Below are 54,674 nucleotides of genomic sequence, written 5' to 3'. Positions count from 1 at the left end.
CCGCGCCCGCGCACCACCCCAGACTCCACGCATGGACCACGGCCACCGCGGCCGGGCTGAAGCCGGAGCTCGCGGATCGGCTCCACGAGGCCGACTTCATGTGGAACAGCACCCGCTCGGACCTCCTGCTGCCGGCGCAGCCCCGCGAGACCCTCGCGGAGGAGCTGGACGACCTCGACCGGATGGACGACGAGAAGTACGTGGGCTCCGCCCTGGAGATCTCCTGCAACAGCAAGTACACGCACGGCGCCCGTTCGCCGCTCGTCGACCAGCGGATGCGCCGGCGCGCCCTCGACCTGGCCGCTGCGCGCGGACCGCGGCAGGCCGCCTTCGTGGAGCGGATGCTGACCGACCCGCCCGGCACGCGTGCGTGGATCCGACGGCTCCTGGAGGACTGCGACGAGGCCTTCTTCGCCGACACCTGGCGCCGCGCGCGGGTGGAGCTGGCCGCCGACGCACGCCACAAGACGGAACTGATGCGCCGCAAGGGCCTGGCGGAAGCGGTCGGCGCCGCCTCCCCCGCGATCGCCTTGGAGGAGGACGGCACGGGCTCCCGGATCGTCGTCGACAAGCTGGTCCAGGGCCGCACCAGGACCGAGGTCTCCGCGGTGACGTTCCTGCCGACGGCCTTCGGCTGGCCGCACCTCTTCGCCCTCCACACACCGGGCTGGCAGCCGGTCATCCAGTACCCGATCCCCGGCCGCGAACTCGCCGGGGCGGCCTCCGTGGGCGAGGTCGCCCTGCGCCTGGAGGCCGTCGCCCACCCCCTGCGGATGCGGCTCTGCCGCAGCCTCGCCCGCGGGGCGAGCACCACGGGCGAACTCGCCGACGCGTACAACATCACCGCCCCCGAGGTCTCCCGCCACCTCGCGGTCATGAAGAAGGCCGGTCTGCTCACCACCCAACGCCGCGGCCGGTACGTGCTGCACCAGCTCGACGTGTCCGTCGTCGCCCGGCTCGGCAGCGACTTCCTGGAGTCGGTGCTCCGCTGACGGGCACCACCGGCACGCGGCGGTCCGGCGGGCGGCCGTCTCCTCTGACGGGGCGGTCGGACCGGGGCACGGCGGCGGGGGCGGGACGGCCGGTGGACCGTCGGGTGCGGCAGTCGCACGGGAGCCGCCGCTCCCGGCCGGTGCGGCCCCGTCCGTACGGCTCGCTCGGTACGGCTCGCTCGGTACGGCTCGGACCGCCTCCCCGGCCCGTACGGCTAGAGTGCGCCGCCGCCCGCACGGACCAGGCCCGTCTCGTACGCCAGGACCACGACCTGGACCCGGTCGCGCAGGCCCAGCTTGGTCAGGATCCGGCCCACGTGCGTCTTCACCGTCGCCTCCGACAGGACGAGCCGGGCGGCGATCTCGCCGTTCGACAAGCCCTGTGCGACCAGCATCATCACCTCGCGCTCCCGGTCCGTCAGCCGCTCCAGTCCCCTGCCGGCGGGCCCCTTCTCCTTCCCCGAGGACGGCAGCATCGGCGAGAAGCGGTCCAGGAGCCGACGCGTGGTCGACGGTGCCACCACCGCGTCACCGCTGTGCACCGCACGGATCGCCCCCAGCAGCTCGGCCGGGGGCACGTCCTTCAGCATGAAGCCGCTCGCACCCGCCTTCAGGCCCGAGAAGGCGTACTCGTCGAGGTCGAACGTCGTCAGGATCAGCACCTTCGGGGCATCGGGCTGCGAGCAGATCCGCCGGGTCGTCTCCACTCCGTCCAGCTTCGGCATGCGCACGTCCATCAGGACGACGTCGACCGCCGTGGAGCGCAGCGCTTCGAGGGCCTCGACCCCGTCGCCCGCCTCCGCCACGACGTCCATGTCCGGCTGGGCGGCGAGCACCATGCGGAAGCCGGTCCGCAGCAGCACCTGGTCGTCGACGAGCATCACGCGGATGGTCATGCGGGTTCCTTAGGGGTCGTCAGTGAGCGGGTTTGAGGGGGAGCAGGGCGCTGATGCGGAAACCACCGCCGGGGCGCGGCCCCGCGTCCAGCGTGCCGCCGACCATCCCGACCCGCTCCCGCATGCCGATCAGGCCGTGGCCCCGGCCGTCGGCGCCGCCGTCCTCGTACATCTCCTGCGGGGCGCCCCGGCCGTCGTCCTCGACCAACAGTCCGAGGCCGTCGTCGAAGTAGACGAGGCGCACGCTCGCGCCGACGTCCGGCCCACCGTGCTTGCGCGTGTTGGTGAGGGCTTCCTGCACGATCCGGTACGCGGTGAGCTCGACGCCGCTGGGCAGCGGGCGCGGGCTCCCCTCGATGGCGAAGTCGACGGTGAGGCCGGCGCCGCGGACCTGCTCGACCAGGTCCTCGATCTGCTGCACGTCGGGCTGCGGCACGTACTCCCCGGCTTCCTGGTGCTCACCGGTGCGCAGGATCCCGAGGAGCCTGCGCATCTCGGCGAGCGCCTGGCGGCCCGTGGTGGAGATGGTCTCCAGCGCCTGTTTGGCGGTCTCCGGGGAGGAGTCCATGACGTAGGCGGCGCCGTCCGCCTGCACCACCATCACCGATACGTTGTGCGCGACGACGTCGTGCAGTTCGCGGGCGATCCGGGCCCGCTCGGCGGCGACCGCGACCTTGGCCTGGGCCTCGCGCTCCTGTTCCAGCCGGGAAGCCCGCTCCTCCAGCTGCGCGAAGTAGGCGCGTCGGGTGCGGAGCGAGTCGCCGAGGACCCAGGCGAGCGCGAACGGGACGGTCATGATGATCGTGAAGAAGACCGTGGCCGCAGGGGATCCCGGGCCCTCCGCCGGCCACCTCAACTGGGCCAGGGTCGCCGCGCAGAGCCCGCCGATCAGTGCCAGCCGGGACGCCCAGCGGGGGCCGTCGTGCGCCGCCACCGTGAAGATGATGACGAGCATGGCGAAATCGGCCAGGAACGGCTCCAGGCCGAAGCCGAGCTGGACCAGGCCGAGGCCGACCGCGAGCAGCAACATCCGCTCCGGCGCGCGCCGGCGCAGCGCCACGACCAACGAGAAGAGCACGGCGACCCCGGCGAACGCGACGGGCCGGTCGACCGCCGGAGCGGTCGACGCCACCCACAGCAGGGAGAACCCGAGGAGGACGACGGCCCAGAAGGTGTCGACGCCCGTCGGGTGTCTGCGGAGGAAGTCGTAGAGGCGCTGCACGTCACCCAGAGTAGGGAAGGGGTGCAAGCTCGGGGATCAACCGTGGGGTCGATCCTTCGCCCGGGCACCGTACTCCCCGAGGTGGAGACTGGGGCACGTGATGGATGAGACGTGTCAGTGGCAGGGGTGGCGGGAAGCCACCGAGCGGGCGCTGTACGGCCCCGGGGGCTTCTACCTGCGCCCGGAGGGCCCGGCGGGGCACTTCCGCACGTCGGTGCACGCCTCCCCGCTCTTCGCGGCGGCCGTGGCGCGCCTGCTCGGCGAGGTCGCGGAGGAGCTGGGAACCACCGAGGTCGACCTGGTGGACGTGGGCGCGGGCCGCGGTGAGCTGCTCGCGGCGGTGCTCGCGGCCGTCGGGCCCTCGCTCTCGGTGCGGGCCCGCGCGGTCGAACGGGCCGCCCGGCCCGCCGGCCTCGACCCCCGGGTGGAGTGGACCGACCGGGTGCCGCGGAACGTCCGCGGGCTGCTCTTCGCGAACGAGTGGCTCGACAACGTGCCGGTGGACGTCGCCGAGGCGGACGCGGCGGGCACGGTCCGGTACGTGGAGGTCGCGCCGGACGGCACCGAACGGCTCGGCGCCCCCGTCACCGGCCCGGACGCCGACTGGCTGGCCCGCTGGTGGCCGCTGCGGGAGCCCGGGGCACGGGCCGAGATCGGGCGCCCCCGGGACGAGGCGTGGGCGGCGGCGGTCGACTGTCTGGCGGCGGGCCGCGCGGTGGCCGTGGACTACGCGCACGTACGGGCCTCCCGACCGCCCTTCGGCTCCCTCACCGGCTTCCAGGCGGGCCGCGAGGTCCCTCCGGTCCCGGACGGCACCCGGGATCTGACCTCCCACGTGGCCCTGGACGCGTGCGGGAACCTCCCGGTGGAGATCGGTGCCGCGGGCACCGGCCGGGCCGGGGGAACGGTCCCGGGCGACCCGGCGGCGTCCCCATCGACGGTGGGCGTCCCGCCCGGGCTTCCCTCGGCCGAGCTGGTCACCCAGCGGGAGGCGCTGCACCGGCTCGGGGTGTCCGGAGAGCGGCCCCCGCTGGCGCTCGCCTCGACCGACCCGGCCGGATACGTGCGTGCGCTCGCCTCCGCCGGCGAGGCGGCCGAACTCACCGCCCGCAGCGGCCTCGGCGACTTCCTCTGGTTGACCCAGCGGGTTCCGGCCGCCGGGCGCCGCTGACCCGGCTGCGGCCGTCCGGCGGGCACGGCTCCGGCCGTCCGGCGGGCACGGCCGGCAAGGGGCCCGGAGCGGCAGGGGATACTGGCCGCATGACGGAGACGACGGTCGGAATCGGCGGCGCGGCGGAGAGCACCGACATGGTGCTGAACATCGGACCGCAGCATCCCTCGACCCACGGTGTGCTCCGGCTGCGGCTCGTCCTCGACGGCGAGGTCGTGCGCGAGGCCGAGCCGGTCATCGGGTACATGCACCGCGGTGCCGAGAAGCTCTTCGAGGCACGGGACTACCGGCAGATCATCATGCTGGCCAACCGCCACGACTGGCTCTCCGCCTTCTCCAACGAGCTCGGCGTGGTCATGGCCGTCGAGCGGATGCTCGGCATGGAGGTCCCGGAGCGGGCCGTGTGGACCCGGACGCTGCTCGCCGAGCTGAACCGGGTCCTCAACCACCTGATGTTCCTCGGCTCGTACCCGCTGGAACTCGGTGGCATCACCCCCGTCTTCCACGCCTTCCGCGAGCGCGAGGAGCTCCAGACGGTGATGGAGGAGGTCTCCGGCGGCCGGATGCACTACATGTTCAACCGGGTCGGCGGCCTCAAGGAGGACCTGCCGGCCGGCTGGCTGGGGCGGGCCCGGCAGGCCGTCGCGGACGTGCGGTCGCGGATGGACGTGTACGACCGGCTGGTCCTCGGGAACGAGATCTTCCGCGGTCGCACCCGCGGGGTCGGGGTGCTGAGCCCGGAGGCGGTGCACGCCTACGGGGTGTCCGGCCCCATCGCCCGCGCCTCGGGCGTCGACTTCGACCTGCGCCGCGACGAGCCGTACCTCGCCTACGGGGAGCTCCAGGACGTCCTGCGGGTCGCCGTGCGGCAGGAAGGGGACTGCCTGGCCCGGTTCGAGTGCCTGCTCGACCAGACGCACGACTCCCTGGACCTGGCGGACGCGTGTCTGGACCGGATGGCCGAGCTGGCCCCCGGGCCGATCAACCAGCGGCTTCCGAAGGTGCTGAAGGCGCCGGAGGGCCACACCTACGCCTGGACCGAGAACCCGCTCGGCGTCAACGGCTACTACCTGGTCTCCAAGGGCGAGAAGACCCCGTACCGGCTGAAGCTGCGCTCGGCGTCGTTCAACAACATCCAGGCCCTGGTGGAACTGCTGCCGGGAACCCTGGTCGCCGACATGGTGGCGATCCTGGGCTCGTTGTTCTTCGTCGTGGGCGACATCGACAAGTGATCGACAAGTAGCGGACGGGGCCGCGGGCCGGTGTTGACGAGGACGCAGCCGGCCGAGGCGGTGCTGGTCCGAGCCGGCCGGGCACCCGCGGGGGTCTCCTCGGGGGCTTCCTCGGGGCAAAAACACGACCACCGCGGAGGAAGTGCGTTCCTCCGCGGTGGGTGTCCACGGACTCCACGCGGTCCGTACGGCGCCGGGGGCGGCTCGTGCCGCAGGGGCCGGGCGCCCGGTGCCCCTTCGGTTTCAGTCGCGCGCGCGGGCCGGGAGCCGGACCGGACGGCGGGTCACGAGTTGACGGCGCCGCGCAGCTCGGCCATGTCCAGCTGTTCGGTCTCGTCGTGCGCGGTCAGGTCGATGACCTGACCGACCGTTCGGGGCCCCGTGGGGGCGGGGCCACTGACGGCCGGGGGGACGGGGGCGGGTTCGGCGGGGGTGCTCCCGGAAGCCAAGGCCTCTTCGAGGGCCTCCTCACCCACGACGTCCGCGAGGTCGGAGTTCTGTGCGGCCTCGATGGCGGCTGCGGCCTTCTGCGCGCCGAAGAAGTCGAAGCCGCCCTCGGGACGCGGAACGGGCCTGCGGGCCGCGTACGGGACGATCGCGGCGGCCACCGGAACCGTCGGCACGGCGCCGGAGGCGGGCGGGACCTGGCTCGCCGGCGGAAGTGCGGGGGTGGAGGCGGCCGTACGGGTGTGCTGCTCGGTTCCGACAGCCGCCGCGTGCTTCCCCCGCGGTTCCTCCGTCTCCCGGGCGCGCTCGGCGAGGTCGCGGGCACGGGCCGCCTCTGCCGTCCGGCGGGCCTGCTGGGCCGCGGCGTTGCGCGGGAGGTCCCGCAGCGCCTGGGCCGCGCGGCGGTACGCCTCCGGGGTGGGCGTCGAGCCGGCGGCCGGCAATGCCTTGGCATCGGCAGCGGTGGTGGTGGTGCCGGTCGTCTCCAGGGCGAGGACGCGGCGGCCCTCCAGGGCGCTGGCGCGCTCGGTCTCCGCGGTGGCGTACCGGCGGAGCAGGTCGGCGTGCTCGCCGCGCAGCCCGGCGAGCTCGACGCGCTTGGCGCGGAGCTTGGCGTCGAGCCGGGCACGCAGCGCGCGGGACTCCTCCAGGTCGGACTCCAGCTCGGCGATGCGCTCTTCGGCCTTCCACTGGTCGGCGGTGCGCGCCCGGTCGAGTTCGGCGACCCGCCGGCCGGCGCTCCGGTCCCAACCGCGCATGAGGACGGCGCCGATGACGGCGGCTGCGGCTGCGGCAGCCGCGAACAGTCGTGCGACCACCGGGTCTCCGGGCAGCCAGGCCGCCGCGGCACACACGACCGCGGCGCCGGCAACCGCGGAGGGCGGCAGCAGCTTGTGCAGAGGCGGGGAATGGCGGTGGCGTCCACGTGGCATGGCCTGAAATTTACCGTGCGTAGGGGGCGTGTGGGGCGTCGGCCCGGTAATCTCTTGGCCACTTCTCGCCATCAGAAGTGGCTATCAACGGTTCCGGTTCCGTTTCGGGCCGACGCCGCTCCTGCGCCGGCTACTTCTTGAGCAGCCCCTTCGTCTCCAGGTACGCCTTGGCAACGTCCTCCGGCTTCGCCCGCTCGGCATCCACCTTGCGGTTGAGTTCGGCGAGATCCGCTGTGGTCAGCACCTGGGTGAGCCGGTCGAGCGCGGCGGCGATCTCCGGTGCACCCGCGTCCTTCGCGTTGACCACGGGGACCACGTTGTCGGCGTTCTGCAGCTTCTTGTCATCGGCGAGGAGGACGAGGCCGTAGCTGTCGATCGTGGCGTCCGTGGTGGTGGTCAGGACCAGCTGGTCCACCCCGTCCTTGACCGCCTGCTTGGCCTGCGGCGTACCGACGCCCTTGGGGTCGATCCCCACCACGTCGATCCCGTACGCCTTCTTCAGCCCGGGTGCGCAGAAGGGCCGCACCGCGCATTCGTCACCGGCCGCGATCTTCACCTTGAGCTTCGCGCGGCCGAGATCGGAAAGGGTCGTCAGCTCGTTCTTCTCGGCGAATTCCCTCGTCACCGCGAAAGCGTTCTGATCGACTGCTTCTCCGACCGCGAGCACCTTCAGCCCGCGCGGCTCGGCGAGCTTCCGCAGTGCCTCCACCGTGGCCGCCGCATCGCCCGAGGCGACCGGCTTCTCCTCGGGCGCCTTCGGTCCGTTCACCTTCGCATTGAGGAATTCTGCAATCGTCGCCGCATATTCCGGAACGACGTCGATCTCGCCCTTCTCCAAGGAGGGCTCGTACAGCTCGCGGTTCTTCACCGTGGTGATGGAGACCGAGTATCCGGCGGCCCGCAGCGACTGGGCGTACAGCTCGGCGAGGACCTTGGCCTCCGTGAAGGCCGCGGCGCCCACCACCAGCGAGCCCTTCTCCCCGCCGCCCGAGCTGCCGGGGTCCTTCTTCCCGCCCTCCTCCAGGCTGTCGCCCCCGCACGCCGCGAGGACGACGGTCAGCGCCGCCGTTCCCAGCAGCGCGCCCGCGACACGCGAGATCCTGTTCACGAGATCACCCATCTCCAGTCAGCGTTCAACAACTCGACGTCGTCGTTCGAAAAGTCGGTCCGCCGCCACGAGCACGCCCTCGACCAGGAGGGCGAGCAGGGCCACCAACACGGCTCCCGCGACCACCTGCGCGGTGTCGTACGTGGCGAAGCCGGCCGTGATCACCCGTCCCAAGCCGCCCTGCCCCACCATCGCGGCGACGGTCGCCGTGGCCACCACCTGCACCGCGGCCGAACGCACCCCCGTCATCACCACCGGGCGCGCCAGCGGGAGTTCGACCCGCCAGAAGAGCTGACTTCCCGTCATCCCCATCCCCCGTGCGGCCTGCACGGCCGCCCGGTCCACCTCCCGCACCCCCACGTAGGCGTTCGTCAGGAGCGGGGGCACCGCGAACAGCACCAGGGCCACCACGGTCGGCACGTAGCCGGCGTTCCGCAGGGGCGACACCATGAACAGGGCCAACACCGCGAAGACGGGAATCGCCCGCCCCACGTTGGACAGGTTCACCGCGATCACGCCGCCCCTGCCGAGGTGACCGAGCCACAGGCCCAACGGAAGCGCCAGCACCGAGGCGACGAGGAGAGCCGTGCCGCTCACGTACACGTGCTCGGCGAGCCGCTGCCCGACGCCCTCCTCGCCCGCCCAGTGCGCGCCGGTGGTGAGCCAGCCCCAGGCGTCCGTCACCACGCCCACCTCACCCACCTCCCGGCGCGGTCCGTATCCGGGCCCACGGCGTCAACAGCCGTTGCAGGCCCAGGAGCAAAAGGTCGGCGACGACCGCGAGCAGCACGCACAGCACCGAGGCGGCGAGCAGCTGTGCCTTGAAGAAGGTCGGCAGTGCGTCCTCGATCAGATTGCCGAGACCGCCGCGACCGACGACCGAGCCGATCGTCGTCAGGGCGACCGTGGAGACCGTGGCCATCCGCACACCGGCCATCAGCACCGGTAGCGCCAGCGGGAGTTCGACCTGACAGAGCAGCCGCAGCGGCCCGTACCCCATGCCGCGGGCCGCCTCCCGCGTCTCGGCCGGAACGGCGGCGAGGCCCGCCAGGGCGTTCCGCACCAGGATCGTCAGCGCGTACAGCACGAGACCGGTCACCACGAGGGACGCCGACAGGCCGAAGAGCGGCAGCAGCAGCGAGAACATCGCCAGCGAAGGCACCGTGTACAGCAGCGTGGTCAGTCCGAGCACCGGGCCGGCGAAGCGGGGCCTGGCCCGGACCAGCAGCGCGAGCGGCACGGCGACGACCAGCGCGATCAGCACCGACACGACGGTGATCCCCACGTGCTGGAGCAGCGCGTCCGTCAACTCCGGCCCGCGCGTGCGCAGGTACTCGCCACAGATCCAGTCGTTCGTCACCAGACAGTTCGCCACGCCCACACCCTCCCCCGGCCCTCCGTCTTCCCGACACGCTCGCGTGACGACCCTAACCCCCGCCACCGACAAGTCCCGAGCCCCGGCAGCTCACGGAGGCGTCCCCTCCCGCGCCGCGGGGGCTCGGGACAGAATGGGGAACCATGATCCGGTTCGAACACGTGACCAAGCGCTACGACGACGGAACCACCGCCGTGGACGACCTCTCCTTCGAGGTCGCCGAAGGCGAACTCGCCACCTTGGTGGGGCCGTCCGGCTGCGGCAAGACCACCACGATGATGATGGTGAACCGGCTCGTCGAGCCCACCTCGGGCCGCGTCCTCGTCGACGGCGAGGACATCGCCGGCGTCGACCCGGTCGCCCTGCGCCGCAAGATCGGCTACGTCATCCAGCAGGTCGGGCTCTTCCCCCACCGCACCGTGCTCGACAACACCGCGACCGTCCCCGCCCTCCTCGGCTGGAAGAAGTCCGCCGCCCGTGCCCGCGCCGCCGAACTGCTCGACCTCGTCGGCCTCGACCCCGCCGTCCACGGCCCCCGCTACCCCGCACAGCTCTCCGGCGGCCAGCGCCAGCGGGTCGGCGTCGCCCGCGCGCTCGCCGCCGACCCGCCCGTCCTCCTCATGGACGAGCCCTTCGGTGCCGTCGATCCGGTCGTCCGCGAGCGCCTCCAGAACGAGTTCCTGGCGCTCCAGGCCACCGTCCGCAAGACCGTCCTCCTCGTCACCCACGACATCGAGGAGGCCGTCCGCATGGGCGACCGCATGGCCGTCTACGGACAGGGCCGCATCGAGCAGTTCGCCCCGCCCGCCACCGTGCTCGGCTCCCCCGCCACCCCGTACGTCGCGGACTTCGTGGGCAGCGACCGCGGACTCAAGCGGCTGGCCGTCACCCCCGTCGCCGAGGCCGACCTCGAACCCGCGTCAGAGGGGGACGGGGGCGGCGTCCCGGCCCCCGTCCCCCTCGGGACCTCCCTCAAGGACGCCCTCGCCGTGCTGCTCCAGCACGACACCGGCCGCCTCGTCGTCACGGGCGACGACGGCCGGCCGCTCGGCGTCCTGACCCCGGCCGGGGTCCACCGCGCCCTGCGCCGCGCCCCCGTGGAGTGACCGTCGCCCCCGCGACGACGGTCACTCCGCGCTGAGCTTCCCGCCCATCCAGACGAGGCCGGGCGGGATCTCCCGGTTCCAGGTGTTGAAATTGTGGCCGCCGCTCTCCAGGACGATCGACGACACCCGCGCCGGGCCCTTCACCTTCCGGATGAACTCCTGCGTCTCCTTCAGGTTGCCTTCGCCCCGCTTCGACGTCGTCACCAGGAACGACGTGTTCCCCAGCGGCCGGTGGTCCAGGCTCCACAGCAGGTCGCCCCGCTTGCGCAGCGCGTCGTCCCCGTGGAACAGGTCCCCGGTCGTCACGTCCTCCGCCGCCCGGTAGTACGCGGAGAAGCCCGCGCCCGCCGCGAACCGGTCCGGATGGTGCAGTGCGATCTTCAACGCGCAGTAGCCGCCCGTCGAGTTCCCCATGAAGCCCCAGTTGCGGGGCTTCGCACCCACCCGGTACGCGCCCGAAACCGCCTTCGGAAGGTCCTCCGCGAAGAAGGTCTCCGTCTGCGGCCCCCCGGGAACGTCCACGCACTCGGTGTCCCGCGGCGGCGCCACCGTGGGACGCAGCATCACCAGGACCATCGGCTGCGTCCGTCCCTCCTTCGCCTGGAGGTACGCCGCCCGCGGGTACTTGAGCCCCCTGATCAGGTTCTCCGCCGTCCCCGGGTACCCCGTCAACACCACCGACGCCGGGAACGTCCGCTGCGCGTACTGCTCCTGGAAGTACTCCGGCGGCAGGTACACGTACGCGGGCGAGACGATCCCCGACCGCTCCCCCGTCAGTACGACCTTCTGTATCTGCCCCCCGATCGACGGGCGGCCACCGCCCGGCACGTCGAGCGCCTGCGTCCCCACCACCCGTACGCCCCGGGAGCCGCCGGCGTGGTCGACGACCACGCCCATCTCCTGCTCCTGCCCGAGCAGATCGGCCCACGAGCCGTAGAAGAGGAACGACTTGTTCGCCGTCAGGCCCAGCGCCGCGAGCAGCGCCACCTGGGTCGCCAGCAGCAGCCCCGCCCGGCCCACGACCGCCCGCCAGCCGCGGCGCGCAAGTCTCGGCCACAGCCAGACCGTGGCCAGGAACAGCACCGCGGCCAGCACCACGGCCAGCACGAGAACTTTGTTACTGGTGAGACCCATGAGGCGTCCGAGCCTTCTTTCCGAGATTTTCCCGTCCACGAATGAACCCGGCCCCACGCACCTCCGTCCTACAAGGCGCACCAGCCGGAACGGCCCGCCGAACGCACCTCGGGTCCGACCGGAGTCAAAGACCCTGCGCAGGACCACAAGAGGTACGGGGAGCCATGTCTGTCACGGTAGATGGGGATAAATCGGGATTGGTTCCGGTTCGGGTACGACGGATCCTCCGCGGCCCCCGACCCGAGAAGGTGCCCGGACTCGTCGGAACGGCCTGTTCCGTCATCGGCCTCATCGACATCGCCGCCGGTGCCTTCCCCCGCTTCCGCATCAGCCACATACACGCCATCGCCGAAGTCCTCCCCGGCACCCTCGGCTCCCTCTCCGCCGCCCTCTCCCTCAGCGTCGGCGTCCTCCTGCTGCTCCTCTCCCACGGCCTCAAGCGCAACAAGCGGCGTGCCTGGCGCGCCGCCGTCACCCTCCTCCCGCTCGGTGCGGCAGCCCAGTTCGTCTGGCGCCACTCCCTGGGAGGGGCCCTGCTCTCCCTCCTGCTCCTCGCCCTCCTGATCCGCCACCGCGACCAGTTCACCGCGCTCCCCGACCCGCGCAGCCGCTGGCGGGCACTCGCCAACTTCGCCGTCATGGGCGCCGGATCCATCGCCCTCGGCCTGGCCATCGTCAGCGCCCACCCGCGCCGCCTCATCGGCAACCCCAGCCTCGCCGACCGACTCGAACACGTGCTGTACGGCCTCCTCGGCGTCGAAGGACCCCTCGCCTACGACAAGGGCGTCGGCTGGACCGTGGGCTACTCCCTCGGCGCCCTCGGCATGCTCACCGCCCTCACCACCATCTATCTGGCCTTCCGCCCCGAACACCCCGCCGCCCGCCTCACCGCCGAGGACGAGACCCGGCTACGCGCCCTCCTCGACCGACACGGCGGCCGGGACTCCCTCGGCCACTTCGCCCTCCGCCACGACAAGGGCGTCGTCTTCTCGCCGAGCGGCAAGGCCGCCGTCTGCTACCGCGTCGTCTCCGGCGTCATGCTCGCCAGCGGCGACCCCGTCGGAGACGTCGAGGCATGGCCCGGCGCCATCGAACGCTTCATGGACGAGGCCAAGGCCCACTCCTGGACCCCCGCCGTCATGGGCTGCTCCGAGACCGGCGGCCAGGTCTGGACCCGCGAGACCGGACTCGACGCCCTGGAACTCGGCGACGAGGCGGTGGTCGACGTCGCGGATTTCTCCCTCACCGGCCGGGCCATGCGCAACGTCCGCCAAATGGTCAAGCGCATCGAGCGCAACGGCTACACCACCCGGGTCCGTCGGGTCCGTGACCTCGACGAGGACGAACTCGACCGGATCCGCCGCGCCGCCGCCGACTGGCGCGGCACCGACACCGAACGCGGCTTCTCCATGGCCCTCGGCCGCATCGGCGCCCCCGGTGACGGCGACGCCGTGATAGCGACCGCGCACAAGGCGGACGACGCCTCCCCGTACGGCGACCTCAAGGCGATCATCCACTTCGTCCCCTGGGGCACCGACGGCATGTCCCTCGAACTGATGCGCCGCGACCGCTCCGCCGACCCCGGAATGAACGAACTGCTCATCGTCGCCGCCCTCCGGTCGTCCCCCGCCCTGGGCATCGCACGGGTGTCGCTCAACTTCGCGATGTTCCGCGCCGCACTCGCCCGCGGCGAGAAGATCGGCGCCGGCCCCGTCCTGCGCCTCTGGCGCGGGCTCCTGGTCTTCCTCTCCCGCTGGTTCCAGATCGAGTCGCTCTACAAGTTCAACGCCAAGTTCCAGCCACGCTGGGAACCCCGTTTCCTCGTCTACCGCCAGAGCCGCGACCTCCCCCGCATCGGCTTCGCCGCCATGCAGGCCGAGGGCTTCGTGAACCTCTCCCTGCCGCACCCCTTCGCCCGCACCCGCCCGGCCCCCGCGCCCCGCCCGTGTGCCCACATCGTCCCCGCCCGGGCCGCCGAACACGAGGCCCACGCCGCTTGACCGGGGCGCACCGGGCGGCCCGGACCGGGGTGCCCGGTGCGCCCGGCCGCCAGTCCACACGGCCTGATCCGGCCCTCGGGCCCTACGCTGGACACATGCGTACGACGATCGACCGGGGCACGGCCCGGGGCCTGCCCGAGTGGGACCGCTGTGCGGTCATGGGCGTGGTCAACGTGACCCCCGATTCCTTCTCCGACGGCGGCCGGTGGTTCGACACCACGGCCGCCGTCAAGCACGGCCTCGACCTGGTCGCCCAGGGCGCCGACCTCGTCGACGTCGGTGGCGAGTCCACCCGCCCCGGCGCCACCCGGGTGGACGAGGAGGAGGAGCTCCGCCGGGTGGTGCCCGTCGTCCGCGGCCTCGCCGCCGAAGGCGTCACGGTCTCCGTCGACACCATGCGCGCCTCCGTCGCCGCCCGGGCCGTCGCCGCCGGCGCCGTGCTGGTCAACGACGTCAGCGGTGGCCTCGCCGACCCCGCCATGGTCCCCGCCGTGGCCGCCGCCGAGGTCCCCTTCGTCGTCATGCACTGGCGCGGCTTCAGCGCGGACATGAACAGCCTCGCCGTGTACGACGACGTCGTCGGCGAGGTCGTCGCGGAACTCCGCACCCGCCTGGAGGCGGTCATCGACGGCGGGATCGACCCCGAACGGATCGTCATCGACCCCGGCCTCGGCTTCGCCAAGCTGGCCCCCCACGACCTCGCCCTCGTCGCGCACCTCGCCGAACTGCGCGCCCTCGGCCGCCCCCTCCTCGTCGCCGCCTCCCGCAAGCGGTTCCTCGGCCACGTCCTCACCCGCGAGGGCGCCGCCCCGCCCCCCGCCCGCGAGCGCGACGCCGCCACCGCCGCGGTCTCCGCCATCGCCGCCCACGCCGGGGCGTGGGCCGTCCGCGTCCACGAAGTACGGGCCACCGCCGACGCCGTGCGCGTCGCGAGGGCCGTCGAGGGAGCCGCGTGAGCCACCCGGGCGGCACCGAAGGGGCGGCCGACCGGGCGGCCGTCGAAGCCGCCAACACCGCCTTCTACGAGGCCATGGAGACGGGGGACTTCGAAGGCCTCGCAGGGCTGTGGCTCGACGAGGGGGCCGACGGGGCCGCGCCCGTCACCTGCGTCCATCCCGGCTGGCCCGTCCTCACCGGTCGCGGCGAGGTGCTCCGCTCGTACGCCCTGATCATGGCGAACACCGAGTACATCCAGTTCTTCCTCACCGACCTGCGGATCTCGCTGGCCGGCGACACCGCCCTCGTCACCTGCACCGAGAACATCCTCAGCGGCGGTCCCGCCGAGGACGGCGCCGAACTGGGCCCCCTCGTCGGCCAGCTCGTCGTCGCCACCAACGTGTTCCGCCGCACGCCCGAGGGCTGGCGGATCTGGTCCCACCACGCCTCCCCTGTCCTCGCCTCGAACGAGGAGGACGGCCCGGAGACCGGTGCGGAAGGCACCGAACCACCCCTCTGACCCGCCCCCGGACCCCCACGGACAGGTCCTGTCGGTGCCCGCAGGTAGATTCGACAGTGGACACCCGGCCGTCCGCACCCGGCCGCGTGCCCCCCGAACTACGACAGCAGGAGTGATTCGCGTGGATCGTGTCGCGCTGCGCGGCCTCAAGGCCCGAGGCCACCACGGCGTCTTCCCCAAGGAGCGCGAGGAGGGCCAGACCTTCATCGTGGACCTGGTCCTCGGCCTGGACACCCGCCCGGCGGCTGCCGAGGACGACCTTTCGAAGACCGTGCACTACGGCATCGTCGCCGAAGAGGTCGTCGACGTCGTCCAGGGCGAGCCCGTCGACCTGATCGAGACCCTCGCCGAGCGCATCGCCCAGCAGTGCCTGAGCCACGCCGGGGTACAAGAGGTGGAGGTCGTCGTCCACAAGCCGGACGCGCCCATCACCGTGCCCTTCGACGACGTGACCATCACGATCACCCGGAGCCGACGATGAAGCCGACCCAGAGCGACCCCACCGTCCAGCCCGTACCCGCCTCCGTCGTCGCGACCGTCGACGCGGCAGACACGACGCTCTCCAACCCCCGCTGGGCCGTCCTGGCCCTCGGCGCCAACCTCGGCAACCGCCTGGAGACCCTCCAGGGCGCCATCGACGCCCTCGGCGACACCCCCGGCCTCCGGGTGAAGGCCGTCTCCCCCGTCTACGAGACGGAGCCCTGGGGCGTCGAGCCCGGCAGCCAGCCCTCGTACTTCAACGCCGTCGCCCTCGTGAAGACGACGCTGCCCCCCTCCTCCCTGCTGGAGCGGGCCCACGCCGTCGAGGAGGCCTTCCACCGCGTCCGCGAGCAGCGCTGGGGCGCCCGCACCATCGACGTCGACATCGTCGCCTACGCGGACCTGGTCTCCGAGGACCCGGTCCTCACCCTCCCGCACCCGCGTGCGCACCAGCGCGCCTTCGTCCTCGCCCCCTGGCACGACGTGGACCCCGACGCCCAGCTGCCCGGCCTCGGCCCGGTGGTCGACCTGCTCGCCGCCGTCGGCCGGGAGGGCGTCACTCCCCGTGCCGACCTGGAACTCCGTCTGCCCGAGTAGTCGTTACGCTCGTGGCAGACCGCCTCCGCGACCACACGAAGGACACCCGGTGAAACAACTGCGGCTGAAGGTGCTCGCCGGACTGTTCCTCGCGGCGGGCGTCCTCTCCTGGGGCGGCGCCCAGCTGTGGAACGCGGTCGGCACCCTTCCGGGCGTGCCGGTCGCGGCGCCCATCGTCCTCACCGTGATCGCCGTCATCCTGACCGCGACCGCCCTGTCGATCCGCGCCCGTCTCAAGGCCCAGCGGGAGCGCCGCCCCGGGGCCAAGGGCGTCGAACCCCTGATGGCCGCCCGCGCGGTGGTCTTCGGACAGGCGAGCGCGCTGGTCGCCGCCCTCGTCGCCGGCATGTACGGCGGCACGGGCGTCTTCCTCCTCGGCTCCCTGGAGGTCCCGGCCCGTCGCGACCAGGCCATCCATGCGGCCCTCTCGGTCGCGGCGGGCATCGCCGTCATCGCCGCCGCCCTCTTCCTGGAGCGGGTCTGCAAGCTCCCGGAGGACAACGACGGGAACCGGTCCCCGGCCGCCTGAGGGCCGTCAGGCCCCGGCAGGGGAGCCGCCCCCGGTCCGCCGACCGGGTCATGCCGGCCGGGGCCGCTCCCCGTGGCGTCTAGCGGGCCAGTATCAGTGACATGGCCTCGGCGCGCGTCGTGGCGTCCCGAAGCTGACCGCGCACCGCCGAGGTCGTCGTCTTCGCGCCCGGCTTGCGAATGCCGCGGAGCGACATGCACATGTGCTCGGCCTCGATCACGACGATCGCCCCACGGGCCTCAAGGATCTTCATCAGCGAATCGGCGATCTGGGTCGTCAGGCGCTCCTGGACCTGCGGGCGCCGCGCGAAGACGTCGACCAGGCGCGCCAGCTTCGAGAGCCCCGTGATCTTGCCGCTTTCCGCAGGGATGTACCCCACGTGGGCCACCCCGTGGAACGGGAGCAGATGATGCTCGCAGAAGCTGACGAGTTCTATGTCCTTCACGAGGACCATCTCGTCGTGACCAAGATCAAAAGTAGTGGTCAGGACGTCCTCGGGCTCCTGGCGCATGCCCGCCAGCAACTCCCTGTACGCACGCGCAACGCGTGCGGGCGTCTGCTGCAGGCCCTCACGGTCAGGATCCTCGCCGACCGCGATGAGGAGCTCCCGTACGGCGTTCTCGGCGCGCTTCTCGTCGAAGTCGCCGATCGTGCCCTCGCCGTCCAGCGTCACCGGGTCGGTCATCTCTGCCTCGTTCCGTCTGCACTCGGTGCGCGAAGAGCCGCGCCCCCACAGGCTAAAACCTATGGGGGCGCGGCTTCCATTCCGGGGGTGCCGGGGGGTCAGTCCTCCGGGGTGTCCACCGGGGCGATGTCAATGCCCTTGGTGGTGTCCACCGTCGGGGCCGCCGTGCCGTTCGCGCTGTTCGTCAGGGCGAGCTCCTTGGGGGAGAGCACCGGCGGACGCGTGGACGGGGTGCGACGGGCCGAACCGGTCCAGGCGGGTCGGGCCGGGCGCTTGACGATGGGGGCGAAGATCTCGGCGATCTCCTCCTTGCCCAGGGTCTCCTTCTCCAGCAGGGCGAGGACCAGGTTGTCGAGGACGTCGCGGTTCTCGACCAGGATCTCCCAGGCCTCGTTGTGCGCGGTCTCGATGAGCTTCTTGACCTCTTCGTCGACCAGCGCCGCGACCTCTTCCGAGTAGTCGCGCTGGTGGGCCATCTCACGGCCGAGGAAGGGCTCGGTGTTGTCGCCGCCGAACTTGATGGCACCGAGACGCTCGGTCATGCCGTACTGGGTGACCATGGCGCGGGCGGTGGCCGTTGCCTTCTCGATGTCGTTCGCCGCGCCCGTGGTCGGGTCGTGGAAGACGAGCTCCTCGGCCGCCCGGCCGCCCAGCATGTAGGCCAGCTGGTCGAGCATCTCGTTGCGGGTGGTGGAGTACTTGTCCTCGTCCGGCAGGACCATCGTGTAGCCCAGCGCACGACCGCGGGACAGGATGGTGATCTTGTGGACGGGGTCGGAGTTCGGCGAGGCCGCCGCGACCAGGGCGTGGCCGCCCTCGTGGTACGCGGTGATCTTCTTCTCCTTGTCCGACATGATCCGGGTCCGCTTCTGCGGGCCCGCGACCACACGGTCGATCGCCTCGTCCAGCGCCTTGTTGTCGATCAGCTTCTGGTCGCTGCGGGCGGTGAGGAGCGCCGCCTCGTTGAGGACGTTGGAGAGGTCCGCGCCGGTGAAGCCGGGGGTGCGACGGGCGACGGCGCCGAGGTCGACGTCCGGGGCGACCGGCTTGCCCTTCTGGTGGACCTTGAGGATCTCCAGACGGCCCTGCATGTCCGGGCGGTCGACGGCGATCTGCCGGTCGAAGCGACCGGGCCGCAGGAGGGCGGGGTCGAGGATGTCCGGACGGTTCGTGGCCGCGATGAGGATGACCCCACCCTTGACGTCGAAGCCGTCCATCTCGACGAGGAGCTGGTTGAGCGTCTGCTCGCGCTCGTCGTGGCCGCCGCCGAGGCCGGCGCCGCGGTGGCGTCCGACGGCGTCGATCTCGTCGACGAAGACGATCGCCGGAGCATTGGCCTTGGCCTGCTCGAAGAGGTCACGGACACGGGAGGCGCCGACGCCGACGAACATCTCGACGAAGTCGGAGCCGGAGATCGAGTAGAACGGCACGCCGGCCTCGCCGGCCACGGCGCGCGCGAGGAGCGTCTTGCCGGTTCCGGGCGGGCCGTAGAGCAGGACGCCCTTGGGGATCTTGGCGCCGACGGCCTGGAACTTCGCGGGCTCCTGAAGGAATTCCTTGATCTCGTGGAGCTCCTCGACGGCCTCGTCGGAGCCGGCCACGTCGGCGAAGGTCGTCTTCGGCGTGTCCTTGGTGATGAGCTTCGCCTTGGACTTGCCGAACTGCATGACGCGGGAGCCGCCGCCCTGCATCTGGTTCATCAGGAAGAGGAAGACGAGCACGATGAGGACGATGGGCAGGAGGGAGAACAGGATCGAGAGGAGCGGAGACTGCTCCTTGGGGGAGACGGTGTAACCGCCCTCGATCTGTCCGGCCTCGAACTTGTCCTGCAGCTTGTCGGCGAGGTCGGCGCCCTGCGTGCCGATGTAGCTGGCCTGGACCTTGCTGCTCTTGTCGATCTTCTGGCCGTCGATGAGCTCGATCTTGACGGCCTGCTCGTCACCAGTGGTGAGCTGTGCGGATTTGACCTGGTTCTTGTCGATCGCCTGGACGACCTTGCTGGTGTCCACCGTCTTGTAGCCCTCGGACGAGCCGACGACCTGCATCAGCACGACCACGGCGAGGACGGCCAGCACGATCCACATGACCGGCCCACGGAAGTATCGCTTCACGTCCATCCATACGGAGCGAGAACGCTCCGTCCCTCCTGCCCGTAGGAAAATGCTGCTGTAAGAGCTGCTGTGTGAAAAAGCTGTTCTTCGGACGGTACCTCAGCATCGTCGCCCTTGACCGCCTTCCCATGGTTCAACGGAGGGAAGGCGGTGCGGGTTCCCCGTACGGGGGCGGTCTCAGCCGCCGTAGACGTGCGGGGCGAGCGTGCCGACGAACGGAAGGTTCCGGTACTTCTCGGCGTAGTCGAGGCCGTAACCGACGACGAACTCGTTGGGGATGTCGAAGCCGATCCACTTGACGTCGATGGCGACCTTCGCGGCCTCCGGCTTGCGCAGAAGGGTGCACACCTCCAGGGAGGCGGGCTCGCGCGAACCGAGGTTCGAGAGCAGCCAGGACAGGGTCAGACCGGAGTCGATGATGTCCTCGACGATCAGGACGTGCTTGCCCTTGATGTCGGTGTCCAGGTCCTTGAGGATCCGGACGACGCCCGAGGACTGGGTGCCGGCGCCGTAGGACGAGACGGCCATCCAGTCCATGGTGACGGGGGTGGAAAGGGCGCGAGCCAGATCCGCCATCACCATCACGGCGCCCTTGAGGACTCCGACGATGAGCAGGTCCTTGCCCGCGTATTCCGCATCGATCTTCGCGGCCAGCTCTGCCAGCTTGGCGTCGATCTCTTCCTTGGTGATGAGCACCGACTGGAGGTCGGTGCCCATGTCCTTCTCGTTCACCCGGGTCACTTTCGTTGCAGCGTGCGTCAGCCTTGCCGGATGACCAGTCTGCCACCCTGCCGGCGTGCTTCGACGCGGCCGGGCAGGTTGATGGCGCCTTGGCCGCGCCATCCGGTGATGAGCCGGTCGACTTCTTCGATGTGTCGGGCGAAGAGAGATCCGGCGGGGGCGCCCTCGGCGATGACGGCGCGACGCAGGACGCGGCGGCGTACGGCGGGGGGCAGCCCGAAGAGCTTGGCGCATTCGAGGGCGCCCGCGGCGTCGCGTACGGCGGTCTCGGCGTCGGCGGCCCAGGTGTCGAGGGCGTCGGCGTCGTCCCGGGAGAGCTGGGCCGTTCGGGCGAGGGCTTCGACGACCCCCTTGCCGAGGGCCTTCTCGAGGGCGGGGAGTCCCTCGTGGCGCAGCCGCGAGCGGGTGTAGGCGGGATCGCTGTTGTGCGGATCGTCCCAGACCGCGAGTTCCTGCGCGATGCACGCCTTGCGGACGGTCTGGCGGTCGAGCTGCAGGAAGGGGCGCCGGTACCGGCGGGCGGCGCCGGAGACGGCGGCCATGCCGGAGAGGGAGCGGATGCCGGAGCCGCGGGCGAGGCCGAGGAGCACCGTCTCCGCTTGGTCGTCACGGGTGTGACCGAGCAGGACGGCGGCGGCGCCGTGGCGCTCCGCGGCGGCGTCGAGGGCTGCGTAGCGGGCGTCGCGGGCGGCTGCCTCGGGGCCGACCCGTCGCCCGCCTCCCGCGTAGGAGGCGCCGTGGGCCGCCGCCGTGGACTCGTGGCCGACGGTGACGGTGACGGCTTCGGCCGGGGTGAGGCCGAGGGCGGTCATGCGTCCGGCGACCTCGACGGCACGGACGTCGGAGCCGTCCTGGAGGCCGTGGTCGACGGTGATGCCGCCGGCGCGCACGGGAAGTTTGCGGGCCTCGAAGGCGAGGGCGGAGGCGAGCGCCATGGAATCGGCGCCTCCGGAGCAGGCGACGAGCACCAGGGGGGTGTGCTCGGCATCCGTGGTGGCGTGTTCGGTGATGACGTCGTGGAGTACGCGGCGGACCGCCAGGCGTATCGCCGCGACCGCAGGATGGGGACCCATGTCCGGTGCCCTTCGTGATGGGGTGGGGTGCCTCGGTCGGAGTCTTAACGGTCGGAAAGGGGGGTTTGGTCACTCAGAGTGCGTCGATGGTGACAGAAACCCGGCCGTTACCCGAGCATTGCACGCCTCACCCCATGGTCAGGGTCCCTCAGATGGGTGATTGGCGGGATGTTCCGCGGTGCTTCCGTTCCGTGCGTCGCGCCCGCCTCAGGAGTCTGCCCTGCGGTGCACCCGCGCGATCCAATCGGCGGGGGCCGCGATCTCCGCCTTGGTGGGGAGCGTATTGGGCGAGGTCCACACCCGGTTGAAGCCGTCCATGCCGACCTGGTCGACGACGGCCCGGACGAAGCGCTCGCCGTCGCGGTACTGGCGGAGCTTGGCGTCGAGGCCGAGGAGCCGGCGCAGGGCGAGGTCGAGGCGGGAGGCTCCGCGGGCACGGCGGGCCTGGAACTTCTCGCGGATCTCGGCGACGGAGGGCACCACCTCGGGCCCCACGCCGTCCATGACGTAGTCGGCGTGGCCTTCGAGGAGGGACATGACGGCGGTGAGCCGGCCGAGGACCTCGCGCTGTTCGGGGGTCTGGACGAGCTCGACGAAGGACGGGGAGGGCTCCCCCCGCTCCCCCTCGGGACGCCCCCCGGCGAGGGCCTGGGCGGCCTCGCGGAGGCGCTCGACGACGGTGCCGGGGTCGACGTCGGTGGCGGCGAGGAACGACTGGATCTCGCCCTGCAGGTGATCGCGGAGCCAGGGGACGGCGGTGAACTGGGTGCGGTGGGTCTCCTCGTGGAGGCAGACCCAGAGCCGGAAGTCGTGGGGGGAGACGTCGAGCTCGCGCTCGACGTGGACGATGTTGGGGGCGACGAGGAGCAGCCGGCCGCCGCCGTCCGGTCCGGCGGGGAGTTCGCGGGTGGCGGGGGCGAAGGTCTCGTACTGCCCGAGGATGCGGGAGGCGAGGAAGGACAGCAGCATGCCGAGCTCGACGCCGGTGACCTTGCCGCCGACGGCTCCGAGGACGGCGCTGCCGGGGTTGCCGGCGCGGCGCTCCTGCATCTTGCCGAGGAGCGGGGTGAGGAGCTCCCGGAATCCGGCGACGTTGGCCCGGATCCAGCCGGCGCGGTCGACGACGAGGACGGGGGCGTCGTGGGGTTCGGCACCCTCGGGGATCATCCGGGTGTAGGCGCGGACGTGCTCTTCGGACGCCTTGGCGTGTCTACGGAGTTCGGCGACGACCTCGCGGGCCTCGTCGCGGCTGACCTCGGGACCGGGACGCGCGAGGCGGGTCGCGGTCGCCACCGCGAGGTTCCAGTCGACCATCCCGGACGTGCCTGCACCACCGATGCTCGTCATGCGTCAACCGTACGGGCTCCACGCCTCTTCGGTGAGGGTTCGGTGCGGGTCGGAACCGGTCCCGCCGGAATGGCCGGGGGACCCGGCCGGCCGGGATCAGCCCCGGTCGGCCAGGGCTGCGGCCAGCCGGTCGAGGGCGGGCTGCGCCTCGTACGGGGAGCGGGTGCGACCGGCGAGGAACGCGAAGGCGAGGAGGCGGCCGTCCGCGGTGACGACGGTCCCGGCGAGCGTGTTGACGCCGGTGAGCGTGCCGGTCTTGGCGCGGACCAGTCCGGCACCCGCGGCGGCGGGAGCGCTGTCGAAGCGACCGGCGAGGGTGCCGGTGAAGCCCCCGACGGGCAGCCCGGTGAGGAGCGGGCGCAGGGTGGGGCTTGCGGGGTCGGCCGCCCGGGTGAGGAGGGCGGTGAGGAGGGCGGCCGAGACGCGGTCGCGGCGGTCGAGCCCGCTGCCGTCGGCGAAGCGGGCGCCGACGACGGGGAGGCCGAGTCCGGCGAGCTCGTCGTGGACGGCCTTCTCGCCCCCCGCGAAGCTCGCGGGCTGCTTGCGGGCGAGGGCGGTCTGCCGGGCAAGGGCCTCCGCGAGGTCGTTGTCGCTGTTCGTGAGGGTGCGCTCGACCAGGTCGGCGAGGGGGGCGGAGAACGTGCGGGCGAGAGGGGGCCGGGCCGGGGTGCGGCCGGGAGCGGGGGCGCCGGCGACCTCGACGCCGGCGGCGGTGAGGAGCTCGGCGAAGGCGGCGGCGGTGTCGCCCGCGGGGTCGACGGCGCGGGGGGCGGGGCCCTTGTGGCTGTCGTCGAGGCGCCCTTCGCGGGTCATGAGGGCGACGACGGGGGCGATGTTCTCGTTGGGACCGATGGGGTGGCGGACGGGCCCCCGATAGAGGCTCGTGTCGTAGGCGAGGCGTACCGAGGTGTGGCCGCGGGCCTTGAGGGCGCGGGCGGTATCGGCGGCGAGGGCCTTCAGTCGGGCCGGATCGAGGGTGGGATCACCACCGCCGGTGAGGGTGACGGTCCGGCCGTCGGGGGCGGCGGTGACGGTGGTGGCGATGCGGTGGTCGGGGCCGAGGGCGGAGAGCACGGCGGTGACGGTGGCGATCTTGATGGTGGAGGCGGGGGTCATGGGGGTTCCCGCGCCTTCCCCGTACACCTGCCTGCCGGTGGCGGTGTCGACGACGGAGGCGGTGCGGAGCGGGCCGAGGCCGGGGTCGGCGAGGAGCGGGACGAGGGCGGCGGCGAGGTCGGGGGTGCGGCCGGCGGGGGCCGGGGCGTGCAGGGCGGCGAGGACGCCGGGGGCGCTGGGGGCGGGTGCGGGACGGCGCGGGGCGGCGGCGGCCGGGGGCGGGGGCGGGGCGTGACGCGTGCCACCCGCCACGGGGGCGGCGGCGCGGGCCCGCTCGGCCGTACGCTGGCCCCCGTCCCATGGTCCGGCAGCGGTCACCGCCGCGACGGCCAGGGCGAGACCGAGGGCAGCGGAGCCCGTCGCGAGCTGCCACGTTCTCGGCTCCGGCATTGCTGACCAGCCCCTTTCGCGATCACACACGTGCGTGAGGGACACTTAATCACCGCGCGTCGTCGCGAGCATTCACTTGTGTTGATTCAGGAGGAGCCACCCGTGGAGTTCGACGTCACCATCGAGATCCCCAAGGGATCGCGTAACAAGTACGAGGTCGACCACGAGACCGGCCGTATCCGTCTGGACCGTCGTCTCTTCACCTCGACGGCCTACCCGACCGACTACGGCTTCGTCGAGAACACCCTCGGCGAGGACGGCGACCCGCTGGACGCGCTCGTGATCCTCGACGAGCCGACCTTCCCGGGCTGCCTCATCAAGTGCCGCGCCATCGGCATGTTCCGCATGACGGACGAGGCCGGCGGCGACGACAAGCTGCTGTGCGTGCCGGCGACGGACCCGCGCATGGAGCACCTGCGGGACATCCACCACGTGGCGGAGTTCGACCGCCTGGAGATCCAGCACTTCTTCGAGGTCTACAAGGACCTGGAGCCGGGCAAGTCGGTCGAGGGCGCCGACTGGGTCGGTCGCGCCGAGGCCGAGGCCGAGGTCGAGAAGTCGTACGCGCGCTTCAAGGAGCAGGGCGGCCACTGAGCCCCGGCTTCCGTGATCGCGTGAAAGGCGGTGCGCCCCTCGGGGTGCACCGCCTTTCGCACGCGACGGCGGCTCCGGTGCGGGACGCCGGTGCCGGCCGCCGGGACCGGCACGGGCTCCGGGCGACGGTCCTCCCGTCGGGAAACTCAACGGTGCGGGTCATGGGATTCCCCCTCTCGGGTAGGCGGGGCCGCAGGAGTCCACACTGGAATCCACGATTCTGAGGTCTGAAGAGTCCCGAGCAGGAGCGGAGAGAGTGGTGGCGGAGCCGGAGGGCGCCGAGCAGGCCCTGGAGGACCGGAAGCCGCAGTCGGACGAGGCGCGGAGCGCCTTCGTGGCGCCGGCCGGGGTGGAGCCGCCCGCGCCGCCCGAGGAGGAGCACGCGACGTCGGAGTTCGCTCTTCCGCCGGGCCTGACGACGGAACCGCTGCACGAGCCGGAGGGTTCGGCGTTCGCCCCTCCGGCCACGTACTCCTCGAAGACCTCCCCGCCCGCGTTCACCCCGGCCGCCGGAATGCCGATGGTGCGGCTCTCCCATGACGCCCCGTGGCAGGACCGGATGCGGACCATGCTGCGGCTCCCGGTCGGCGAGCGGCCGGTGCCGGAGGCGCCCCGCAAGGCGGAGGACGAGCCGGGTCCGTCGGTGCCGCGCGTGCTCGACCTGACGCTGCGCATCGGCGAGCTGCTGCTCGCGGGCGGTGAGGGCGCGGAGGACGTCGAGGCGGCGATGTTCGTGGTCTGCCGCTCGTACGGTCTGGACCGGGTGGAGCCGACGGTCACGTTCACGCTGTTGTCCGTCACCTACCAGCCGTCGCTGGTGGACGACCCGATCACGGCGAACCGGACGGTACGGCGCCGGGGCACGGACTACACGCGGCTCGCGGCGGTCTACCAACTACTCGCGGACCTGAACGCGCGGGCGCACGAGGTGACGCCCGAGGAGGCCTACCGGAGGCTCGCGGAGATCCGGCGCAACCGGCACCCGTACCCGGGCTGGGCCCTCACGGTGGCGGCCGGCGTTCTGGCGGGGGCGGCATCGGTGCTGCTGGGCGGTGGTGTCACGGTCTTCTTCGTGGCGGCACTGGGTGCGGTCCTCGGCGACCGGCTGGCATGGTTGTGCGCGGGGCGCGGGCTGCCGGAGTTCTACCAGTTCCTGGTGGCGGCGATGCCGCCGGCGGCGATGGGGGTGCTGCTGACGCTGCTGCACGCGGGCCTGCGGCCGTCCGCGGTGATCACCGGTGGCCTGTTCGCGCTGATCCCGGGAAGGGCCCTGGTCGCGGCGGTGCAGGACGGTCTGACCGGCTTCTACATCACGGCGTCGGCACGCCTCCTGGAGGTCACGTACTTCTTCGTCGCGATCGTGGTGGGCGTGCTGTCGGTGCTGTACGTGTCGGTGCAGTTCGGCGCCCAGCTGAACCCGGAGGGGCTGCTGCGGGCGGTGGAGCGGCCGGTGACGCAGATCCTGGCGTCGATGGTGTTGTGCGCGACCTTCGCGATCCTGTTGCAGCAGTCACGGGCGACGGTGCTGTTCGCGACGCTGAACGGCGGGGTGGCCTGGGTGGTCTACGCGTCGATCGCGGTGACCGCCGAAGGGTCGACGGTGATGGCGACGGCGGTGGCGGCCGGTCTGGTGGGCCTGTTCGGGCAGTTGGTCGCCCGCTACCGCCACACGTCTTCGCTGCCGTACGTGACGGCGGCGATCGGGCCGCTGCTGCCCGGTTCGGCGACGTACTTCGGAGTCCTCTCGATCGCCCAGAACAGCCTGGACCAGGGCTTCGCCTATCTGGCGAAGGCGGCGGCGATCGCCCTGGCGATCGCGATCGGCGTGAACCTGGGAGGGGAGCTGGCACGCCTCTTCATGCAGGCCCCGGGTGCGGCGGCGGCACGGCGCGCGGCGAAGCGCACCCGGGGTTTCTAGCGCCTTCCGGGCGGTCTACCGCTTGGCGTGCCGCCCGCGGGGGGCCTGCGGATTGGGGGTGCCAGGGGCGTCGTGGTCGCTCTGGGGCGGGTTCTTCCTGCCCTGGGAGCGGGCGCGCAGGATCTCGATGGCGACCGGGATCACGGAGACCAGCACGATGCCGACGAGGATCGCCTCGATGTGCTGGTGAACGAACTCGATCTTGCCGAGGGAGGCGCCGAGCAGGGTCACGCCGGCGCCCCAGAGGACGCCGCCGATGACGTTGAAGATGATGAAGGAGCGGTAGTTCATCCGGCTGACGCCGGCGATGATCGGCGTGAAGGTCCGGACGATGGGGACGAAACGGGCCAGGATCAGCGACTTCGGGCCGTGCTTCTCGAAGAACTCGTGCGCCTTCTCGACGTTCTCCTGCTTGAAGAGCTTGGAGTCGGGGCGCTTGAAGAGGGCCGGGCCGACCTTCCGGCCGAAGAGGTAGCCGACCTGGTCGCCGATGACGGCGGCGGCCACCACCAGGGTGCACACCAGCCAGAGCGGCTGGTCGAGCTTGCCCGTGGTGACAAGCAGGCCGGTGGTGAAGAGCAGCGAATCGCCGGGCAGGAAGAACCCGATGAGGAGGCCGGATTCGGCGAAGACGATGGCCAGGACACCGATCAGACCAAAGGTCTGGATCAGATAGTCCGGGTCCAGCCAGCTCGGTCCGAGGGCAAGCGTGTTCACGGTTCCGGGCTCCTGCGGTCGGTGGGGGCTTGGGGGGCGGCCGGCCCAAGCGTGAGGGGGGCGACGGGCCCCAAGCTATCAACGCGGTCCGAAGGCCCCCAGTTCCACCCGGCCCACACGGGATGCGGAGCGGGGCCGGCGGCCCGAGTCTTGGGTGTCAGGAGGTGCGTGCCGATGGGCATCGACGAATTCGGGGGCGGTCAGGGACCGCAGGCCGACGTGCTGGTGGTGACGACGAACGACGTGCCGGGCTTCGAGGTCCGCCAGGTGATCGGCGAGGTCTTCGGACTCACCGTGCGCTCCCGCCATCTGGGCAGCCAGATCGGTGCGGGCTTGAAGTCGATGGTCGGCGGGGAGCTGAAGGGACTGACGAAGACCCTGGTGCAGACCCGCAACCAGGCGATGCAGCGCCTGGTGGACCAGGCGAAGGCGCGCGGGGCGAACGCCGTGCTGATGTTCCGCTTCGACGTGACGGAGGCGGCGGACGTGGGCACGGAGGTGTGCGCGTACGGCACCGCGGTGGTGATCGCGCCACGGACCTGAGGCTGACGTTCCACTTCGACCCGGCGGAGGCGGCGGACGTGGGCACGGAGGTGTGCGCGTACGGCACCGCGGTGGTGATCGCGCCACGGACCCGAGCCGGTCGACCCCTCCGGCCTGGGCGCGGGCGTCCACCCCTCGGGGACGGGCCCTCGTCGGATTCCCCGGCGGCGGGTGCGGCGCGAGCTGACGCGACGTGAGGCACGTGCACCGACGCGGGCGTTGCTCGGGGCATTGTGGGGCTTTTGCTCACTTATGGTGGGTCGGTGGCCACCGATCAACCCGCGTCTCCCCCGGAGACGCCCGCCCGCACCCTGCTCCCCCAGATCCTGCCCGCCCTCATCGTCGGGGTGGTGGCGGGCCTGCTGTACCTCGGGATCAGCGCCCTCGCCGAGCAGTTCCAGGACGTGCTCTGGGGGGACCTGCCGGACGCGCTCGGCATCGGGAACTACTCCTCGCTCTGGATGATCATCATGCTCACGGCGACGGGCATCGCCGTGGGCCTCGTCGTGTGGAAGGCACCGGGGCACGCGGGCCCCGACCCGGCCTCCGAGGGGCTCGGCGGAGTGCCCCTCGGCCTCGTGGTGGTGCCGGGCCTGCTGGTCGCGAGCACCCTGGCACTGGCCGGCGGTGTCAGCCTCGGCCCCGAGAACCCGATCATCGGCGCCAACATCGCCCTCGTCTACTGGATCGGCCACCGGGCGGCCCCCGCCGTGCCGGCCGCCGCCTGGGTCGGGCTGGCCTCCTCGGCCACCATCGGCGCCCTCTTCGGCACGCCGGTGGCAGCCGCCCTGGTCATCTCCGAGGCCCTGGTCGGACAGCCGGGCCGCGGCTCCCTCTGGGACCGGCTCTTCGCTCCGCTCGTCGCCGCCGGCGCCGGCGCCGCAACCACCCAGCTGCTCGCCGAGCCCACCTTCGACATGGGGCTCCCGGCCCTGAACGACCCCGGCTTCGACGACCTCCTCGCCACCCTGCTGATCGCTTCCGCCGCAGCCGCCTTCGGCCTCGTCTCCTGCTACCTCTTCCCGTACGTCCACGCCGCCTTCCGACGGCTCCGGCACCCCATGCTGATGCTGCCGATCGGCGGTCTGCTCCTCGGTCTGCTCGGGGCGCTCGGCGGACCGCTGACCCTCTTCAAGGGCCTGGACGAGGTCAAGGAGCTCTCCGCCTCGATCGGCAGCTGGTCCTCCGGCGACCTGGCCAAGATGGCGGTCGTGAAGCTCTTCGCCCTCCTCGTCGCCGCCTCCTGCGGCTTCCGGGGCGGCCGGATCTTCCCCGCGGTCTTCGTCGGCGCGGCGTTCGGAGCGCTCGTCCAGGCCCTCGTGCCCGAGGTCCATCCGACCGTGGCCGTCTCCGCGGGCGTCCTCGGCGTGCTGCTCGCCACCACCCGGCAAGGCTGGCTCAGCCTCTTCACCGGCGCCGTCATCGCCGCTTCCCCGCCCATGCTGGCCATGCTCTGCCTGGCCTCGCTACCGGCCTGGCTGATCGTCACCGGCCGTCCGCTGCTCGAACTCGACGAACGGGGCAAGGCGCGGCGCTGAGGCCCCCGTCACCCAGGAGGGTCAGGTGGCGTACGGGTTCTCCTGACCGTCCGCCAGCACCCCCACGAAGGGTTCGCCCTCGCCCGCGAACACGTACGCCCCGCCCTCGATCCGCTCGATCAGGCCGAGCGTCCACTCCTTGCCGGCGTCCGCGGAGCGGACCCACAGGTGCATGATCTCGCCGATGTGACCGAGTCGTTCCGGGCCGCCCTCCGGCACGTAGTGGTCGGTGACCTCCGCCCGCCACGCGTCGAGCGCCCGCACCCGTCGGCGCAACAGCTCCGTGACCTCCGCCCGGGGCAGGTCCACCATGAAGCCGATGGCCGCCGACAACACGTCCACCTGCTGGTCGTACGTGGCCAGGGCCTCGCGGAGCAGCGCGAAGTACTCCTGGGCACCCTGGTCCGTCAGCTCGTACTCGACCCGCGGCGGCCCGCCCGCGGTGCTCGGCGCGACCTCGTGCGGGTGCAGCAGTCCCTGCTTCGCCATCTGCTTCAGGGCGTGGTAGATGGAGCCCGGCTTGGCGCGGGACCACTCGTGCGCGCCCCAGTACTCCAGGTCGCTCCGCACTTGGTAGCCGTGGGCGCGGCCGTGCTGCTTGACCGCGCCCAGGACGAGCAGACGGATCGCCGACATCCCACGTACCTCCGCGTCAATTCCGACCAGAGTACGCGGCGGGGGTCAGCGCCCCTGCTCCTCCGCGATCAGCTCGAAGGACCCCTTGCCGTCCAGCGACTCGCGGATGACGTCGGCGTGGCCGGCGTGCCGCCCCATCTCCTGGACCAGGTGCAGCAGCATCCAGCGCACGGACACCCGCCCGTCCTTCGGGAACCAGGGCGCGGGCGGCAGCGGGAAGGTGTCGTCGAGGTTCGGCACGGAGCGGACGAACGCGTCCGTCTGCTTGGCGACGTCCGTCCAGAACCCGATGACCTCGGGGATCGTCTCGCCGTCGACGAGCCGGAAGCCCTCCTCCCAGGTCCCTTCGGCGCGCTGCCGTTCGTTCGGCTGCTGCTGGGCGAGGCGGAGCCAGTTCAGCTCCACCTCCGCGACGTGCTTGACCAGGCCGGAGAGGCTGAGCTCGCTGGCGCTGGGCCGGCTCGCCGCCTGCTCCTCGGTGAGCCCGAGGAGCGCCCGGCGGAGTGCGGCGCGCTGGGCCTCGATGAAGTTGAGGAACGCGCCGCGCTCGTCGCCGGGGGCCTCAGCGGGGACAAGGGCAACCATGGGGGACCACCTTCCGTGGGCGAGGACTTCGTGTGCTCCGCCCACGGTACGGAGGATCTAGGACGGTTTCCGTCCTAGAAGGGGAAACGGCTCCGGCCGTGCTGGATGGAGATCCACTTCTGGGTGGTGAAGGCCTCCACCATCGCCTCGCCGTTGAGCCGCCCGATGCCCGAGTGCTTCTCGCCGCCGAAGGGCACGATCGGCTCGTCGTGCACGGTGCCGTCGTTGATGTGGATCATGCCGGTGTGGATGCGCCTGGCCATCCGCACGCCCCGCTCGACGTCCCCGGTGTGGACGGCGCCGCTGAGCCCGTAAGGGGTGTCGTTGGCGATCCGCACGGCCTCCTCCTCGCCGTCGAAGGGAACGATCAGCGCGACCGGGCCGAAGATCTCCTGGCCCAGGACGGGGGAGTCGGCGGCAAGGCCGGTGAGCACGGACGGGGAGACCAGGTTGCCCTCGACCTTGCCGTGCAGCAGCGCCGTCGCGCCGGCCGCCACCGTCTGCTCGACGACCGAGGAGACCGCCTCGGCCTGCTGGGAGTTGATGAGCGGACCGATGTGGGTGGCGGGGTCGGCCGGGTCGCCGACGCGCAGGGTCTGCACCTTCGCCACGAACTTCGCGGTGAACTCCTCCTCCAGGGAGCGGTCCACCAGGATGCGGTTGGCGGCCATGCAGACCTGCCCCTGGTGCACGAAGCGGCTGAAGACCGCCGCGTCCACCGCGTAGTCGACGTCGGCGTCGTCGAGGACGATCAGGGCGCTGTTGCCGCCGAGTTCGAGGATGGCCTGCTTGAAGTTCTGTGCGCAGACCGTGGCGACGTGCCGGCCGACCCGGTCGGAGCCGGTGAAGGAGATGACCTTCGGGACCGGGTGGGTCAGGAGCACGTCGCCGATCTCCGCGATGTCGGTGACGACGACGTTCAGCAGACCGGCCGGCAGGCCGGCCTCCTCCAGGACCTTGGCGACCAGCGTGCCGCCGCAGATCGGGGTGTTCTGGTGCGGCTTGAGGACGACGGCGTTGCCGAGCGCCAGGGCGGGCGCGACCGACTTGATCGAGAGCAGGAAGGGGAAGTTGAAGGGGGAGATGACGCCGACGACGCCGACCGGGACCCGGTAGACGCGGTTCTCCTTGCCGTCGACCGGTGAGGGCAGGATGCGGCCCTCGGGGCGCAGCGCCAACTGGATCGCCTCGCGCAGGAACTCCTTGGCGAGGTGCAGCTCGAAGGCCGCCTTCAGCCGGGTGCCACCGAGCTCGGCGATGATCGTCTCGGCGAGCTCCTCCTCGCGGTCCTCGACGATCCGCAGCGCGCGCTCGAAGACGAGCCGGCGCGTGTAGGGATTGGTCTCGGCCCACGCGGCCTGGGCGCGCTCGGCGGCCCGGTAGGCACGGTCGACCTCGTCGGCGGTGGCGATGGTGATCGAAGCCAGCTTCTCCCCGCTGTACGGGTTGAAGTCGATGATGTCCCACGAACCGCTGCCGGGCTTCCACTCACCGTCGATGTACTGATGAGCCAGGTCGGTGAAGTGCGACATGGTTGAGACCCCTCTACCCGCTACCGGCAGTGCGACTGATGTTGCGTCATCGTACTGATGTATCAGGAGAGTTGGAGGAGTCCCCGAAGAAGGTCACGACTTTCGGCCGGATCCGGACCGTACTCCTGGAGCTTCTCCATCACCTGCCGGTACTGGGCGACCTCCTCGCGCTTGTCGAGGTAGAGGGCACCGGTGAGCTGTTCGAGGTAGACGATGTCGGAGAGGTCGGACTCGGGGAAGCTCAGCATCGTGAAGGCCCCGCTCTCGCCGGCGTGACCGCCGAAGCTGAACGGCATGACCTGGAGCGTCACGCCGGGGTGCTCGGAGATCTCGATGAGGTGCCTCAACTGCCCCTGCATGACGGACCGGTCACCGTAGGGGCGGCGCAGTGCGGCCTCGTCCAGGACGGCGTGGAGCCGGGGGGCCTGTTCGGAGACGAGCACCTTCTGGCGCTCCAGGCGCAGCGCGACCCGACGGTCGATCTCGGCGGGCGTGGCGTTCGGCATGCCCCGGGAGACGACGGCCTGGGCGTACGCCTCGGTCTGCAACAGGCCGTGCACGAACTGCACTTCGTAGACGCGGATGAGGGAGGCGGCACCCTCCAGACCGATGTACGTCTGGAACCAGCCGGGCAGGACGTCACCGAAGCTGTGCCACCAGCCGGCCAGGTTGGCCTCGCGGGCGAGCCCGAGGAGCGCACTGCGCTCGGCCTCGTCCCCCACCCCGTAGAGGGTGAGCAGATCCTCGATGTCCCTGGTCTTGAAGCTCACCCGTCCCAACTCCATGCGGCTGATCTTGGATTCGGACGCGCGGATGGAGTAGCCGGCTGCCTCGCGGGTGATCCCGCGCGACTCGCGCAACCGCCTCAGCTGGGAGCCCAGCAGGATGCGTCGCACCACACTCCCGCTCGCTCCGCTCGATTCGCCTGCGGCCACGGCTCCCAGCCTCCCCTTTACGGTGTCGAGCCCCCGTCGAGCCCCGGATTCTGCCACCAAACGCTTCAGCGCGTACACATTCGATTACGGAAAGACGACGACTTCCGGGCATCCGCGGGCACAGTGCATGCAGTTCGCGGGAAGTTCCCCTCATCGTGTGGACGACTTATGCATAGATTCGGCACGTGGACGGACAGGTCCGGCGCGTGCACGTGCATCTGCCCTTGCATCCAGTGCGCGCATTGGGAACCATGGAGCCCGCGCAGCCGCGTACTCGTTCGTGTTGTCGTGTTGTCGCACCACAGTCGCGATTCCCGGGAGTGCCTCGCATGGGGACGAATGGATCGACCGTGCTCGAGCCTTTACGGCAGGGCCTTCCGCCGATCGACCCCGGCGCCGTCTCCACCTCTGCCTCCTGCGCCCTGCCCGCGCGGTACGAAGCCGTCCGCGGGGCACGGAAGTTCACCAGCACCACGCTCGACCGCTGGGACCTCACGGAGCGCTTCGACGACGTCGCCCTGGTCGTCTCCGAACTCGTCACCAATGCGCTGCGCCACGCGGTACCCGCCGATGCGCCACAGGAACAAGGCCAGAACCCACCGGTCAGACTGCATTTGATGCGCTGGGCCTCGCGCCTGGTGTGCGCCGTGCGCGACCCGAGTCGGGAAAGCCCGGAGACGCGCTCCGGCGGGGAGGACTTCGCCGCCGAGTCGGGACGGGGCCTGTTCCTGGTGGACTCGTTCAGCGACAGCTGGGGCTGGCACCCGCTCGCCGGGACACTCCAGGGCAAGGTGGTGTGGGCTCTGTTCCGGATCGGACCGGAGTAGCCGCACAGAACGCAGGAAGGGCCCCGGTGTGCTTGGGTTCTAACGGTCCTCGCAACACCCGCGATCAGTGGGAGTTACGAGGACCGTGGCCGTTGGGCGCGATGATCTTGCGGGGTTGAGGGAGCGTTTCCTTGCGCGGCTGGATGTCGTGGGGAACGTGACCGTGGTGGCACGTGAGCTGGGGGTGAACCGGAACACTGCCTTCGGCTGGGCTCGGAAGGCCGGACGAAGCTCGGTGCGGCTGCCGCGGCGGCATCCGGGGCGTGACGAGTACGAGCGGCTTCGGGCCGCTGGTGTCGCACGCCGGGTGGCGGCCCGGCAGGTCGGCGTGAACGAGCGCACGGCCAAGGACTGGGACTGGGGTGTCAAGAAGAGCGGCACCACGCGCACCTACGCCGACGGCCGCCGTGTCGACTACACCACCGGGACCGTCACGATGGGCGGTGTGACCACAGCACCGGTGGGCCTGCAAGCCCTGGAAAAGCAGCTGCATCCGCGGTATCTGACACTGGCCGAGCGCGAGAAGATCCGCGATCTGCGCGCGGCGGGCAAGTCGCTGCGGGCGATCGGGCGGGTCCTGGGACGGCCGGCGAGCACGGTCAAGCGGGAGATCGACGCGAACTCCGGCAGCGAGGGCTACCAGCCCTACGCCGCCCACCGCGCCGCGGCAGCACGCAGGCCCCGGCCCAAGGACCGCAAGCTGCTGCGGGAGGGACGGCTGCGCAGCTTCGTGAAGGACGGATTGCGCCAGCGGTGGTCGCCGGAGCAGATCTGCCACGCTCTACGCAGAGAACATCCCGACGACGAGAGCATGCGGGTGAGCGTGGAGACGGTCTACCAGGCGCTGTATTTCCAGGCCCGTGGCGGCCTGAAACGAGAGGTGCAGGCAGCCATCCGGTCCGGCCGGACCCGCCGCAAACCCCGCCGGAACCCCCAGCGGCGCACCCCGCGGTTCATCGACCCGATGGTGATGATCAGTGACCGTCCCGCCGACGTCGAGGACCGGGCGGTGCCCGGGCACTGGGAAGGCGACCTGATCATCGGCGCGGGCGGCCGCTCCGCGATCGCCACCCTGGTCGAACGCAGCACCCGCTACACCATGCTGGTCCACCTGCCCGGCGGAGCCCACGACGCCGAGACCGTCCGCGACGGGCTCACCGCCACGATCCAGACCCTGCCCGCCCACCTGCGCGGCTCCCTCACCTGGGACCAGGGCAGCGAGATGGCACGCCACAAGCAGTTCAGCATGGCCACCGGCATGTCCGTCTACTTCTGCGACCCCGCCTCGCCCTGGCAACGCGGCTCGAACGAGAACACGAACGGACTGCTCAGGCAGTACTTTCCAAAGGGCACCGACTTGAGCGTCCACAGCCCCGAAGACCTCGAACACGTCGCCCAGGAACTCAACGGCCGCCCACGCAAGACGCTCGGCTGGGATACCCCAGCCGAGCGTCTACGTGATCTACTCACCACCTGAAACCAAGTGGTGTTGCGACGACCCCTTGAACCCAAGGTGCACGCCGGGGCCCTTCTCGTGCACCGTGGGCGCGCACCCTCCGCACTCACACCAGGTGGTCGAACTCCCCGTCCTTGACGCCCAGCAACATCGCCTCTATCTCTGCGACCGTGTAGACGAGCGCCGGCCCTTCGGGGTGGCGCGAGTTGCGCACGGCGACGCCTCCCCCCGGAAGTTTGGCGAACTCCACGCAGGATCCCTGGGAATTGCTGTGCCTGCTCTTCTGCCACACGACACCCCGCAGCTCCGTGGCTGCCATGCCGTTGTACGCGTGATGCGCATGATGCACTGGTAGCTCCCCGAGTTACTTGCTGTAGGTGTCAACTTCCTCGGATCATAGCTGTGTTCACATGCCGATGCATGGGCAGATGCACGTGCACGAGGGGTGGCGTAGTGGCTACGCGACTCAGCGTGCTACCAGCGAGTACGTCGGGACCGAGGCGTCCGGACCGCCCTTGACGCCCTGCCCGCCCGTGCGCTGCCGCCGGCCGCTCGCCCTGGTCACCCTACGGCTCCCGGTCTCCGCCCGGAGCGGGGAACCTCCGGAGCGGGCCCGTGCCCCGTGGTCGACGCGCACGGGGCCGGCCGGGCCCGACGGACGGGGACGCCGCCCCGCGGAACCACGGGTCAGACCTCCAGGAAGGCGTCGAAGGCGGAGTCGAACCGCCCCCAGGACGCACGGCCCCCGGCGTACTCGGCATCGGTCAGCAGACAGGAGCCGAGCACCTCGGAGAGTCCCTCGCGGTCCAGGCCGGGCGAGGTGAAGACCAGGTGCTGGCCGCGGTCACCGTGCTCCGGGTGCCAGTCGAGGGCCACGGCGGCCCTCCGCAGCGGCGGAACCATCTCCCAGGCGGCGTCCGGCAGCGAGGCCAGCCAGGGCCCTGCGCTCTCGACGCGCAGCGCGCCGCCGGCCGCGTCCCAGGCCAGCAGGGTGTCCGGCCGGTCGGCCAGGTAGAAGCGGCCCCGGCTGCGGACGGCGGCGCAGGCGAGGTCCTCCAGGGCGGCGTAGAGCCGTCCCGGGTGGAAGGGCCGGTGGTGGCGCCAGACGTGGGTGGCGACGCCGTGCCCGTCCGCCTCCTGCGGGAGCCGCGCACAGGCCGGGTGTTGGGCAGCCGCCGCGGCCTCCGGGTCGAATCCGGCGAGGGCCGCGCGGGCGAGGGCCGCACCGTCCTCGACGGACACGCGCAGGGCGGTGGGATGGAGCTGGTCCAGCAGGGCGCGGTCCTCCTCGTCGACCTCGGGACCGCCGGCGACGGCCAGCACGGGTGCGTACTCCAGTTGACGCGCCCAGGCATCGGCGACGGTGCGGCGGTCGGTGGCCGCAGCGGCGAGCCCGACGTCGGCGAGGTCGTCCCCGTTGCCCAGGTACGGCAGGAGGAGGGCGGGGTCGACGGCCGTGATGACGGCACCGATCCGGAAGCCGGCGGCTGCGACGACCTCGGCCATCGCCTTGGGCTCGACGGAGTCCCAGAGCTCGACGACGGCGAGCCGGGCGGGCCCGGAGTCACGGAGCCGTTCGAGCTCGGGGACCAGGTCCTCGCGCAGGGCGCAGCAGGCGCAGTCGTTGACGAGCGGGGTCTCGCCCGTGGCCAGCACGCCGGTGGCGTCCCGGACGGTGCGGACGACGACCGCGGTCCGCGGGGCCGCCGCCAGGTCGTGGTGGAGCGCCACACCACCGGGAACAGCGGCCAGCAGCCGGTCCACGGCGGTGCGGCGGACGTCGGAGTGCAGGCCCCCGACGAGCGCGACGGAGAACATCAGTGCGCCCCGCGCCGTCCGTAGCGCTTCTCGAAGCGTTCCACGCGGCCCGCGGTGTCCAGGACGCGTGCGGTGCCGGTGAAGAAGGGGTGGCTCGCCGACGAGATCTCGACGTCGACGACGGGGTACGTCCTGCCGTCCTCCCACACCACGGCCTTCGCCCCGGCGTCCGTGGAGCCGGCGAGCGTGGAACGGGTCAGGAAGGCGGAGCCGCCGGCCTTGTCGCGGAAGACGACGGGCCCGTAGGCGGGGTGGATGCCGGGCTTCACGGTGGTTCAGCGCTCCTCTCGGAAGTCGACGTGGCGCCCGACGACCGGGTCGAACTTGCGCAGGGCGAGGCGGTCGGGGTCGTTGCGGCGGTTCTTGCGGGTGACGTAGGTGAAGCCGGTGCCTGCGGTGGACCGGAGCTTGATGACCGGGCGGAGTTCGTTGCGTGCCATGCCGTGTAGAGTAAATGAAAATGAATCCCATTGCCAATAACTCTGGGGATCCCCCGACGAGAGGTAGGCCACCCTTGTCCGCCCGCTGCCAACTGACCGGAACGGAACCTGGATTCGGCAACCGGATCTCGCACTCCCACCGGCGCACCCCGCGCCGCTTCGACCCGAACGTCCAGAACAAGCGCTACTGGCTGCCCGGCGAACGCCGACACGTGCGGCTGACGCTCAGCGCCCGAGCGATCAAGACCGTCGACGCGATCGGCATCGAAGCCACCGTGGCCCGGATCCGGGCACGCGGGGGAAGGGTCTGATGGCCAGGCGCAGCCAAATCGCCCGCGACGAACGGCGGCGGGCGGTCGTCGCGCGGTACGCCGAGCGGCGGGCCGCACTGAAGGGGATCGTCCGGCGGCCCGCCACCCCGCCGGCCGCCCGCGAGGCAGCGGCACGGGAGCTGGCCCGCCAGCCCCGGGACGCGAGCGCGACCCGGGTGCGCAACCGGGACTCCGTCGACGGCCGCCCCCGGGGCCATCTGCGGAAGTTCGGCCTCTCCCGGACACGGGTGCGCCAGCAGGCGCACGCGGGCTTCCTGCCGGGACTGCGGAAGGCCTCCTGGTGACCGGAGCGGCTCCCCGGGCGCGTGACGGGAACGCTTCCCCGGGCGCGTGACGGCAACGACTCCCCCGGCCCTCCTGACGGGAACGCTTCCCCGGCCGCACCGCCCGGCGGGGTCGGGGCTGGCGCGGGGACGCGGCCGGAGCGGGGACGCGGCCGGAGCGGGGACGCGGCCGGCGGGTGGTGCGCCGACCGGCACGGCGCGCCCTCGGCGGGGCCCTACGGCAAGCGGGGCCGATGCGGGTGGAGGCCCGCCTCGTCGGCGGCCGAGGCGCCCCGTGCCCACCCCGCCTCGTCCCAGGCCGCCCGCACCCGGGTCGTCCGGGTCTCCGGGAACAGTTCGTCCGTGCGGGCGGTGACCGCGACCTCGCGCGAGGCGAGGGCGGGAAGCAGCGTCGGGGCCTCGGCGGCGACCCGCCGGGACGTCGCCGCCAGTCGGGCGCCCAGCCGGTTGGCGTAGGCGAGGAGGAAGGACTGCCGGAAGGACTTCGTGCGCCGGCGCCCGCCGGCCCGCTGCTCCGCCTCGGCCCGCGTCATCGCCGCCGTTCCCTGCACGAGCAGCGAGGTGTACAGCAGCTCCACCGGGTCGAGGTCCGCCTCGAAGCCGATCACCGTCGAGAAGCCGTACGTCTCGTTCCACACCGCCCGGCAGTGGTTCGCCGTCGCGACGGCGTCCAGCAGGATCGCCTTCGCCTGCTCGTACGGCGGCTCCACCCCGATCCGGATCGCCCCCGGCGTCTCCGGGGTCGGCGCGCCCGCCGCGAGCGAGGCCTCGTCCAGGCTGTGCCGGGCCATCAGCTCCTGCGCCTTCGCGGTGAGCGCCTCCGCCTCCTCGGGGTATCCGGTGGCCTCGGCCTTGGCGAGCAGCGCCCTGATCCGGGTGAGCATCCGGGGCTCGCCCGCCACCGCCGGCGGCAGGGCCTCCCCCGGGACGGGCCCCACCGCGTCCAGGCGCGGCAGGCGGACGAGCAGCCGGTAGAGCTCCAGCGCGGTCGTCGCCCGCGAGAAGCGGTCGGTCGAGCGCCCCGGGTCCGCGTCCAGCTCGTCGACCTGGGCCCGCCACCGGTGCGGCAATCGCCCGTAACCGGCCGTCTCGGCCCTGATCAGCGCGGACAGCAGCCATACGTGCTCGTCGGCGAGCTCGCGCCGGGCCGTACGGACCAGGTCGGCCGGCTGCCAGCCCCGTGTCCACAGGGTCCGCACGAACTCCTCGCCCCGTCGGGCCAGTTCCCGGTCCGTTCCCGGGTCGGCGGCGAGCAGCGAGGCCGCCGTGTCGAGCGAATCGTCATCGCCCGCGTACAGCGCCGCGAAGGCCTTGTCGACGGTGCCGCTCACGTCGTGTTCCTCGCGTCCCAATCCGCGCGCGACCGGGCGACCACCTCTCGGTGGTCGAGCGACCAGTCGACCAATTGCTTGATGAGGTGGGTCATGCTGTGGCCGAGTTCCGTCAGCGCGTACTCCACCTGCGGCGGGGTCGTGGGGTACACCGTCCGCGAAACGAGCCCGTCACGCTCCAAGCGGCGCAGGGTGAGCGTCAGCATCCGCTGCGAAATGCCGGTGACGAGCCGCTGGAGCTCCCTGAACCTCCTCGCTCCGGGCATCAGCTCGACGACCACGTGCACCGTCCACTTGTCCCCGAGCCGGTCCTGCACGTCCCGCACGCCGCAGTCCTCCGCGCAGGAGGCGACCGGCTCCTCGGTTACCTCCGTGTGCCCTTCTGACATCAATGTGCCTCCTTCCGCGATCACGTACGTCCGCTCACGATGGTCTCAGCCATCACGTCCCCAGGGGGAAAACATGCTGCTCGTCACCGGTGTCTCCGGCGCCCTCGGCTCGCTCGTCGCCGAACGGCTCGCCGGCCGCGACGACGTCGTCCTCGGCACCCGCGCCGAACTTCCCGGCACCCGTCGGGTCGACTTCGACGCACCGGAAACCCTCCCGGACGCCTTCGCCGGAGTGGACACCCTGCTCCTCGTCTCCGCCGGGTACGGCGAGGACGACGTCGTGGTCGCCCGGCACGAGGCCGCGATCTCGGCCGCCGAGGCCGCCGGGGTCCGGCACCTCGTCTACACCAGCCTCTCCGGCGACGGCGACCACCTCGCGTACGCGCTCGCCCACCGCTGGACCGAGCGGCGGCTCGCACGGTCCGCCACGCTCGACTGGACGGTCCTCCGCAACGGCCTCTACGCCGAGCTCCTGACCTGGATCGCCGCCCCCGACCCGGAGAACCGCATCACGGGCCCGCTCGGGGGCGGCCGGCTCGCCGCCGTCGCCCGCGCGGACCTCGCGGACGCCGCCGTCGCCGTCGCCACGGACCCGACGGCCCACCGGAACCGGGTGTACGAACTGGTCGGCGAGCAGCCCCTCGGCGGTGCGGAGCTGGCTGCGGCGCTGGGCGCCACGTACGCACCCGGGACGCTCGCGGAGGCCCGCGCCGCGCTCGCCGCGTCCGGCGCCGCGCCCTTCCAGGTGCCGATGCTGGCGAGTACCTACTCGGCGATCGCCCACGGCTTCCTGGACGGCACCGGGGTGCAGCGCAACGATCTGCGGGCACTGCTCGGTGGACGCGAACCGCTCGACGCGCTGGAGGTCTTCGTGAAGGCGGTGCGGCAGGGGTAGGTCCGGCCCCGCTTCCGGGACGCCCGGTGGGGGCGTGGTCCAGAAGGACCGAAACCGTTCGCTCGGGCCGTGATCACGACCACGTCCGAACGGCCCTCCCCAGTGGTTCGTCCCCGGCCCCGGGGGGCGGGGCCTGCCTTCTCCCCGGACGGCACGGGTCCGACACCGTGCCCGTGGAGAAGTCGCCCGGCCGTCCACAGCCTGTGGACGGGGAAGCGCTCCGGGAACTCCGCGCCCGCTGGCCGTCACCGCCTCGGACGGACCGGACTCCATCGGGGTCGACGCCCCCGCTGCGGGGTGCCGCCGGTGGGTCGTGACCACCGGGCCGTGCTCGCCGTCGCCCTCGGCACGCCACTCGGCCCGGTGGTCACGGCGATCGTCCCGCCCGCCCCGGGGCGGGCCCGACCGTCCGCTCCGCACCGGTGGCCCCGTCACCGTCCTGGGCCGCGGTCGGCACGGCGGCGGACGCGCGTGCGGTGATCGCGGTCACCGCGTCGGCCCTCCCCGCATGGCGCCCCGTGCGCCGAGCGGCCATGGTGGGACGACGGGACGGTGACCGGGGTCGGAGCCGGGTCACCGCCCCGCCCTCCGACGCAGCGGGAGGCCGTGCGCACCGGGCCGCGGCACGGCCGACACCGCCCGGGCTCCTTCCCCGCCTGTCGGGTCCCGGCCTACGGAATCAGGACGATCTTGCCCCGGACGTGGCCCGACTCGCTCAACTCCTGTGCCCGTGCGGCCTCCTTCAGCGGAAGCACCTCCGCCAGGCGGACCGCGAGCACGCCCTCCACGGCCAGCCGGGCCTGCTCGGCGAGTCCCCGCCGCACCGCCTCCGGCTCCCCGGTGGCGCCGGAGAAGACGATCCCGTGCGCCGCCGCGTCGGTCGCCGCGATCGTCACGATCCGCTCCTTCGCCGCGTCACCACCGCCCAGGAGGTCGATCGCGACTGGCAGCACACCGTGCCCGGCGGCGTCGAAGACCGCGTCGACCCCCTCCGGGGCAACGGCACGGACCCGGTCCGCCAAGCCCTCCCCGTACGCCACCGGAATCGCACCGAGCTCCCGCAGATGGTCGTGGTTGGCCTCCGAAGCGCTGCCGACCACCGTGATCCCGGCAGCGACGGCGAGTTGGACGGCGACGGATCCGACGACGCCCGCCGCGCCATGCAGGAACAACGTCTCGCCCGCCCGCACCCGCAGCAGGTCCAGGACGCGCCGGGCGGTCTCGCCCGCCACCGGGAGGCTCGCGGCGGCCTCCCAGGAAAGTCCGGCGGGCTTGGGCGCGACGGTACCGGCGATGGCGTACTCGGCGTAGGCACCCGTCTCGGTCCAGCCGAACACCTCGTCGCCGACGGCCAGTTCGGTGACACCCTCGCCGAGCGCATCGACGGTGCCGGCGAACTCCAGGCCCGGGACGGCGGGGAAGACGGTCGGGTAGAAGTCCTCGACCCAGCCGTAACGCCGTTTCCAGTCCAAGGGGTTGACCCCGACCGCCGCCACCTTGACCCGCACCTCGCCGGGACCCGGCTCCGGCACGGCGACACCGGTCGCACGGCGCAGCACCTCGGGGCCGCCGAACTCCTCGTACACGATCGCTTCCATCTGGGCCTCCCGTTGACCATCCGGCTCGGTTCCACGTCCTCACGTGCACGTCCGCGATCCCGCACCCCGACGTGCACGTCCACGCACTCCGCGTGTTTCGACGAAGCCCAGCCTGCGCCGCCGGCCCGCCTCGCCCCGCCCTCCCGACGGCCAGTACCACCTGGCCGGAAGACGGGGTGGCCCCCGACCGCCCGGCACTAGGCTGATCCCCATGGACGCGCTCACGCTGGCCACCGTGTACGAGGTCATCCGGCAGCCGCTCGGAGAGATCCTCCCCGAGGTCTCGGCCGCCCTCGCCCCCCTCGTCCCCCACGTGGACGCGGCCGAACTCGCCACCCACTGCGCCCACTCCCCCTTCAAGACGCTCGGCGGGACGGAACTGCTGACCGCCTCCGAACTGGCCCCGCTGCTCGCGGCCGGCGTCCCCGGCACCCCCTGGCAGGGCCGCGCGACGATCGGCGGCCGGGAGCGCGAGGTCCTCGCCGTCACCAGCCACGCCACCCGACGCGGAGCGGTCCTGGTGCTCGTACGCGAAGACGGCGCCGCCCCGGCCGACGCCTCCGCGCTCGCCTCGGCGCAGGCCCTGTGGGACGTGGTCACCGCGCACTTCGACCGGTTCGCCAAGGAGGCCGTGCCGGGCGCCCTGGCCCGCTCCCGGACGGCGGCCGACACCCGGGCCCGGGTCATCGCGGAGCTCACGGCCTCGCACGCGGCAGCGCTCTCCGGAGTCCTCGGAGTGCTGCGCAGCCGGGCCTTGGACGACACGACGGCCCGTGCGACCGCCACCGACCTGGCCGCGTCCGCGCTGATCGAGATGCGGGCGGAACAACGGCGGGACCGGGAAGTCGCGGAGGAACCCGCCCGGGACGCCTTCGAACGGCTCGCCGGCGAGCTGCGCCCCCTGCTGCGGCACAGCAAGGTGCGGCTCGAACTGGGCGCGCCCGACTCGACGCGCTCCATCGCCGCGGACGTGGCGCACAGCGCCCGGGCCATCGTCCGGTCGCTGCTGCTGGTCGTCCTGGAGCAGGACTCGGTGCGCCGGGTCCACGTCGGCTGGCAGCTGACCGCGCACGAACTGCGCGCCTCCATCAGGGACGACGGCGCGGGCGCGCTCGCCCCGTGCGATCTGGGTGCGGGCACCGTCCGGGACCGGCTCGACGTGCTCGGCGGACGGCTCGACACGGACGTGGTCCCGGGCTGGGGCACGACGATCACGGCGGTGGTCCCCCTCTCGACCCCGGAGGCCCCCGTCGAGGCGGTCCACCCGCTGACCGGGCTCGGCGACCGCGAGGTGCAGGTCCTCCAACACCTGGCGCAGGGGCACCGGAACCGGCGGATCGCGGAGGAACTGCACATCAGCGAGTCGACGGTGAAGTTCCACGTCGCGAACATCCTCAACAAGCTGGGCGTCGACTCCCGCGGTCAGGCCGCCGCCCTCTTCCACGCGGCGGCCTGACCCGGCCCGACCGGACCCCGTGCCGCGGGGGCGGAACGCCCTCCGGGGCGCGCCGCCCGTCCGGTCAGCCGCCCGTCCGGTCCAGCGCGTCGCCCGGCCGTGTGCACCCGGGCGAATCGGACCACCCGTACGCACCGCCCGCGTCCCGGGCGGTGTCAGTGGCGGGTGCCAGACTCGAAGGCATGAGCGACAGGTGGGCGCTGGCCGCCGAGGCCGAAGGAGACGGAGCGCTGCTCGTCCCCCTCGGCCCGGACGGACTGCCCTCCGGGCCGGTGCGGCGCGAACGGGACCTCGCCGAGGCCGTGCGGTCCAGGCCCGAGGTGACCCGCTGGGTGTGGCGGTCGACGGCCGAGGTGTATCCGCGGCTGCTCTCCGCCGGCGTCCGCGTCGAGCGGTGTTACGACGTCGAGGACGCCGAGCAACTCCTCCTCGGTCACGAGGGCCGGCTGGGCGAACCCCGCTCGGCCGCCGCGGCCTGGGCACGCCTGCAGAACGCCCCCGTGCCACCGGATCCGCCGCAGCGGGCCGCCGAGCCCGGTTCCCAGGACTCGCTCTTCGAGCCCCGCCCGGGCGTCTCCGTGCCGTTCGACGGCCTCCTCGCGGTCTACGCCGAGCAGTTGCGACGCCACGACCGGACCGCGCACCCGGGCAGGATGCGGCTGCTCACGGCAGCGGAGTCGGCAGGAATGCTGGTGGCGGCCGAGATGCACCGGGCCGGGCTGCCGTGGCGGGCGGACGTGCACCGCGAGCTGCTGGGAGAGCTCCTCGGCGAGCGGTACGCCGGCGGTGGCGAGCCGCGCCGCCTGGCCGAGCTCACGGACGAGGTGTCGGCGGCGTTCGGCCGCCGGGTCCGGCCCGACCTGCCCGCCGACGTGGTGAAGGCCTTCGCGGGGGCCGGCGTGCGGCTGAAGTCCACGCGCCGCTGGGAACTGTCGGAAGTGGACCATCCGGCGGTGGAACCGCTGATCGCGTACAAGAAGCTGTATCGCATCTGGACGGCGCACGGCTGGTCGTGGCTGTCCGACTGGGTGCGGGACGGCCGCTTCCGCCCGGAGTACCTGCCCGGCGGCACGGTCAGCGGACGCTGGACGACCAACGGGGGCGGGGCGCTGCAGATCCCGAAGGTGATCCGACGGGCGGTGGTCGCCGACGAAGGCTGGCGGCTGGTGGTCGCCGACGTCGACCAGATGGAGCCGCGCGTCCTGGCCGCGATCTCCCGCGACCCCGGTCTGATGGAGGTCGCGGGGCACCCCGACGACCTGTACGGCCGGCTCTCCGACCGGGCCTTCTCCGGCGACCGGGCCCACGCCAAGCTGGCGCTGCTCGGCGCGATCTACGGGCAGACGAGCGGCGACGGCCTGAAGAACCTGGCGGCGCTGCGGCGCCGCTTCCCCCGGGCGGTGGCCTATGTCGACGAGGCGGCGAAGGCCGGCGAGGAGGGCCGGCTGGTGCGGACCTGGCTGGGCAGGACCAGCCCGCGGGCAGTGGGCCCGGACGTCGACGAGGAGGCGGGGCTTCCGCAGGAGGGCGGGGAAGCAGCCGCGGAGGAGGGCGAGTTCGTCCCGGGGTACGCCTCGGGAAACGCCCGGGCCCGGGGCCGGTTCACCCGCAACTTCGTCGTGCAGGGCAGCGCGGCCGACTGGGCGCTGCTGATGCTGGCCGCGCTGCGGCGCTCGCTCGCGGGGATGCGGGCGGAGCTGGTGTTCTTCCAGCACGACGAGGTGATCGTGCACTGTCCTGCGGAGGAGGCGGAAGCGGTGACGGCGGCGATCGGGGCGGCCGGGGACGAAGCGGGGCGGATCACGTTCGGGGAGACGCCGGTGCGGTTCCCGTTCACGACGGCGACGGTCGAGCGGTACGCGGACGCGAAGTAGGACGGGCGGGCGGCAGAAACGCGGACGCGCAGCAGACCGGCAGCCCGGAGGACACGCCTCCGTGGCACACGGCGGGGACGCCCTGCGGCGCGGACGGGCGGACGGGCGGACGGGCGGACGGGCGGACGGCGAGAGGACGCCACCGGCGTCCGGCGGCACGGGAAGTCCCCGCACCGCCGGACGCCTCGCGACCGCCGGCTACTTCAGGGGCAGGTTCTTCCACTTCGGGCTCAGCGCGAGCGCCTTCAACTGCTCCATGGAGAGCGCGGGTTCGGGGCGCGTGGCGGCTTCGTACGGGGCACCCGAGTTGTAGGCGGATACGACGACCCGGAAGCCCTCCGGGCTCAGGGTGTCGACATTCCACCAGACGACCCCCTCGCCGCCCTTCTCCCCCGGCTGCTGGGCGTACTTGGCCCTGGTGCCGTCGGGCAGGATCACCACGCCGTCACCGGTGAAGAGCCCGGCGTCCGCCTCCCCGGCGGAGGGCTGCACGTCGACGCCGACGAGGCTCTTGCCCTTGCCGTCGTCGACCACCACGTACCCGTGACCGTCCTCGCCGGCACTGTGCGTGACGGTGACGTCCTTGGGCAGGAGGGAGCGCAGGACGGCCTGGACGGCGGCCTGGTCCGGCGCGGTGGTCGGCCGGCTCCCGCCGGTGCCGGGCTTCGTCGGAAGCCCGGGGATCCGCTCGAGGAGCGGACGCCAGGCGTCCGCCGCGATGAGCGCCTTGAGCTGGGCGGGGGTGAAGGGAGGGTTCTCCCGGGTGACCTCGGTGCCCTTCTCGGCGGGGGCGTTGTACTCGTTGACGTCGATCAGGAACCCGTCCTTGGTGAGCAGGACCGCCGACCAGTCCTTGGTCTCTTCGCGCTTGTCGGGGTACTCGTACCCCTGGAAGATCATGAACCGATCGCCGCCCGGCAGTGTCCCGGTGCTGCAGTCGTCGACCGGGACGACCACCTCGTCGGGGCAGGTGACCTGGTCCTTCCCGGCCTCGGAGCCCTCCCCGGCCCGGTAGAGGCCGACGGTGACGCCCGCCTTGCCGCCGCCGTCGTCGTAGACGCCGGCGACGGCCTGGCCCGTGCCCTCCAGGTCGTCGAACTGCCACTGGCCGGCCGGGGTGTGGGCCTGGAGGACGGCGGCGATGTCCTTCAGCGGGATCTCCGCGGTGAAGGGCGCCTGCTTCGCCGGTTCCTTGGTGCCCTTGGCCTGTGGGGGCGCGGCCACGGAGGCGGTCGCCACCCGTCCGCCGGGGCCGAGCAGCGAGCCCCCGTACACGCCGCCGACGCCGACGGCGGCGAGCGCGAGGACGCCACCGGTCATCGCGAGACGACGGCGCACCAGGCGGCGCCGGCCGCGCTGGAGCCCGCCCGCGACCAGCTCGCGCCGGTCGTCGACCTCGAAGCCGTCACCGGCACTGCGCAGGATCGCGCCGAGTTCCTCCTCGAAGCGCCCGTGCGGGACGTCGTCGTTCTGGGGTCGTTCGTTCTGGGGTCGTTCGTTCTGGGGTCGTTCGTTCTGGGGCATGCCGAAATCACCGTCTCCGGTCAGTGAGGGAAGAAGCAGGGATGGTCAGCGGGCGGCGAGCTCGGTGATGCTGTCTCCGAGGTGCTCGCGGAGCTTCGCAAGCGCCCGTGTCGAGCGGGTGCGCACCGTGGCGGAGCTGACGTTCAGGGCGTCGGCGGTCTCTTCGATGCTGCGGTCCTCCCAGTACCGCAGCACGACGACGGCCCGGTACTTCGGCGCGAGCCCGGCCAGCGCGTCGAACAGGGCGACCCGCAGTGCCGGGTCCTCACCGTCGTGACGGACGCGGTCGGGCAGCTCGCCGAGGGGGCGCTCGGTGGCCGATCGGCGCCGCTGGTGGCTGAGGAAGGTGCGGACGAGCACGGTCTGGGCGTACGCGGCGGGGTTCCCGATTCGTGACCTGCGGCCCCAGAGGGCGTACATCCGGCCGAGCGTCTCCTGCGTGAGGTCCTCGGCCAGGTGGGTGTCGCCACTGGTCAGCAGGCATGCGGAGCGGAACAGGTGGCCCGTGCGTGCGGCAGCGAACTCCAAGAACTCGTCCGCGCGGGGCTTTCTCATGCCCCTCCTCTCTCTCCCGGTCACATGGCGTGGTCGCCGTACACCTCACTGACGCGACGGGGCCGGGGAAATGTTTCAAGGGATCCCCGCTCGACGCGTCCAAAGAAGCGGAATCGGGTAATCCTGAAGTATGAACACTCTCAGCGCAGCAGACACCCTGGCCGCTGGAGTTTGGCAGTCAGGGCTGGCCCAGGTCCTCGGCGGTCTCATCATCGTCGCCGTCCTCATCGGAGCCGTCTGGCTGGGCTTCCGGGTCCGCGACCGCGAGTCCGCACCGCCCAAGCCGGAGGAACAGCCGCACCGGCCCGACAGCGGAGCACTGCCCGGGGAAACCTCCGAGTACCGCAAACCGGCGGAGATGCCACACACCGACGGCGAGCACCGGCTCATGCCGTACCAGCTCAAGGGCTCCGGAACCGAAACCTCCACCGACCCGCCGAGCGAGGAGAAGCGCAAGTGGGGCGGGATCTCCAGCGGCGGCTTCGGCAGCGGCGGCACGGGGCACGGCGACTGACCGCCGAAGGAGGTGGAACGCACCGGCCCACGAAGGGAGGCGCGTTCCCCCTCGGCCCCGGCCGCAGATCCCGAAGCCCACGGCACCCGGCCGGGACCACGGCCACGCGCACGGCACGCCCTCGGCTCCGGCGCCGCGTCCACCGAACGACGAGACCCCAGGTCAGAAGAGTCCGACCTGGGGTTCCAGAACGAGCCGCCTTCGGGATTCGCACCCGAGACCCACGCATCACGAGGGCCGTCCAAGACGTGCCGAGTCGTTCCGGACGGCGCCTCGGCGTCCGGAACCACCTGGTCGGGCCATGGTCTCCGTGATGTGCGGTACGGCTCGTAACGGCTCATGCCGCACCGTCCGCTCGCGCATCGCCCACCCTCGCCGGTGCAGCTCTGCTCCAGAAGTGCGTGCCGGGGAGTCACCGAGCCCGGCGACCGCGGTCCGGTCGTCACCGAGAGCCACCGCATACGGGCCGGTGAGCCGAGGCACCGCGTAGCGTGGAGCGCCCCGGGCTCGGTTCAAGCTCAGGCGAGACGGACGGGCAGTGCCCGCCACCGCTGCGATGGCGGGCACTGCCCCTTGTCGGGCCTCACGCGGTGTCACCACTAGCGCTGGATGACCACCTTGCCGAAGGGCCTGCCGTCCCGGAAGTACCGGTAGGCGTCGGCGGCTTCGTCGAACCCGAAGACCCGGTCGACCACCGGGCGAGTGCCGTGTGCGACGATCGCCCGGTTCATCGCCTCGAAGTCGGTGCGGCTGCCGACCGCGATCCGGCGGATCGACAGGTACCGGCCCGCGAACGGATCGGTGACCGGCTCCCCGCCGGGGAAGGCACCGATCAGGGTGACCTGAGCGTTGTAGGCGCCCGCGGCGATCGACTTCGGCAGGGTCTCCAGACCCACCGCGTCGACGATGTGCTCGGCGCCCTCGCCATCGGTGAGGTCCAGAACCACGCGCTCCCAGTCGGGCACCTCCGTCCGGTCTACGGTCTCGTCGGCGCCGAGTTCCTGCAGCCGCTGCGCCTTCTCGGGGCTGGAGGTCACCGAAATGACCCGGGCCCCGTGGATGCGGGCGAACTGCACCGCGGACAGCGCGACGGTACCGGTGCCGACGGTCACCACGGTGGCACCCGGCTCGACCGGCAGCGGCCGGGCCAGCGCCGACCACGCGACAAGGCCGGCGCAGGGCAGGCTCGCCGCTTCGGCATCGGTGAGGTGTTCGGGCACCCGGACCGCAGAGTCCTGGTGCATCACCAGGTGTTCGGCCAGCCATCCGTCGTGGTTGGCGCCGAACTGCTCCCGCACCAGGGACAGCCGCTGCGGTCCGTCGATCCAGTGCAGGAAGTAGGTCGAGGTGACCCGGTCGCCGACCGCGACCCGGGTCACGTTCGCACCCACCCCGACGACCTCGCCGACGCCGTCGGAGAGCGGGACGACTCCGGGTGCGGTGGGGACCGGGTAGGTGCCGTCCATCAGCATCAGGTCACGGCGGTTCAACGAGGCCGCCCGCACCCGAACCAGGACCTGGTCCGGGCCGGGTTCCGGGATCGGTCGCGGCCGCGCGACCAGGCCGAAGAGCTGCGACGACAGCGGGTCCAGGTGGTAGGCGACGGAGTTCGTCGCGCCGCTCACGCGACGTACTCGTGGTCGGAGCGGACCCGCCCGTCGGCGTCGAAGGCCAGCACTTCGAGGCCGGAGCCGGCCACGCTCCCGTCCCGCCGCGAGCGCATCACCCAGGTCAGCGCCACTGCGGCGCCCGCGTGCCGGATCACCTCCCCCTCCTGCTCGAACACGAATTCGCCGGAGGCGACGAACATCTCGTAGGCCCGGGTGACCCGCTGGTACATGGCGTCGTGGCCGCGGACCTCGACGGCCGGGAACGGGAGGCCGTACGCCGCGGCGGTGTCGCGGATGCCCTCGGGCGGGTTGACGAGCACCTGGTGGCCGTCCTCGGACCAGACCTCGCGGATCAGGCGTCGGCGCCGTTCCGCCTCGGGCTCGTTCCACTGGGCGATCCAGCGGTCGATCAACTGCTTCAGTTCGGCGTCAGTGGGTTCGTGGCTCATGTCGGGAAGTCTGCGGCGCGGCCGGGGGGCGCGCGATTCCCCGCAGGGAATGGCGAAGTGTCCGGGCCGCGTTGTTCATTGACACCATGACGACCGTGACGGAAGCAGGGCTGTTCGCCCGGGAACTGCGCCGCTGGCGTGGCAGCCGCCGGCTCAGCCAACTGGATCTGGCGATCCGCGCGGATACCACACAGCGCTATGTGAGCTACCTCGAACAGGGCCGGTCCCGCCCCGGGCGCACCGTGGTGCTACGGCTGGCCGAGTCGCTCGGGCTGTCGCTGCGGGAGCGCAACGCGCTGCTGCTGACGGCGGGTTACGCCCCCGTGTACGCAGAGTCCGACTGGGACGCACCGCACCTGGCGCCGATGCGGTCGGCGCTGCGCAGCGTCCTCGACGGCCACCTCCCGTATCCGGCGCTGATCGTGGACGCGCTGGGCCGGGTGATCGAGACGAACGCCGCCTTCGCCCTGTTCCTCGAAGGCGCCCCACCGGAGCTGCTGCGCGAACCGGTGAACGTGCGGCGCTTGGCCCTGCATCCGGACGGGATGGCCCGCCGGGTGGTCAACCTCCCCGAGTGGGGCCGTCACATCACGGAGGCGCTGCGGGTCCGCTCCAGGCTCAGCCCCGATCCCGAACTCGAACAGCTGCTCATCGAGTTGGAGGGCTACCTGCCGCCGACCGCGCCGAGCCCCGACTACGTCGGATTCGCCGTCCCGCTGCGCCTGCGCACCGAGGAAGGCGAGCTGCGCCTGATCACCACGCTGATGTCGATCGCCACCACCGACGACGTCTCGCTGGCCGAACTCCACCTGGAGGCCTTCCTGCCCGCCGACGCCGCAACCGCCGAGATCCTGCAGGCCCGTGCCGAGCGCATCGCCGCCGTCTGAGGGCGGCACCGTCGCACACCCCGCGGTGGAGACCACCTCGCGCTCAGCCCCTGCGATGACACCGGCGGTCACCCGGGAACGCCGGACCCACTACGGGGATTGAACCCGTGATGTCGCGTTCAACCCGGCGGCCCACGTCGAGATCGATCCCGTGCACAAGTCGAAGGCGCTCGTGTGGACGCGCGAGCAGGTCGCCCAGCGGGAGCAGACGGGAGAAGCGGGTTCCCGCGCGGCTCCGCTCAGGCATCGCTCACGCGAGCGAAGTCTCGGCACCCCGGCCGTGTGACCCGTCATGCCCCGGCAACAGAAAACCCCAGGTCACGGGTGATGTGACCTGGGGTTTCTCTGAGCCGCCTTCGGGATTCGAACCCGAGACCTACGCATTACGAGGTCGAAAGTCCGTTCCCCTCTCCACCCCTCTCTTCTCTTGACCTTACCTCCGCAGCAGGTCAAGCGGGGTGCACCTTCCATTCTGCTCTGATCTTTCACGCGGATTCCCTATCCTTCCGTTCCCATGACGTTCCCATGGGGCCCTCCTGGAACCTTCCTCCACGGGCGGGGTGGAGAAGTCGGCAGGTAGGCGCGAGGAGCGGTCGGCCCCTCCAACGAAGCGCCCTTGCGACGCACAGAAGCCCTGTCCCCCTACCAGGGGGACAGGGCCTCAACGCGTGCGCGCGTTCAACGTCTCAGAGTGAGCCTACAAGCTGGGGCTGACCTGGGGGACGAGGTTGAACAGCTTCGCCGGGTCGGTCTCCGGCGCGTCTACGTAGCCGCAGGCGTGCGGGCACGGCGCCCACTTCCACGGCCGCGCGTACGACACGCGCCGGGACTCCCGCGCACGACGAGGGTCGTTGGCCCGGCAGCGGCGTGGAACACGCCCTCGGAGTCCGCAGCCGTTGCAGAGCCCGAAGGCGTCGCGGTACGGCCCGCACCGCTGCTCCTCGATCTGGGCGATCTCCGGAGGGAGTTGGGGGTGCGGGTAGGGGCGCCCGCTGCCCTTCGCCGGCCCGCCGGTGGCGGGGTCGAACTCGTACTCGTTCTGGCTGGGGTGGATGGGCAGGAGCCACCAGGGCTGGTGGGGGTCCCGGGTGAAGACCTTCCGGACGTTCCTCACTCGGGCGCCCGCGGGGTCGAGGACGTTCCGGGACTCGATGATCCAGAGCCTGCCGACGAACGGGTCGTACGCCTCCCGGATGCTCCTGGCATCGGGGTAGGGGAAGGCCCTGGTCTGGATCTGCTCGGTGAGCGCGCCGGTCCGGAAGAGGTCCATGAGGTCGCTCTTGCGGTGGGTGAAGACGATCGGGATGCGGTCGAGCGGTATGCCGGCCAGGGGTACCACGGTCACGGGCTGTCCTTCCTGGTGGGTGGGGCGGTTCTGGTGGGCGGGCGGCCGGACGGGATGGTGGGTGGCCGGGTGCGGGCGAGGGGTATGGAGGGATAGGGGTTCTCGAACGGCTGCTGGGCGCCGGGGGCGCGGGGCGCTTCGCGGCGGGTGCGCTCGGTGGTCTCGCGGGCTTCGTGGCGGGCTCGCTCGGCTGCGGTGTCCTCGCTGGTGGCGTAGACGATCTCGACACTGCCGAAGGCGTCCTCCGCGGCCTCGCTGTACTCGTCATGGAGGCGGGAGCGTTCGGCGATGTTGGAGGGTGCTTCCTCTATTCGCCAGATGTCGAGGCGGCCTCCGCCTGTCCATGCTCCGATCACGAAGTACGCGCGTTTCACGGTGTTGGGCTCATGGGTCATGGGGTGCCTTTCGGGCGGTCGGCCCGCCCCGAAGGGCGGGCCGGGGTGCACTCAGGCCTGGATGGCGACACTGGGCTCGGTGTGCTCGACAGCAGCCGTGTCGACTTCGGTGTACCTACCGTCGCTGTGGACGCCGAAGACTGTTGCTGTTGAGTGGGGGTCGCGCTGGATGCTGAGGGCCTTGCGGGCGGCTTCTTCGGGGGCGTCGGCTTCGATGTCGATCTCCCAGGTGACGAGGTACGAGTTCATGGCGGTCCTCTTGGTGGTCAGGCGCTGCGGCGACGGGGCTTCTTCGGGGCGGGGGCCCGTTTGGGCGTGGGGGTGGTGCGGGGGACGTCGGCGGGGGGCTCGGTGGCGGGCTTCTCGTCAGTGGCTGCCGGTTCGTCGCCCCAGGAGATGACAGCCACGTACAGGGGCTTGGTCTCGTAGGCGGGGAGCAGGTCGTCGGTGACCCGCTGGTACAGCGCCTCAGGTATGTCCACCGCAGCCGGGGTGGTGTCGTTGGTGGTCAGGTGGGATAGGGGCTGGGCGATGTGCCAGGAGCGGCCGGGGGCGAGGCGGCGGGCGCGGGCGGCGTGCTCCTGCTTGGACGCGGTCTTGGGTAGGTCGGGCAGGGCGAAGCCGGTGACCCACATCTGGACGACGGTGTCGGCGAAGAGAAGGGCGAGGCCGAGTTCGCGGCCGTCGGGACCGATGAGGCGGAGGCGTTCCGCCGTGGCCGTCAGGTCCTCGACCATCCAGGGTGCGCCGAGGCGGTCGGCCAGGTCGGTGGCTACGGGTCGCAGGTCGTTGAGGACCAGGGGTTCGGCCGGGGTGTCGGCCGCCTCGGAGGGGTCGGGTGTGTCCTCGGGAGGGGTGGGTGTGGGGAGCGTGCGCGGGCGCTTGGGGGTGGCCGTCTGGGTTTTGGGTGTCATGGGTTTCCTCGTGAGTTCTTTGAGCTTTTACAGAAGTCCGTAAGGAGATTTGGCGCTTCCGCCGAGAAGTGGGGGAGGGGCGGATTTCCCGCCCCTCCCTTCACTGCCGGGCGCTACCCGCGACAGATGCAGGATTTCCGCTCGTCTTCACGGCTGATTCCTCCGTGGGCCCTGAGGATCCTGTTGGTCACCTGACAGAGATCCGAGTTCTCGTCTTCCCTTTCCTGGAGGGTCAGGAGGGGAACCATCCAGGGGGCCAAGAGGTCCACCTCCTGGCCGGTGATGACCATGCCCCCCTTCCCGAAGTCCTTGGTGAGAAGGGCGTTCAGGATTCGGTGGGTGTCCTTGCCGGCCTTCGTCGCCCCCTGGTCGGCCAAGGCGGTCTCGATCCAGGTGGTGAAGAGTGGGATTTCCCAGGGTTGAATAAAGACATCCTGGGCCTTTTCCGCATTGATTCCCATTCTTAAATCCTTAGGTGAGTGCCATTCGGAACTCATTAAACCTAGAGAACAAGAATCCGAATAAACATAGTTTCCACTTCTATTTTCCCGGTTTATTTCTGCACATCCCGGATGTTCATTTGCCTGCCTCAAGCGGCGCGGCACGATCAGGGAGAGCAGTTGGTTTCCACAGTGCGGGCCTG

The 54,674-nt window shown here is 71.9% G+C and carries 57 protein-coding genes (1 of these 57 running past the window's edge); 23 read left to right on the top strand and 34 right to left on the bottom strand.

Translation table 11 applies throughout. The features are described from left to right. On the top strand, positions 1-992 hold the 3' portion of the coding sequence (locus tag ACFW2Y_RS01175) for a DUF5937 family protein (protein WP_384871672.1). It extends 97 nt beyond the left edge of the window; the window shows 992 of its 1,089 coding nt (coding positions 98-1,089); its start codon lies beyond the left edge, outside the window; the stop codon is at positions 990-992. 215 nt (positions 993-1,207) lie between these two features. Here the strand turns inward: ACFW2Y_RS01175 and ACFW2Y_RS01170 are convergent, their stop codons facing one another. Together ACFW2Y_RS01170 and ACFW2Y_RS01165 are read right to left on the bottom strand one after the other, a co-directional pair. After that, on the bottom strand, positions 1,208-1,888 hold the full coding sequence (locus ACFW2Y_RS01170) for a response regulator (RefSeq protein ID WP_384871670.1): 681 nt from the start codon (positions 1,886-1,888) through the stop codon (positions 1,208-1,210). A gap of 19 nt (positions 1,889-1,907) precedes the next feature. After that, positions 1,908-3,110, bottom strand: coding sequence for a sensor histidine kinase (locus tag ACFW2Y_RS01165; protein WP_384871667.1), 1,203 nt, complete (start codon positions 3,108-3,110; stop codon positions 1,908-1,910). Positions 3,111-3,210: 100 nt separating this feature from the next. Here ACFW2Y_RS01165 and ACFW2Y_RS01160 point away from each other — a divergent pair, with 100 nt between their 5' ends. Continuing rightward, positions 3,211-4,281, top strand: a complete 1,071-nt coding sequence (locus tag ACFW2Y_RS01160; protein WP_384871715.1) for an SAM-dependent methyltransferase — start codon at positions 3,211-3,213, stop codon at positions 4,279-4,281. An 89-nt stretch (positions 4,282-4,370) separates the two neighbouring features. Next, the gene (locus tag ACFW2Y_RS01155; protein WP_384871665.1) at positions 4,371-5,513 is read left to right on the top strand and encodes an NADH-quinone oxidoreductase subunit D; all 1,143 of its coding nucleotides are present in this window, start codon (positions 4,371-4,373) and stop codon (positions 5,511-5,513) included. 284 nt (positions 5,514-5,797) lie between these two features. Here the strand turns inward: ACFW2Y_RS01155 and ACFW2Y_RS01150 are convergent, their stop codons facing one another. The 4 genes from ACFW2Y_RS01150 to ACFW2Y_RS01135 form a co-directional block, all read right to left on the bottom strand. Then, a complete protein-coding gene (locus tag ACFW2Y_RS01150; RefSeq protein WP_384871663.1) occupies positions 5,798-6,892 on the bottom strand; it encodes a hypothetical protein in 1,095 nt (364 codons plus the stop codon). Positions 6,893-7,022: 130 nt separating this feature from the next. Next, positions 7,023-8,012, bottom strand: a complete 990-nt coding sequence (locus ACFW2Y_RS01145) for an ABC transporter substrate-binding protein (RefSeq protein ID WP_384871660.1) — start codon at positions 8,010-8,012, stop codon at positions 7,023-7,025. Positions 8,013-8,018: 6 nt separating this feature from the next. Beyond that, positions 8,019-8,693, bottom strand: a complete 675-nt coding sequence (locus tag ACFW2Y_RS01140; RefSeq protein WP_384871657.1) for an ABC transporter permease — start codon at positions 8,691-8,693, stop codon at positions 8,019-8,021. Position 8,694: 1 nt separating this feature from the next. Continuing rightward, the gene (locus ACFW2Y_RS01135) at positions 8,695-9,381 is read right to left on the bottom strand and encodes an ABC transporter permease (RefSeq protein ID WP_384871654.1); all 687 of its coding nucleotides are present in this window, start codon (positions 9,379-9,381) and stop codon (positions 8,695-8,697) included. A gap of 137 nt (positions 9,382-9,518) precedes the next feature. Here ACFW2Y_RS01135 and ACFW2Y_RS01130 point away from each other — a divergent pair, with 137 nt between their 5' ends. Continuing rightward, positions 9,519-10,481, top strand: a complete 963-nt coding sequence (locus ACFW2Y_RS01130) for an ABC transporter ATP-binding protein (protein WP_384871651.1) — start codon at positions 9,519-9,521, stop codon at positions 10,479-10,481. A gap of 21 nt (positions 10,482-10,502) precedes the next feature. Here ACFW2Y_RS01130 and ACFW2Y_RS01125 read toward each other — a convergent pair whose 3' ends face one another. Beyond that, positions 10,503-11,615, bottom strand: a complete 1,113-nt coding sequence (locus tag ACFW2Y_RS01125) for an alpha/beta hydrolase (protein ID WP_384871647.1) — start codon at positions 11,613-11,615, stop codon at positions 10,503-10,505. A 164-nt stretch (positions 11,616-11,779) separates the two neighbouring features. Here ACFW2Y_RS01125 and ACFW2Y_RS01120 point away from each other — a divergent pair, with 164 nt between their 5' ends. The 6 genes from ACFW2Y_RS01120 (at position 11,780) to ACFW2Y_RS01095 (ending at position 16,677) form a co-directional block, all read left to right on the top strand. Beyond that, positions 11,780-13,615, top strand: a complete 1,836-nt coding sequence (locus ACFW2Y_RS01120; protein WP_384871645.1) for a phosphatidylglycerol lysyltransferase domain-containing protein — start codon at positions 11,780-11,782, stop codon at positions 13,613-13,615. Positions 13,616-13,710: 95 nt separating this feature from the next. After that, positions 13,711-14,571, top strand: a complete 861-nt coding sequence (gene folP, locus ACFW2Y_RS01115) for a dihydropteroate synthase (RefSeq protein ID WP_384871642.1) — start codon at positions 13,711-13,713, stop codon at positions 14,569-14,571. Then, positions 14,568-15,071: a nuclear transport factor 2 family protein gene (locus ACFW2Y_RS01110; protein ID WP_384871639.1), complete on the top strand. Its 504-nt coding sequence runs from the start codon at positions 14,568-14,570 to the stop codon at positions 15,069-15,071. The genes folP and ACFW2Y_RS01110 overlap by 4 nt, the downstream gene beginning before the upstream one ends. Before the next feature lie 121 nt (positions 15,072-15,192). Continuing rightward, positions 15,193-15,552, top strand: a complete 360-nt coding sequence (folB, locus tag ACFW2Y_RS01105) for a dihydroneopterin aldolase (protein ID WP_351177449.1) — start codon at positions 15,193-15,195, stop codon at positions 15,550-15,552. Then, on the top strand, positions 15,549-16,148 hold the full coding sequence (folK, locus tag ACFW2Y_RS01100) for a 2-amino-4-hydroxy-6-hydroxymethyldihydropteridine diphosphokinase (RefSeq protein WP_384871635.1): 600 nt from the start codon (positions 15,549-15,551) through the stop codon (positions 16,146-16,148). The genes folB and folK overlap by 4 nt, the downstream gene beginning before the upstream one ends. A 49-nt stretch (positions 16,149-16,197) precedes the next feature. Continuing rightward, positions 16,198-16,677 carry a DUF3180 domain-containing protein gene (locus ACFW2Y_RS01095; protein WP_384871632.1) on the top strand — a complete coding sequence of 160 codons (480 nt, stop codon included), beginning with the start codon at positions 16,198-16,200 and terminating at the stop codon, positions 16,675-16,677. A 79-nt stretch (positions 16,678-16,756) separates the two neighbouring features. Here ACFW2Y_RS01095 and folE read toward each other — a convergent pair whose 3' ends face one another. The 6 genes from folE to dacB all read right to left on the bottom strand — a co-directional run bounded on the left by folE (position 16,757) and on the right by dacB (position 24,140). Next, on the bottom strand, positions 16,757-17,362 hold the full coding sequence (gene folE, locus ACFW2Y_RS01090; protein WP_366036849.1) for a GTP cyclohydrolase I FolE: 606 nt from the start codon (positions 17,360-17,362) through the stop codon (positions 16,757-16,759). A gap of 98 nt (positions 17,363-17,460) precedes the next feature. Next, positions 17,461-19,479, bottom strand: a complete 2,019-nt coding sequence (gene ftsH / locus ACFW2Y_RS01085; protein ID WP_384871628.1) for an ATP-dependent zinc metalloprotease FtsH — start codon at positions 19,477-19,479, stop codon at positions 17,461-17,463. Between the two features lie 171 nt (positions 19,480-19,650). After that, a complete protein-coding gene (gene hpt / locus ACFW2Y_RS01080; protein ID WP_030219931.1) occupies positions 19,651-20,190 on the bottom strand; it encodes a hypoxanthine phosphoribosyltransferase in 540 nt (179 codons plus the stop codon). 41 nt (positions 20,191-20,231) lie between these two features. After that, a complete protein-coding gene (gene tilS / locus ACFW2Y_RS01075) occupies positions 20,232-21,287 on the bottom strand; it encodes a tRNA lysidine(34) synthetase TilS (protein ID WP_384871625.1) in 1,056 nt (351 codons plus the stop codon). A gap of 207 nt (positions 21,288-21,494) precedes the next feature. Beyond that, entirely contained in the window at positions 21,495-22,634 is a 1,140-nt protein-coding gene (locus ACFW2Y_RS01070) for a zinc-dependent metalloprotease (RefSeq protein WP_384871622.1), read from the bottom strand. 96 nt (positions 22,635-22,730) lie between these two features. Further along, complete coding sequence (gene dacB, locus ACFW2Y_RS01065; RefSeq protein WP_384871619.1) at positions 22,731-24,140, bottom strand: D-alanyl-D-alanine carboxypeptidase/D-alanyl-D-alanine-endopeptidase; 1,410 nt, start codon at positions 24,138-24,140, stop codon at positions 22,731-22,733. Between the two features lie 102 nt (positions 24,141-24,242). On the opposite strand from dacB, the gene ACFW2Y_RS01060 reads away from it, so the two are divergent. Together ACFW2Y_RS01060 and ACFW2Y_RS01055 are read left to right on the top strand one after the other, a co-directional pair. Further along, positions 24,243-24,734, top strand: a complete 492-nt coding sequence (locus ACFW2Y_RS01060; protein ID WP_384871616.1) for an inorganic diphosphatase — start codon at positions 24,243-24,245, stop codon at positions 24,732-24,734. 256 nt (positions 24,735-24,990) lie between these two features. Beyond that, complete coding sequence (locus ACFW2Y_RS01055; protein ID WP_384871614.1) at positions 24,991-26,652, top strand: threonine/serine exporter ThrE family protein; 1,662 nt, start codon at positions 24,991-24,993, stop codon at positions 26,650-26,652. A gap of 15 nt (positions 26,653-26,667) precedes the next feature. Here the strand turns inward: ACFW2Y_RS01055 and ACFW2Y_RS01050 are convergent, their stop codons facing one another. Continuing rightward, positions 26,668-27,369 (bottom strand): DedA family protein, encoded by a 702-nt coding sequence (locus ACFW2Y_RS01050; RefSeq protein ID WP_384871610.1) that lies wholly within the window; start codon positions 27,367-27,369, stop codon positions 26,668-26,670. Positions 27,370-27,543: 174 nt separating this feature from the next. Between ACFW2Y_RS01050 and ACFW2Y_RS01045 the strand changes: the two genes are divergently transcribed. Together ACFW2Y_RS01045 and ACFW2Y_RS01040 are read left to right on the top strand one after the other, a co-directional pair. Continuing rightward, positions 27,544-27,912 (top strand): YbjQ family protein, encoded by a 369-nt coding sequence (locus ACFW2Y_RS01045; protein WP_384871607.1) that lies wholly within the window; start codon positions 27,544-27,546, stop codon positions 27,910-27,912. Between the two features lie 263 nt (positions 27,913-28,175). Next, a complete protein-coding gene (locus ACFW2Y_RS01040; RefSeq protein ID WP_384871605.1) occupies positions 28,176-29,450 on the top strand; it encodes an ion channel protein in 1,275 nt (424 codons plus the stop codon). A 21-nt stretch (positions 29,451-29,471) separates the two neighbouring features. Here ACFW2Y_RS01040 and ACFW2Y_RS01035 read toward each other — a convergent pair whose 3' ends face one another. The 4 genes from ACFW2Y_RS01035 to ACFW2Y_RS01020 all read right to left on the bottom strand — a co-directional run bounded on the left by ACFW2Y_RS01035 (position 29,472) and on the right by ACFW2Y_RS01020 (position 33,138). Further along, positions 29,472-30,086, bottom strand: coding sequence for a PadR family transcriptional regulator (locus ACFW2Y_RS01035; RefSeq protein ID WP_384871602.1), 615 nt, complete (start codon positions 30,084-30,086; stop codon positions 29,472-29,474). Positions 30,087-30,131: 45 nt separating this feature from the next. Continuing rightward, positions 30,132-30,671 (bottom strand): DinB family protein, encoded by a 540-nt coding sequence (locus ACFW2Y_RS01030; protein ID WP_384871599.1) that lies wholly within the window; start codon positions 30,669-30,671, stop codon positions 30,132-30,134. 74 nt (positions 30,672-30,745) lie between these two features. Next, the gene (locus ACFW2Y_RS01025; protein WP_384871596.1) at positions 30,746-32,203 is read right to left on the bottom strand and encodes an aldehyde dehydrogenase family protein; all 1,458 of its coding nucleotides are present in this window, start codon (positions 32,201-32,203) and stop codon (positions 30,746-30,748) included. Positions 32,204-32,265: 62 nt separating this feature from the next. Then, a complete protein-coding gene (locus ACFW2Y_RS01020) occupies positions 32,266-33,138 on the bottom strand; it encodes a helix-turn-helix domain-containing protein (protein ID WP_384871594.1) in 873 nt (290 codons plus the stop codon). Positions 33,139-33,467: 329 nt separating this feature from the next. Here ACFW2Y_RS01020 and ACFW2Y_RS01015 point away from each other — a divergent pair, with 329 nt between their 5' ends. Both ACFW2Y_RS01015 and ACFW2Y_RS01010 read left to right on the top strand, forming a co-directional pair. Then, positions 33,468-33,965 carry an ATP-binding protein gene (locus ACFW2Y_RS01015; protein WP_384871591.1) on the top strand — a complete coding sequence of 166 codons (498 nt, stop codon included), beginning with the start codon at positions 33,468-33,470 and terminating at the stop codon, positions 33,963-33,965. Between the two features lie 436 nt (positions 33,966-34,401). Continuing rightward, a complete protein-coding gene (locus tag ACFW2Y_RS01010; RefSeq protein WP_384871713.1) occupies positions 34,402-35,442 on the top strand; it encodes an IS30 family transposase in 1,041 nt (346 codons plus the stop codon). 85 nt (positions 35,443-35,527) lie between these two features. Here the strand turns inward: ACFW2Y_RS01010 and ACFW2Y_RS01005 are convergent, their stop codons facing one another. From ACFW2Y_RS01005 to rpmG, 4 genes are all read right to left on the bottom strand, one after another. Next, complete coding sequence (locus ACFW2Y_RS01005; RefSeq protein ID WP_384871710.1) at positions 35,528-35,740, bottom strand: DUF397 domain-containing protein; 213 nt, start codon at positions 35,738-35,740, stop codon at positions 35,528-35,530. A 368-nt stretch (positions 35,741-36,108) separates the two neighbouring features. Further along, on the bottom strand, positions 36,109-37,239 hold the full coding sequence (locus tag ACFW2Y_RS01000; protein ID WP_384871588.1) for a CobW family GTP-binding protein: 1,131 nt from the start codon (positions 37,237-37,239) through the stop codon (positions 36,109-36,111). Next, positions 37,239-37,508, bottom strand: a complete 270-nt coding sequence (locus tag ACFW2Y_RS00995; protein WP_384871585.1) for a type B 50S ribosomal protein L31 — start codon at positions 37,506-37,508, stop codon at positions 37,239-37,241. Before ACFW2Y_RS00995 ends, ACFW2Y_RS01000 begins: the two co-directional genes overlap by 1 nt. A 6-nt stretch (positions 37,509-37,514) precedes the next feature. Continuing rightward, positions 37,515-37,679 (bottom strand): 50S ribosomal protein L33, encoded by a 165-nt coding sequence (gene rpmG / locus ACFW2Y_RS00990; RefSeq protein WP_384871582.1) that lies wholly within the window; start codon positions 37,677-37,679, stop codon positions 37,515-37,517. 74 nt (positions 37,680-37,753) lie between these two features. On the opposite strand from rpmG, the gene rpmB reads away from it, so the two are divergent. Both rpmB and rpsN read left to right on the top strand, forming a co-directional pair. Then, the gene (gene rpmB / locus ACFW2Y_RS00985; RefSeq protein WP_384871580.1) at positions 37,754-37,990 is read left to right on the top strand and encodes a 50S ribosomal protein L28; all 237 of its coding nucleotides are present in this window, start codon (positions 37,754-37,756) and stop codon (positions 37,988-37,990) included. Next, complete coding sequence (rpsN, locus tag ACFW2Y_RS00980; protein ID WP_384871577.1) at positions 37,990-38,295, top strand: 30S ribosomal protein S14; 306 nt, start codon at positions 37,990-37,992, stop codon at positions 38,293-38,295. The genes rpmB and rpsN overlap by 1 nt, the downstream gene beginning before the upstream one ends. Before the next feature lie 215 nt (positions 38,296-38,510). On the opposite strand, the gene ACFW2Y_RS00975 is transcribed toward rpsN, so the two are convergent. Together ACFW2Y_RS00975 and ACFW2Y_RS00970 are read right to left on the bottom strand one after the other, a co-directional pair. After that, positions 38,511-39,626, bottom strand: coding sequence for a DUF2786 domain-containing protein (locus ACFW2Y_RS00975; RefSeq protein ID WP_384871575.1), 1,116 nt, complete (start codon positions 39,624-39,626; stop codon positions 38,511-38,513). Then, entirely contained in the window at positions 39,623-40,015 is a 393-nt protein-coding gene (locus tag ACFW2Y_RS00970) for a winged helix-turn-helix transcriptional regulator (RefSeq protein WP_384871572.1), read from the bottom strand. Before ACFW2Y_RS00970 ends, ACFW2Y_RS00975 begins: the two co-directional genes overlap by 4 nt. A 73-nt stretch (positions 40,016-40,088) precedes the next feature. Here ACFW2Y_RS00970 and ACFW2Y_RS00965 point away from each other — a divergent pair, with 73 nt between their 5' ends. Continuing rightward, a complete protein-coding gene (locus tag ACFW2Y_RS00965) occupies positions 40,089-40,910 on the top strand; it encodes an NAD(P)H-binding protein (protein ID WP_384871569.1) in 822 nt (273 codons plus the stop codon). Between the two features lie 671 nt (positions 40,911-41,581). Here ACFW2Y_RS00965 and ACFW2Y_RS00960 read toward each other — a convergent pair. Then, positions 41,582-42,508: an NADP-dependent oxidoreductase gene (locus ACFW2Y_RS00960; RefSeq protein ID WP_384871566.1), complete on the bottom strand. Its 927-nt coding sequence runs from the start codon at positions 42,506-42,508 to the stop codon at positions 41,582-41,584. A gap of 211 nt (positions 42,509-42,719) precedes the next feature. Between ACFW2Y_RS00960 and ACFW2Y_RS00955 the strand changes: the two genes are divergently transcribed. Then, on the top strand, positions 42,720-43,964 hold the full coding sequence (locus ACFW2Y_RS00955; protein WP_384871564.1) for a LuxR C-terminal-related transcriptional regulator: 1,245 nt from the start codon (positions 42,720-42,722) through the stop codon (positions 43,962-43,964). Between the two features lie 182 nt (positions 43,965-44,146). Then, positions 44,147-45,838, top strand: coding sequence for a bifunctional 3'-5' exonuclease/DNA polymerase (locus ACFW2Y_RS00950; RefSeq protein WP_384871562.1), 1,692 nt, complete (start codon positions 44,147-44,149; stop codon positions 45,836-45,838). Positions 45,839-46,036: 198 nt separating this feature from the next. Here ACFW2Y_RS00950 and ACFW2Y_RS00945 read toward each other — a convergent pair whose 3' ends face one another. Both ACFW2Y_RS00945 and ACFW2Y_RS00940 read right to left on the bottom strand, forming a co-directional pair. After that, positions 46,037-47,362 carry a hypothetical protein gene (locus tag ACFW2Y_RS00945; protein ID WP_384871559.1) on the bottom strand — a complete coding sequence of 442 codons (1,326 nt, stop codon included), beginning with the start codon at positions 47,360-47,362 and terminating at the stop codon, positions 46,037-46,039. A gap of 45 nt (positions 47,363-47,407) precedes the next feature. Beyond that, a complete protein-coding gene (locus ACFW2Y_RS00940) occupies positions 47,408-47,917 on the bottom strand; it encodes a SigE family RNA polymerase sigma factor (protein WP_384871556.1) in 510 nt (169 codons plus the stop codon). Between the two features lie 130 nt (positions 47,918-48,047). On the opposite strand from ACFW2Y_RS00940, the gene ACFW2Y_RS00935 reads away from it, so the two are divergent. After that, positions 48,048-48,431 carry a DUF6479 family protein gene (locus tag ACFW2Y_RS00935; RefSeq protein WP_384871553.1) on the top strand — a complete coding sequence of 128 codons (384 nt, stop codon included), beginning with the start codon at positions 48,048-48,050 and terminating at the stop codon, positions 48,429-48,431. Positions 48,432-49,030: 599 nt separating this feature from the next. On the opposite strand, the gene ACFW2Y_RS00930 is transcribed toward ACFW2Y_RS00935, so the two are convergent. Next, a complete protein-coding gene (locus tag ACFW2Y_RS00930) occupies positions 49,031-50,056 on the bottom strand; it encodes an NAD(P)-dependent alcohol dehydrogenase (protein WP_384871550.1) in 1,026 nt (341 codons plus the stop codon). Next, positions 50,053-50,490 carry a hypothetical protein gene (locus tag ACFW2Y_RS00925; RefSeq protein WP_384871547.1) on the bottom strand — a complete coding sequence of 146 codons (438 nt, stop codon included), beginning with the start codon at positions 50,488-50,490 and terminating at the stop codon, positions 50,053-50,055. The genes ACFW2Y_RS00930 and ACFW2Y_RS00925 overlap by 4 nt, the downstream gene beginning before the upstream one ends. Before the next feature lie 86 nt (positions 50,491-50,576). Between ACFW2Y_RS00925 and ACFW2Y_RS00920 the strand changes: the two genes are divergently transcribed. Then, positions 50,577-51,377: a helix-turn-helix domain-containing protein gene (locus tag ACFW2Y_RS00920; RefSeq protein WP_384871544.1), complete on the top strand. Its 801-nt coding sequence runs from the start codon at positions 50,577-50,579 to the stop codon at positions 51,375-51,377. A 697-nt stretch (positions 51,378-52,074) separates the two neighbouring features. Here ACFW2Y_RS00920 and ACFW2Y_RS00915 read toward each other — a convergent pair. The 5 genes from ACFW2Y_RS00915 to ACFW2Y_RS00895 form a co-directional block, all read right to left on the bottom strand. After that, on the bottom strand, positions 52,075-52,722 hold the full coding sequence (locus ACFW2Y_RS00915; protein WP_384871542.1) for a hypothetical protein: 648 nt from the start codon (positions 52,720-52,722) through the stop codon (positions 52,075-52,077). After that, entirely contained in the window at positions 52,719-53,117 is a 399-nt protein-coding gene (locus ACFW2Y_RS00910; protein ID WP_384871540.1) for a hypothetical protein, read from the bottom strand. Before ACFW2Y_RS00910 ends, ACFW2Y_RS00915 begins: the two co-directional genes overlap by 4 nt. Before the next feature lie 51 nt (positions 53,118-53,168). Next, the gene (locus tag ACFW2Y_RS00905) at positions 53,169-53,366 is read right to left on the bottom strand and encodes a hypothetical protein (protein WP_384871538.1); all 198 of its coding nucleotides are present in this window, start codon (positions 53,364-53,366) and stop codon (positions 53,169-53,171) included. Between the two features lie 17 nt (positions 53,367-53,383). Continuing rightward, a complete protein-coding gene (locus tag ACFW2Y_RS00900; RefSeq protein ID WP_384871535.1) occupies positions 53,384-54,031 on the bottom strand; it encodes a hypothetical protein in 648 nt (215 codons plus the stop codon). Positions 54,032-54,144: 113 nt separating this feature from the next. Next, positions 54,145-54,492: a hypothetical protein gene (locus tag ACFW2Y_RS00895; protein WP_384871532.1), complete on the bottom strand. Its 348-nt coding sequence runs from the start codon at positions 54,490-54,492 to the stop codon at positions 54,145-54,147. Positions 54,493-54,674: the final 182 nt, after the last annotated feature.

It is taken from the genome of Streptomyces sp. NPDC058877 (assembly GCF_042742855.1).
GTDB lineage: Bacteria > Actinomycetota > Actinomycetes > Streptomycetales > Streptomycetaceae > Streptomyces.
Note: the sequence above shows the minus strand (reverse complement) of the source record. Positions and strands in the feature narration are given on the sequence as shown.

Bases quoted from the DNA above. Each gene is read 5' to 3' on its own strand.
- ACFW2Y_RS01025 (WP_384871596.1), bottom strand. From the start codon at position 32,203: ATGTCGCACTTCACCGACCTGGCTCATCAGTACATCGACGGTGAGTGG.
- ACFW2Y_RS00965 (WP_384871569.1), top strand. From the start codon at position 40,089: ATGCTGCTCGTCACCGGTGTCTCCGGCGCCCTCGGCTCGCTCGTCGCC.
- ACFW2Y_RS01120 (WP_384871645.1), top strand. From the start codon at position 11,780: ATGTCTGTCACGGTAGATGGGGATAAATCGGGATTGGTTCCGGTTCGG.
- ACFW2Y_RS01015 (WP_384871591.1), top strand. From the start codon at position 33,468: ATGGGGACGAATGGATCGACCGTGCTCGAGCCTTTACGGCAGGGCCTT.
- ACFW2Y_RS01000 (WP_384871588.1), bottom strand. From the start codon at position 37,239: ATGTTCTCCGTCGCGCTCGTCGGGGGCCTGCACTCCGACGTCCGCCGC.
- ACFW2Y_RS01170 (WP_384871670.1), bottom strand. From the start codon at position 1,888: ATGACCATCCGCGTGATGCTCGTCGACGACCAGGTGCTGCTGCGGACC.
- ACFW2Y_RS00950 (WP_384871562.1), top strand. From the start codon at position 44,147: ATGAGCGACAGGTGGGCGCTGGCCGCCGAGGCCGAAGGAGACGGAGCG.
- rpsN (WP_384871577.1), top strand. From the start codon at position 37,990: ATGGCCAGGCGCAGCCAAATCGCCCGCGACGAACGGCGGCGGGCGGTC.
- tilS (WP_384871625.1), bottom strand. From the start codon at position 21,287: ATGGGTCCCCATCCTGCGGTCGCGGCGATACGCCTGGCGGTCCGCCGC.
- ACFW2Y_RS01070 (WP_384871622.1), bottom strand. From the start codon at position 22,634: ATGACGAGCATCGGTGGTGCAGGCACGTCCGGGATGGTCGACTGGAAC.
- ACFW2Y_RS00935 (WP_384871553.1), top strand. From the start codon at position 48,048: ATGAACACTCTCAGCGCAGCAGACACCCTGGCCGCTGGAGTTTGGCAG.
- ftsH (WP_384871628.1), bottom strand. From the start codon at position 19,479: ATGGACGTGAAGCGATACTTCCGTGGGCCGGTCATGTGGATCGTGCTG.
- ACFW2Y_RS00920 (WP_384871544.1), top strand. From the start codon at position 50,577: ATGACGACCGTGACGGAAGCAGGGCTGTTCGCCCGGGAACTGCGCCGC.
- dacB (WP_384871619.1), bottom strand. From the start codon at position 24,140: ATGCCGGAGCCGAGAACGTGGCAGCTCGCGACGGGCTCCGCTGCCCTC.
- ACFW2Y_RS01130 (WP_384871651.1), top strand. From the start codon at position 9,519: ATGATCCGGTTCGAACACGTGACCAAGCGCTACGACGACGGAACCACC.
- ACFW2Y_RS01045 (WP_384871607.1), top strand. From the start codon at position 27,544: ATGGGCATCGACGAATTCGGGGGCGGTCAGGGACCGCAGGCCGACGTG.
- ACFW2Y_RS00940 (WP_384871556.1), bottom strand. From the start codon at position 47,917: ATGAGAAAGCCCCGCGCGGACGAGTTCTTGGAGTTCGCTGCCGCACGC.
- folP (WP_384871642.1), top strand. From the start codon at position 13,711: ATGCGTACGACGATCGACCGGGGCACGGCCCGGGGCCTGCCCGAGTGG.
- ACFW2Y_RS00960 (WP_384871566.1), bottom strand. From the start codon at position 42,508: ATGGAAGCGATCGTGTACGAGGAGTTCGGCGGCCCCGAGGTGCTGCGC.
- ACFW2Y_RS00910 (WP_384871540.1), bottom strand. From the start codon at position 53,117: ATGACCCATGAGCCCAACACCGTGAAACGCGCGTACTTCGTGATCGGA.
- folK (WP_384871635.1), top strand. From the start codon at position 15,549: ATGAAGCCGACCCAGAGCGACCCCACCGTCCAGCCCGTACCCGCCTCC.
- ACFW2Y_RS00925 (WP_384871547.1), bottom strand. From the start codon at position 50,490: ATGAGCCACGAACCCACTGACGCCGAACTGAAGCAGTTGATCGACCGC.
- ACFW2Y_RS01035 (WP_384871602.1), bottom strand. From the start codon at position 30,086: ATGTCGGCGATCCGTCTGCTCGTCCTGGGCGCGGTCAAGCAGCACGGC.
- ACFW2Y_RS00900 (WP_384871535.1), bottom strand. From the start codon at position 54,031: ATGACACCCAAAACCCAGACGGCCACCCCCAAGCGCCCGCGCACGCTC.
- ACFW2Y_RS01150 (WP_384871663.1), bottom strand. From the start codon at position 6,892: ATGCCACGTGGACGCCACCGCCATTCCCCGCCTCTGCACAAGCTGCTG.
- ACFW2Y_RS01030 (WP_384871599.1), bottom strand. From the start codon at position 30,671: ATGGTTGCCCTTGTCCCCGCTGAGGCCCCCGGCGACGAGCGCGGCGCG.
- ACFW2Y_RS00905 (WP_384871538.1), bottom strand. From the start codon at position 53,366: ATGAACTCGTACCTCGTCACCTGGGAGATCGACATCGAAGCCGACGCC.
- ACFW2Y_RS00895 (WP_384871532.1), bottom strand. From the start codon at position 54,492: ATGGGAATCAATGCGGAAAAGGCCCAGGATGTCTTTATTCAACCCTGG.
- ACFW2Y_RS01125 (WP_384871647.1), bottom strand. From the start codon at position 11,615: ATGGGTCTCACCAGTAACAAAGTTCTCGTGCTGGCCGTGGTGCTGGCC.
- ACFW2Y_RS01155 (WP_384871665.1), top strand. From the start codon at position 4,371: ATGACGGAGACGACGGTCGGAATCGGCGGCGCGGCGGAGAGCACCGAC.
- folE (WP_366036849.1), bottom strand. From the start codon at position 17,362: ATGACCGACCCGGTGACGCTGGACGGCGAGGGCACGATCGGCGACTTC.
- rpmG (WP_384871582.1), bottom strand. From the start codon at position 37,679: ATGGCACGCAACGAACTCCGCCCGGTCATCAAGCTCCGGTCCACCGCA.
- ACFW2Y_RS01160 (WP_384871715.1), top strand. From the start codon at position 3,211: ATGGATGAGACGTGTCAGTGGCAGGGGTGGCGGGAAGCCACCGAGCGG.
- hpt (WP_030219931.1), bottom strand. From the start codon at position 20,190: ATGGGCACCGACCTCCAGTCGGTGCTCATCACCAAGGAAGAGATCGAC.
- ACFW2Y_RS01005 (WP_384871710.1), bottom strand. From the start codon at position 35,740: ATGGCAGCCACGGAGCTGCGGGGTGTCGTGTGGCAGAAGAGCAGGCAC.
- ACFW2Y_RS01010 (WP_384871713.1), top strand. From the start codon at position 34,402: ATGGGCGGTGTGACCACAGCACCGGTGGGCCTGCAAGCCCTGGAAAAG.
- ACFW2Y_RS00970 (WP_384871572.1), bottom strand. From the start codon at position 40,015: ATGTCAGAAGGGCACACGGAGGTAACCGAGGAGCCGGTCGCCTCCTGC.
- ACFW2Y_RS00955 (WP_384871564.1), top strand. From the start codon at position 42,720: ATGGACGCGCTCACGCTGGCCACCGTGTACGAGGTCATCCGGCAGCCG.
- ACFW2Y_RS01145 (WP_384871660.1), bottom strand. From the start codon at position 8,012: ATGGGTGATCTCGTGAACAGGATCTCGCGTGTCGCGGGCGCGCTGCTG.
- ACFW2Y_RS00945 (WP_384871559.1), bottom strand. From the start codon at position 47,362: ATGCCCCAGAACGAACGACCCCAGAACGAACGACCCCAGAACGAACGA.